This window comes from Micromonospora sp. HK10 (assembly GCF_000982955.1).
Lineage (GTDB): Bacteria > Actinomycetota > Actinomycetes > Mycobacteriales > Micromonosporaceae > Micromonospora.
The window spans coordinates 1-55,697 of record NZ_KQ058881.1 but is presented as its reverse complement, the minus strand read 5'-3'; the positions used below and the strand labels follow the sequence as shown (position 1 = coordinate 55,697).

Here is a 55,697-nt window from a genome sequence, read left to right as displayed (position 1 = left end):
AGGTACGCGGCGCCAACACCCACAACCTGCGCGACGTCGACGTCGACATCCCGCTCGGCGTGCTCGTCGTCGTCACCGGCGTCGCCGGATCCGGCAAGAGCTCCCTGATCCGCGGCTCGGTCGCCGGCCACGACGGCGTCGTGTCCGTCGACCAGACCGCCATCCGCGGCTCCCGCCGCAGCAACCCGGCCACCTACACCGGCCTGCTCGAACCCGTCCGCAAGGCCTTCGCCAAGGCCAACGGCGTCAAACCCGCCCTGTTCAGCCCCAACTCCGAGGGCGCCTGCCCCACCTGCAACGGCGCCGGCGTCATCTACACCGACCTGGCCATGATGGCCGGCGTCGCCACCACCTGCGAGGAGTGCGAGGGCCGACGCTTCCAGGCCTCCGTGCTGGAATACCGCCTCGGCGGCCGCGACATCAGCGAGGTCCTCGCCATGTCGGTGACCGAGGCCGAGGAGTTCTTCGCCGACGGCGAGGCCCGCACCCCCGCCGCCCACGCCATCCTCCACCGGCTCGCCGACGTCGGACTCGGCTACCTGCGCCTCGGCCAGCCCCTCACCACCCTCTCCGGCGGCGAACGGCAACGGCTCAAGCTGGCCACCCGGATGGCCGACAAGGGCGGCGTCTACGTCCTCGACGAACCCACCACCGGCCTGCACCTCGCCGACGTCGAGCAACTGCTCGGCCTGCTCGACCGCCTCGTCGACGCCGGCAAGTCGGTCATCGTCATCGAGCACCACCAGGCCGTCATGGCCCACGCCGACTGGATCATCGACCTCGGCCCCGGCGCCGGCCACGACGGCGGCCGGGTCGTCTTCGAAGGCATCCCCGCCGACCTCGTCGCCAACCGCGCCACCCTCACCGGCGAACACCTCGCGGCCTACGTCGGCAACCGCGACTGAGCCGACCGGGTGTGCGGCGCCCTTCCGGGGGCGCCGCACACCCGACCACCCGCGGGCGACCCCCGCACACCCGGCCCGGGAACCCCCGCACCGGCACGCCCGGGGGAGCGGGCCACCCGCGCCCCGGCACACCGCCCTACGGACGCAGGTCCACCGAGATGATCGGCGACAGCGCCCGCAGGAAATCGGCCGCGTCGAAGATCTCCCCGGCGGAGGCCACCCCGACCGTCCTGGTCCGCCCCGTGAGGATGCGGTCGACCGCCTCCACCACCAGCGGCGCCGTGACCGCGTAGATGTCCTGCCCCGACGCCACCGCCCGCCGCTCCCGGCCGCCGGCCCGCACCACCACGTCGACCAGGAACGTCTGCGCGGACCGCCCACTCCCGTCAGCCGGCGCCGGCCCCGGCGTCTCCGCGGCCGCGAGGTCCCGGGCCGCCTCCACCGTCATGTACGTCCGCACCTCCGGGATGGCCAGGTGACTCGGAATGGTGACCACGTCGGCCATCGAAAACTCCCCGATGACGGCCCGCGCGCCCACCGGATCCGGGAAGGACCACTCCAGCGTCGGCGCCGCGTCGTCGCGGTACTCCAACCGCCCGCCGGCGTACCGGACGCGCCGCCCACCCCGCCGCTGCCGGGAGACCACCCCCGCGGCCCGCGTCCCCGCCGTCGGGTGCCAACCGCTCAGCCCGTACGCCACGTGCGCCTCGTCGGCCGCAGCCCAGTCGCCCAGCGCGGCGGTGGCGAGCAGATCACCCAGACCGCCGTAGAACGCCATCGCCGGCACCACCACCGCCCCCGCGGCCCGCGCCCGCTCGCCGAAGTGCGCGAACGTGTCCAGGTTCGCCTCGATCTCGGCCGCCACATCCACATACGGGATACCGGCCCGCAGCGCCGCCTCGATCACCGGCGCGGCCGTCGTGGCGAACGGCCCGGCACAGTTGACCACGGCCGACGTGCCGGCCACCGCCCGGTCCAGCGCCGCCGGATCATCCACCGACGCCGGCCGGGCCTCCAGCCCCGACTCGTACGCCAACGCCTTCAGCTTGTCCACGTCCCGTCCGCTGAGCACCGGCACGAACCCGCACTCGCGCAACCGCGCCACCACAAACCGCCCGGTGTGCCCGTACGCGCCGAACACCGCCACCGCAAGCCCCGAAGTCATCGTCTTCTCCTGTGCTCAGACCAACCGTCCCCACCATCCTCACGGCCCGGAACGCTCCCCACGAGTGTCTGGAACGCCAACACCCGTACAATTTCGGACGTGCACACCGTCGCGCTCGCCGTCACCGACGGCATGCTGCCCTTCGAACTCTCCCTGGCCTGCGAGGTCTTCGGCACCGACCTCAGCGCGACCGGCATCGTGGACCACTGGTACCGCCTCGACCTCTGCGGACCCGCACCGGTGCCCGCCGGCCGATTCCGGATCGAACCCGACCACGGCCTCGACCACCTCCCACACGCCGACACCGTGATCGTCCCCGGCTGGGCCGACATCGACGTCCCACCCCCGGCCGACCTGGTCGACGCCGTCCGCGCCGCCCACCACGCCGGCGCCCGCGTCGCCTCCCTCTGCACCGGCGCGTTCGTGCTCGCCGCCGCCGGCCTGCTCGACGACCAACGCGCCACCACCCACTGGGCCCACACCCGGGACCTCGCCACCCGCCACCCCCGGGTACGGGTGGACCCGGACGTCCTCTACGTCGACAACGGCCGCGTGCTCACCTCCGCCGGCAAGGCCGCCGCCATGGACCTGTGCCTGCACCTGGTCCGCCTCGACCACGGCTCCTCGACCGCCAACGCGGTGGCCCGCCGCCTCGTCGTGCCCCCGCACCGCGACGGCGGCCAGGCCCAGTTCGTCACCACCCCGGTGCCCGCCCCCGGCAACCACCCCCTCGCCGACCTCTTCCCCTGGGTGCTGCGCCGCCTGGACCACCCGCTGACCGTCGAGGACCTGGCCCGCCAGGCCCGGATGAGCTCCCGCAACCTGGCCCGCCACTTCCGGTCGGTGACCGGCACCACGCCGCTGCAATGGCTGCTCACCCAACGGATCCGCCACGCCCAGGAACTGCTGGAAACCACCGACGACAGCATCGACGCCATCGCGGCGGCCACCGGCATGGGCACCGCCACCACCCTGCGACGACACTTCCACCGCACGGTCGGCGTACCTCCGGACAGCTATCGCCGCACCTTCCGCTCCCGGACCCGCAGCCAGCGGTGACCCGCCGGCCCCGCCCGGGCCCGACCACGACCGCGACCCGGGCAGGGGGAGTGGGCCGCCGCTGAGCGGCGCCCGCGTTGTCGGTGGGTGCTGCCAGGATGCGCGCATGGAGCCGACCGAGATTGTTCAGCAGCTGTGGGATCGCATGCAGGCCCGCGACTGGCCCGGGCTCACCGCGCTGCTCGCCGAGGACCTGGTGGTGGAGTGGCCGGTCAGCGCCGAGCGGATCGTGGGCCGCGACAACTACGTGCGGATCAACGCCGAGTACCCGGAGGGGTGGGCGATCAAGGTGCTGCGGATCGTCGCCGACGGCGACGCGGTGGTCTCCGAGGTGGAGGTCCCGCACGACACGATGGGGGTGCACCGCGTGGCGTCGTTCTGGACGGTGCGCGACGGCACGATCGTCACCGGCCGGGAATACTGGACGAGCCTCGGCGCGGATCCCTCACCCCAGTGGCGGGCCGCCTACGTGCAGCTGATCTGAGCCGGCTTGCGGTTCGATAATGTACATTATGTCAAGTAGACCCGAGCCGGCCCTCCTCCGGCAGGGTCAGCGGGGCCCGCCACCAGAGCCTCCCTCTCGCCGCCAGGCCGGCGGTACGCGTCCACGCGTCGAGCCGGGCGAGAAATCCCACCAGGTCGGCGTGGACGCGGGCCAGCAGCCCCGGCAGGTCGGCCCGCGCGAACTCGACAACCGGTCCGCTCCGCTCCGGCGGCGGCCACCGTGCTGTCAGACGCGGATCAGCGCGCCGCGCACCTCGACCTCCGGACCGGGATCGTGTCCCAGCCAGGGCTGGCCGCCGTCCAGGACGGACGTCCACTCCCGCCAGTCCTCCAGCCCGGCGCAGCAGCCGGGCGTCACCGACACCCCCGGTGGCCGTGTCCTGCACGCGTAGCCCGCCGGCGATCGGCGCCGGTTCTACCGGTTTCGCCCGCTCCCCTGCCACCCAGGCTCACGTGAATGTGAATATTCGTGCATAATGTCCCTTATGCACGATATTGCGGACGGGTCGGTAGCCAGGTTGATCGAGGAGTTCCTGACCGACCGGGCCACCCGCAAGCCCTCCCCCCACACCCTCGCGGCCTACCGGCGGGACCTGACGATCGTCGCGGCGCTGACCGGCCCGGACGGCACCACTCCCCTCCCCATCGGCCGGGTGCCGATCTCCACCCTCTCCCCCCAGGTCATGCGGCGGGCGTTCGCGCGGTTCGCCGCGCCCCGCGCCACCGCCTCCGTGCACCGCGCCTGGTCCACGTGGAACAGCTTCTTCACGTTCCTGGTCGCCGAGGGCGTCGTACCGGGGAATCCGATGCCGGCGGTCGGCCGGCCACGCGCTCCGCTCCCCCGCCCGAAGCCGCTGCGCGGTGAGGACACGCCGGAGGAGCTGCTCGCCGCCGTGGCGCGCGAGCGGGGCCGGCAGCGTGACCCGTGGCCGGAGCGGGACCTCGCGGTGCTGGCCCTGGCGCTCTGCGCCGGGCTGCGCCTGTCGGAGCTGTTGGCGCTGCGGGTGGCGTCGGTGGCCGGCCGGGACGGTGAGCGGCGGGTGGACGTGGCGGGCAAGGGCGGGCGTCCGCGTACGGTGCCGATCGAGGCCGCGGTCGACCGGGTGCTGGTGGACTACCTGGACAGTCGGCGGCGGCGCTTCGGGGCGCGCAGCGTACGCCCGGACTCGGCGTTGCTGGTGGACCGGCGGGGTGCGCCGCTGCGCCGCGGTGGCCTGCAGTACCTGGTGGAGTCGTGCTTCCGGCGGGCGGGCATCGGTGACCGGGTGCCGAAGGGGGCGCGGCTGCACGCGTTGCGGCACACCTTCGCGACCCGGTTGGCCGAGGACGGGGCGAGCGCGGCGGAGATCATGCGGTTGCTGGGGCACGCGTCGTTGGCGTCGTCGCAGACGTACATCGAGGTGACGGCGGGTCAGCAGCGCGCGGCGGTGCGGTCGAACCGGACCAACCAGGCGCTGGCGAACGTGCTGAGCGGCGGGTGAGCGGAGGCGGCACGCGGACGGTGGCGTCGCGGGTGCCGCCGGGGCGGGCAGGATGGGTGGATGCGGGTCGGTGAGGCGCGGGCGGTGGCGGTCGACTGGGTGCGGGAGCAGGCTCGCCGGGACGGCGGGATCGAGGGGGCGTTCTTCAGCGGTTCGACGGTGGGTCTGCCGGCTGACGCGGTGTTGCCGGAGTCGTCGGATGTGGACGTGTTGCTGGTGCGGGCGGCCCCCGGCGGGAAGCTGGGCAAGTTCCGGCATCGGGGGGTGCTGCTGGAGGTCAGTACGATCGGCTGGGCGGAGCTGGGCTCGCCGCAGGACGTGCTGGGGTCGTGGGTGTTCGCGCCGTTCTTCCGTACCGATGCGGTGATCGTGGATCCGACGGGCCGGCTGGCGGCGCTGCGGGAGCGGGTGGCGGCGGGTTTCGCGGATCCGGTGTGGGTGCGGCGGCGGGTGGCCGGGGTGCGGCGGCGCGTCGAGGAGGGGTTGGCCCGGCTGGACGGCGACGGGCCGTTGCACGAGCAGGTGTTGGGGTGGGTGTTCCCGACGTCGGTGGTGGCGTTGCTGCCGGTGGTGGCGGGGTTGCGGGATCCGACGGTGCGGCGGCGGTACGTGGTGGCGCGGGAGGTGCTGTCCGGGTACGGGTTCGCCGACCGGTACGAGGAGTTGCTGGCGTCGCTGGACGGCGGCGGGATGGGTGCGGGTCGGGTGCGGGAGCATCTGGCGGGGTTGGCGGGCACGTTCGACGAGGCGGCGCGGGTGGCGGCGGGTACCGGGTTCGCGTTCCGGGCGGATCTGAGTGCGGCGGGGCGGCCGGTGGTGGTGGACGGCAGCGCGGAGTTGATCGGTGCGGGCGCGCACCGGGAGGCGATGTTCTGGATCGTGGTGACGTACGCGCGGTGTCATGCGGTGTTGGCGGCGGTGGCGCCGGGGCGGGAGCGGGTGTTGCGGGCGCGGTTCGCGGCGGCGGTGGCGGATCTGGGGGTGGGATCGGCGGTGGCGCGGCGGCGGCGGGCGGATGCGCTGCTGGGGGCGTTGCCGCGGTGGCAGGCGGTGGCGGATGCGGTGGCGCGGCGGGCTGTGGCAGGCTGAGGGCGACGCGACTGGCGGCACGGGGATGGCAGCAACCATCGGGGAGCTCGTCGTGGGGGTCGACCGCCTGGGCCTCCGCGGGGGGTGTGGCATGTCTTCTTCGGGTACGACGGCTCGGTTGTTGCCGGGTGGGCCGGTGGCGGAGCGGGTGTTGGCGGAGGTCGCGGAGGCGGTGGCCGGGTTGCGGGCGTCGGGGGTGACGCCGGCGCTGGCGACGGTGCTGGTCGGTGACGACGACGCGAGCGCCGGGTACATCCGGATCAAGCAGCGGCAGGCGGCCGAGTTGGGGTTCGCGTCGCCGCATGTGCACCTGTCGGGGTCGGCGTCGCAGGCGGATCTGCACGCGGTGCTGGAGGATTTCAACGCGGACAAGGGTGTGCACGGGGTGTTGGTGCAGTATCCGATTCCGGGGCACCTGGATTATGACCGGGCGTTGGCGGTGCTGGATCCGGACAAGGACGTCGACGGGATGCATCCGGTGAACATGGGGCGTCTGGCGTTGGGGCTGCCGGGTCCGTTGCCGTGTACGCCGGCGGGGATCGAGGCGTTGTTGGCGTTTCACGGGGTGCCGGTGTCGGGGCGTGAGGTGGTGATCCTGGGTCGGGGTGCCACGTTGGGTCGGCCGTTGGCGATGTTGTTGGCGCAGAAGCGGCCGACGGCGAACGCCGCGGTGACGGTGGTGCACACCGGGGTGGCGGACTGGTCGCGGTACACGCGGCGGGCGGAGATCCTGATCGCGGCGGCGGGGGTGCCGGGGATCATCCAGCCGGAGCATGTGCGTCCGGGTGCGGTGGTGGTCGGTGGTGGGGTGCGGTACGAGGGGCGGCGGTTGTTGCCGGACGTGGACGAGTCGTGCGCCGAGGTGGCGGGGGCGATCACGCCGCGGGTCGGTGGGGTGGGTCCGACGACGGTGGCGATGCTGTTCCGTAACGCGGTGCGGGCGGCGCAGCGGGCGTCCGGGTTGGGGTGAGGTGGCCCGGCCGCAGGGCCCGCGGCGGGTGGGTTCCGTGGTGCCGGCGGTCAGCCGAGGTCGACGATGAGGGGCCGGTGGTCGGAGATGGTCGACAGCGGGGTGTGTACGGCGGTGACGGGTGGTAGCCGGTCGAGGCCGCGCCGGTCGGCGAGGACGTGGTCGAGTTGGACGCGGGGCTGTCCGGCGGGGTAGGTGGGGCGGCGACCGAGCGGCCGCCAGCCGGTGAGCAGGCGGGCGGCGCCGGCGGGGAGGTTGAGGTCGCCGAGGAGGATGCGGGGGGCGGGTAGGGCGCGCAGGGCGCGGACGACGCGGCGTAGTTGCAGCATGTTCCAGCCGGGGACGAAGGACAGGTGGGTGGCGGCGACGGTGAGTGGGCCGTGTGGGGTGTCGAGCACGGCGGCGAGGACGACGCGGGGTTCGTCGCGTAGCAGGACGAGTCCGCCGCCGGGGCCGGGGGCGTAGATCGGTGAGCGGACCGGGGCGGGGCGCAGTCGGGTGACCTGCCAGGTGCGTACGGGGTGGCGGCTGATCAGGCCGACGCCGTAGAGGGGTTCGCCGTGTCCGTCGTCGTCGTGGGTGAGGGGGCGGAACCGTTCGCCGGGGGTGCCGACGACGGCGGCGGCGAAGCGGTGTTCGGGGGCGTCGAGGGCGCGGGCGGCGATGGCGGTGAGGTCGAGGTTGCCGCTGCGGGACTGGTCGCGGTCGACTTCCTGCAGGGCGAGGACGTCGGCGTCGAGGGCGGTGACGGCGGCGGTGAGCCGGTCGGGGTCGACGAGCCCGTCGGTGAGGGAGCGGCCGTGCAGCAGGTTGAAGGTGGCCAGGCGCACCTGGACACCCTACGTCGCTGTGGCAGGCTTGCCGGGTGTTGAAGGCGCTGGTCTGTTCGATGCTGGTGTTCGTGGTGGTGGCGTGGTTGGGCCTGTGGTTGCGGCGCCGGCGTCGCTGGTGAGTGGGGTCGCCGTCCTGGTGGGGGGCGGTGAGGCTGGCCACAGGGCGGCTCGGTGGGGCCGGTTCGGTGGGCAGAATGGCGGCCCGTGGATCCTCTGTCGTTGACCACCCTGTTGACCGCGGCTGCCCTGGCGGGCTGGGTGGATGCCGTGGTCGGTGGTGGCGGGTTGTTGTTGCTGCCGGCGTTGCTGGTGGCCGCGCCGGGGGTGCCGGTGGCCACGGCGTTGGGCACGAACAAGCTGGCGGCGATCTTCGGTACGTCGACGGCGGCGGTGACGTATGCGCGGCGGACGAAGTTGGATTGGTCGGTGGCCGGGCCGTCGGCGGGGTTGGCGGTGCTGACGGCGGGGTTGGGTGCGGCGTTGGCGGGGGCGGTTCCGGCGGGTGCGTACCGGCCGGTGGTGTTGGTGGTGTTGCTGTCGGTGGCGGTGTTCGTGTTGACCCGGCCGCGGTTGGGGGTGGTGGCGCGGCCGCACCGGCGTACGGCGGCGCGGGTGGGCGTGGCGGTGGCGGTGGCCGGGTTGGGTATCGCCCTGTATGACGGGTTGATCGGTCCGGGCACCGGCACGTTCCTGGTGTTGGCGTTCACCGCGTTGGTGGGGGCGGATTTCGTGCACGCCTCGGCGATGGCGAAGGTGGTCAACGCGGGTACGAATCTGGGTGCGCTGGTGGTGTTCGCGGCGACGGGGCACGTGTGGTGGCTGCTGGGGGCGGCGATGGCGGTGTGCAACGTGGCGGGGGCGGCGGTGGGCGCGCGGATGGCGTTGCGGCGGGGTTCGGGTTTCGTGCGGGTGGTGCTGCTGGTGGTGGTGGCGGCGCTGGTGGCCAAGTTGGGCTACGACCAGTGGTTGGCGGGCTGAGACGGGGCGGGTCGATCACCTGTGTGATCATCGTCGGGTGCCCGTACGCGCCGAACACGACCGGGCGGTCCTGGCTGAGCTGCTGAGCCGCGATCCGGTCCTGCACGCCTACCAGTTGGGCGATCTGGACGACTTCTTCTGGCCGTACACGTCGTGGTTCCGCCGTGGGGACGAGGTGGCGCTGCTCTACCACGGTGTCGACCTGCCGACGCTGCTGGCGTTCGCCCCGCCGGAGCGCACCGGTGAGCTGGCGGCGCTGGTGACCGAGCTGGCGCCGGTGCTGCCGGCCCGGCTGTGGGCGCACCTGTCCCCCGGTTTGGACGCCACGGTGGCCCGCTGGTACGAGCTGTCCGACGTGGCCGCGCACCACCGGATGGCGTTGACCGACCCGGCCCGGCTGGGCCGGACCTGCCCGGTCGGGCGGCCGCTGGACCGCGACGACCTGCCGGCGCTGCGTGACCTGTACGCCGTCGCCTACCCGGACAACTGGTTCGATCCGCGGATGGTGGACACCGGCCAGTACGTGGGTGTCGACGACGGCGGTGAGCTGGTGGCCGTCGCCGGGGTGCACGTGTGGTCGCCGACGTGGCGGGTGGCTGCGCTGGGCAATGTCACCACCCATCCGCGGTCGCGCGGCCGGGGCCTGGCCGCCGGTGCGGTGGCCGCGCTGTGCGCCCGGCTGGCCGACACGGTCGACCATGTCACCCTCAACGTGCGGGCCGACAACCTCGCCGCGGTGCGTCTGTACGAGCGGCTGGGTTTCACCCGGGTCGCCGAGTTCATCGAGTGCGGGCTGCGTCGCCGGCCGTGACGGCCTGGCTCGCGGGTGCGGCCGGGAGACAGGTGAGGTGATCCTCGGGCTGGGGGTGGCCGGGGCGCCGGTGTCCCCCGGCCCGAGGGGTCACGGGGTGCGGTTGGGCGAGTGGAACCGGCCGGCGCGGATCTCCCGCAGCGCCCGGCGGCGGGTGTCGCCGCGCAGGGTGTCGACGTAGAGGCGGCCGTGCAGGTGGTCGGTCTCGTGTTGCAGGGCGCGGGCCAGGAAGCCGCGGCCGGAGATGGTCAGCGGTTCGCCGTGCTGGTCGAAGCCGTGCGCGGTGGCCTGCAGGGCGCGGGGGGTCGGGAAGTACAGGCCGGGGATGGACAGGCAGCCCTCGTCGTCGTCCTGGAGTTCGTCGGACAGCTCCAGGGTCGGGTTGATCATGTGGCCGCGGTGGCCGTCGGCGTCGTAGACGAACACCTGGGCGTTGACCCCGATCTGTGGGGCGGCCACTCCGGCGCGGCCGGGCGCGCCGAGCAGGGTGTCCATCAGGTCCTGGACCAGGGCGCGCAGGTCGGCGTCGAAGCTGGTCACCGGTTCGCTGGGGGTACGCAGCACGGGGTCGCCGATGATCCGGATCGGGCGCATAGTCATGCCCGGAAGGCTATCCGTCCGTTACCCGGGGTGGGGTGTGCACCGGTGGGTCAGCCGGCGTGGCGCTGTCCGATCAGCGTCTGTACGCCGTCGAGGAGGCGGGCCAGCCCGAACTCGAAGGCCCGCTGCGGGTCGGCGGCGGCCTGGTACTCCTCGCCGGCGGCGGTGCCGACGCGGGCGGCCAGGGGGAATCGCCGGGCGTCGAGGGCCCGCTCGAGGTAGGGGGCGTGGGCGTGCCACCACTGCTGGTCGGTCAGGCCGGTCTGTTGGGCGGCCTGGGCCATTTCGACGGCGGCGCGTACGGCGCCGTGCACGTAGTTGTCGACGAGGGTGACCACGGCGTCCATTTCCAGGTCGGTCAGGCCGATGCCGTCGACGGCGCGTAGTTCGTACTCGTACTTGGCGATGAGGTTCGGGCCCAGCGGGGGGCGGGTGGTGGCGACCTGCAGCAGCCACGGGTGGCGCAGGTACAGCGCGTGGTTTTCCCGGGCGACCAGTTCGAGGCGGCCGCGCCAGCCGCCGGGCACGTCGTCGGGGCGGGCGGTCTCGCCGTAGACGGTGTCGAGCATGAGGTCGAGCAGTTCGCCCTTGCCGGGTACGTGGGTGTAGAGGCTCATGGTGCCGGCGCCGAGGCGTTCGGCGACGCGGCGCATGGACAGCGCGGTCAGGCCCTCGGCGTCGGCGAGTTCGATGGCGGTGTGCACGATCCGGCCCACGGACAGGTCGCCGCCCTTGCGGCTGGGCTTGTCGCGGGTGCGCCAGAGCAGGGCGAGGCTGCGGGCGGGGTCGCCGGTGCCGCTGTACTCCGTGGTCACGCGCCGACTGTACCGACCCGGTTGTCCCTGGCGGTGCGGCGCTGGCAGCGGCTCAGCCGCTGACGTCGCCCCTGGCCGGCGGGCGGCGGTCTTCCGCTGGCGGCGCGGCCGGCGCCAGGCCGGTGTCGGCGATCCGGTCGCGCAGCGGACGGCGGCGCAGCGCGGCGAGCACCGCGTACAGCTCGTCGGCCAGGGGTACGGGCAGTTCGGCGTCGAGCTGCCGCATGGCGGTGCTGGTGGCCGCCCATTCGGCCTCGATGACGGGTCGCAGCGCGTGCGCGCGTGGGGTGAGGGTGACGATGCGTTGGCGGGCGTCCGCGCCGGGGGCGAGGGTGACCAGGCCGGCGCGGTTCATCTGGGCGGCGGTCTGGCTGGCCGCGGAGTGGGTGACGCCGACCCGGGCGGCCAGGTCGCGGATGGGCAGCGGCCCGTCGGTGAGCAGCACCCGCACCAGCGGCGAGTAGCGGGGCCGGTAGTCGGCGAGGTCCAGGTCGGTGTAGACGGCGGCGACGTCGGCGTCGAGCAGTTCCAGGACGTGGCGCAGCAGGGTGCCGAGCGCCTCGCGGTCGGGTGCGGTGCTCACCCTGCTAATGTAACAGCGCTGTTGTATCCGGCGTGGGAGGGGAACCGCGTGTATCCACCGATCGAGCCGTACGACCACGGGCTGCTCGACGTCGGCGACGGGCAGCGGATCCACTGGGAGACCTGCGGCAACCCCGACGGTCGCCCCGCCCTCGTGGTGCACGGCGGCCCCGGCTCCGGCGCCACCGCCTCCTGGCGGCGGCTGTTCGACCCGGCCGCCTACCGGATCATCCTGTTCGACCAGCGCGGCTGCGGGCGCAGCACCCCGCACGCCAGCGACCCGGCGGTGGACCTGTCCGTCAACACCACCGCCCACCTGCTGGCCGACATGGAGCGGCTGCGCGCGCACCTCGGCGTGGACCGGTGGCTGCTCTGCGGCGCCTCGTGGGGCTCCTCGCTGTCCCTGGCCTACGCCCAGCGCCACCCCGAGCGGGTCAGCGCGCTGGTGCTGTTCAGCGTGGTCGCCAACACCCGCCGCGAGATCGACTGGGTGACCCGGGACATGGGTCGGATCTTTCCCCAGGAGTGGGCCCGCTTCCGCGACGGCGTACCCGCCGCCGACCGCGACGGCGACCTGCCCACCGCGTACGCCCGGCTGGTCAACGACCCGGACCCGGCCGTGCGGGAACGAGCCGAGATCACCTGGTGTGACTGGGAGGACGTGCACGTCTCCCTGGCCGGCGGGTTCGAGCCCGACCCCCGCTACGCCGACCCGGTGTTCCGCGCGGCGTTCGTCCGGATCGTCACCCACTACTGGAGCAACCTCGGGTTCATGCCGGACGGGCAGCTGCTGCGCGACGCCGGCCGGCTCGCCGGCATCCCGGGCGTGCTGGTGCAGGGCCGCCTGGACGTCAGCGGCCCGCCGGACATCGCCTGGCAGCTCACCCAGGACTGGCCGGACGCCCGCCTGGAGATCGTCGAGTCCGGCGGGCACGGCAGCCGGCACGGCGTGGGCGAGCGGGTCGTCGCCGCGCTGGACGCCTTCGCCCGCCCCTGACCGGCCCCGGCCGTGTCCCGGCCGCCGCGCCTGACCGACCCTGGCCGCGTGCCGGGTCAGGCGGTCGCGAGCAGGGCGCGGATCGGGGCGGCCTTCGCGGCGGCCTCGGCGACCTCGGCGGCCGGGTCGCTGCCCCAGGTGATGCCGCCGCCGGCCCACAGGTGCAGCCGCTCGGCGTCGGCGGCCGCGGTACGGATGGTCAACCCCAAGTCGACCCGGCCGGGACCGACCCAGCCGAGCGCGCCCATCCCGGCCCCGCGGCCGACCGGCTCGAGGTCGGCGATCTGGGCCAGCGCGGCGAGCTTCGGCGCGCCGGTGACCGACCCGCCGGGGCAGACCGCGCGCAGCAGCGCCGCCAGGCCCAGCCCGTCGGCGGGCGCCGCGGAGACCGTCGACTCGGCCTGCCACAGGTCACACCAGCGGCGTACGGCGAACAGCTCGTCCACCCGCACCGAGCCGGTGCGCGCCACCCGGGCCAGGTCGTTGCGCTCCAGGTCGACGATCATCACGTGTTCGGCGCGTTCCTTGGCGGAGGCGAGCAGTTCCCGGCGGCCCGCCTCGGTGGCCGGCCGGGTGCCCTTGATCGGGCGGGTGACCAGGCGGCCGTCCTCGACGGCGATCAGCGTCTCCGGGGAGGCGCAGCCCAGCGCCCAGCCCAGGCCGGACAGCGCGCCGCCGTAGCGGGCCCCGGGCAGGGCGGCCAGCCGGGCCAGCGCGGGCAGCGGATCGCCGGTGTACGCGGCGGCGGCGTGGCCGACGAGGTTGACCTGGTAGACATCGCCGCGGCCGATGGCGGCGCGCACCGCCGTGACGGCGGCGGCGTGGTCGCCCGGGGTCCAGCTGTCCCGCCAGTCCCCCAGCCACCACCCGGCGGGCCTGGCGGCGGCCGGAGGTGCGGGGCGGTCGGCGTGGCCGTGCACGACGACCACCAGGTCCGGCAGGGCCGGCGCGGGGGTGGGCGCGCCGGTCGGGCCGCCGGCGGCGTACGCCCCGGCGGCGGCGGACAGGTGCAGCGCCGCCCCGCACACCCCGTCCGGGTCGTGGCGGGCCGGGCGGGCCAGGTCGCGCAGGTCGACGCCGTGGGCGGCGAGGAAGTCCTCGACCAGCGTGGTGGGGTCACCACCGTCGCCGACCCGCCATTCCAGGCGGGCCCGTTCGACCAGCCGGTCCCGGCACCCGGCGGGCGCGGCGGGCAGATCGACGGCCATGCGTGGGAGCGCTTCCACACCGTCCGGGCCGTTACGGGTCATCCGTTCAGCCCATTCTGGATGAACAAGACGCAACCTTGCTCGATGGCGCGCGCTTTTGCTTGGTACTGTGCGTCACTGGTCATGTGAACCATGACACAGTGCCCCCACAGTCCGGAGAACCCGATGTGCCAGCACCAACCCACCTGCCCCTCCGCCGAGGCGACCGACCGGGAAGCCGCCCGGGTCATCGCCTGCTTCCGTGAGCAGGGCTGGAGCCTGCTCTGTAACGGGGTGATCGTCTTCGAGGACACCGGTGAGCTGCTCCCCGACGGCAGCAGCATCGCCCCCCACCGCGGCCCCGCCCGACACGCCCTCGTCGCCTGACCTCATCACGCTGCGTAACCGCAGCGTGCCCCGTCGACCCAGGCTAGCCCGCCGCCGCCGGGCCGCCCTCCCCAGGTCGACGCCGGGGCGGCCGCACCCGACCGCCCCGGCCGACCCCGATGATCAGTCCTCGAACGCCTCCGGCGCCGGACACGAACAGACCAGGTTCCGGTCGCCGTAGGCCCCGTCGACGCGCCGCACCGGCGGCCAGTACTTCCCGGCCCGGTCGACGCCGCCCGGGTACGCCCCCACCGACCGCGGGTACGGGTGCGGCCACTCGTCACCGGACACCATCGCCGCGGTGTGCGGGGCGTTGGCCAGGGGGTTGTCCCCGGCCGGCCACCGCCCCGACCCGACGTTGTCGATCTCGGCCCGGATGGCGATCATCGCGTCGCAGAACCGGTCCAGCTCGGCCAGGTCCTCGCTTTCCGTCGGCTCCACCATCAGCGTCCCCGCCACCGGGAACGACATCGTCGGCGCGTGGAAGCCGTAGTCGATCAGCCGCTTGGCCACGTCGTCGACGCTCACCCCGGTCGCCTTCGTCAACGGGCGCAGGTCCAGGATGCACTCGTGCGCCACCAGGCCCTTGTTGCCGGCGTACAGCACCGGGAAGTGGTTACGCAGCCGCGCCGCCACGTAGTTCGCCGCCAGCACCGCCACCCCGGTCGCCCGGGTCAGCCCTTCGGCGCCCATCATCCGCAGGTACGCCCACGGAATCGGCAGGATGCCCGCCGACCCGTAGCGGGCCGCCGAGATGGCCGGCCGGCCCTCGGCGCGCTCCCCGACCGGGTCACCGGGCAGGAACGGCGCCAGGTGCGCGCGCACCGCCACCGGCCCCACGCCCGGGCCGCCGCCGCCGTGCGGAATGCAGAACGTCTTGTGCAGGTTCAGGTGCGACACGTCCGCCCCGAACCGGCCCGGCTTGGCGAACCCGACCAGCGCGTTGAGGTTCGCCCCGTCGACGTAGACCTGACCGCCGGCGTCGTGCACCTTCGCGCACAGCTGCGCGATGCCCGTCTCGTACACGCCGTGCGTCGACGGGTACGTCACCATGATCGCGGCGAGCGCGTCCCGGTGCTTGTCGATCTTCGCGTCGAGGTCGACCAGGTCGACGTTGCCGTCGGCGTCGCAGCCGACCACCACCACCCGCATGCCGGCCATCACCGCGGAGGCGGCGTTGGTGCCGTGCGCCGACGACGGGATCAGGCACACGTCCCGGTGCCCCTGCCCCCGGGAGCGGTGGTAGGCGCGGATGGCCAGCAGCCCGGCCAGCTCGCCCTGCGAGCCCGCGTTGGGCTGCACGCTGACCGCGTCGTAGCCGGTCACCTCCGCCAGCCAGTCCTCCAGCTGGGCGATCAGGTCCCGGTACCCGGCGGTCTGCTCCGCCGGGGCGAACGGGTGCAGGTGGGCGAACTCGGGCCAGGTAATCGCCTCCATCTCGGTGGTGGCGTTCAGCTTCATCGTGCACGACCCGAGCGGGATCATGCCGCGGTCCAGGGCGTAGTCGAAGTCGGCCAGCCGGCGCAGGTAGCGCAGCATCGCCGTCTCCGAGTGGTGGGTGCGGAACACCGGGTGGGTGAGGAAGTCCGAGGTGCGGGCCAGCCCGGCCGGCAGCGCCTCGTCGACCTCGCCGTCGAACCCGTCGACGCCGAAGGCCGCCCACACCGCCGCCAGGTGCGCCGCCGTGGTGGTCTCGTCGCAGGACACGCCCACCCGGTCGGCGTCGACCAGCCGCAGGTTCACGTTGCGCGCGGCGGCCGCGGCGACCACCTCAGCCGCCCGCCCCGGCACGCGCGCCGTGACGGTGTCGAAGAACGCGACGTCCGCGACCTCGACGCCGCCGGCGCGCAGCCCGGCCGCGAGCCGCGCCGCCGCCCCATGGGTACGCCGGGCGATCTCCCGCAGCCCGTCCGGGCCGTGGTAGACGGCGTACATGCCGGCCATCACCGCCAGCAGCACCTGCGCGGTGCAGATGTTGCTGGTCGCCTTCTCCCGCCGGATGTGCTGCTCACGGGTCTGCAACGCCAGCCGGTACGCCGGGTTGCCGGCGGCGTCCTTGGACACGCCCACGAGCCGTCCGGGCAGCATCCGCTCCAGGCCCGAGCGCACCGCCAGGTAGCCGGCGTGCGGCCCGCCGAAGCCCATCGGCACCCCGAAGCGCTGGGTGGTGCCGGCGGCGATGTCGACGCCGATCTCCCCCGGCGGGCGCAGCAGCGTCAACGCCAGCAGGTCCGCCGCGACGGTGACCAGCGCGCCGGCGCCGTGCGCGGCGCCGACCAGGGCGGCGTGGTCCCGGACCGCCCCGGAGGCCCCCGGATACTGCAGGTGCAGGCCGAAGAACTCGCCCGGCAGCTCGTCGTGGTCGACGTCGACCACCCGCACCTCGATGCCGAGCGGCTCGGCCCGGCCGGTGATCACCGCGAGGGTCTGCGGGAGGGTGTCCGCGTCGACCACGTACACCGGGCTCTTGCTCTTCGACGCGCGGCGCGCGAGGGTCATCGCCTCGGCCGCGGCGGTGGCCTCGTCGAGCATGGAGGCGTTCGCGGTGGCCAGCCCGGTCAGGTCGGTGACCATGGTCTGGAAGTTCAGCAGCGCCTCCAGCCGCCCCTGGCTGATCTCCGGCTGGTACGGCGTGTACGCGGTGTACCAGGCGGGGTTCTCCAGCACGTTGCGGCGGATCACCGCCGGCGTGTGGGTGCCGTGGTAGCCCAGCCCGATCATGGAAACGGCCACGGTGTTGCGGGCGGCGAGGGCGCGCAACTCCGCGAGGGCCTCCCGCTCGCCGGCCGGGGCCGGCAGGTCCAGGGTGCCGTGCCAGCGGATCACCTCGGGAATGGCGGCGTCCATCAGCTCGTCGATGGAGCTGTAGCCGACGGTCTCCAGCATCCGGCGCTCGTCGCCCGGGCCGGGACCGATGTGCCGGTCGGCGAACTGCTCTGCGGTCATGCGCTGCGCTCCTTGTGGGGGCGAGGTCGACGGGTCGGCCTCCCCCTGAGTCGCGCTGACGCGCTCCACAGTGCCTGCCCACGCGGTCCTTTTGCCTGAGAGGTTCCGGGGAGAATCTGCCCCTTCGGCGCCGTCCGGGTGGTTTCCGGGCGGTCTCTCCCGCGTGGGTGGTACCGGCATGGTCAACGCTACCAGCGACCATGTTTCCGGCTCATGTCCTACCCCATCGGCGCGCGCCCACACCGGGCCGCGGTCGAACCGGCGGGCCGCCGCGAGCGCTCCCCCGCGCGGCCGAACCGCTCGCTCCCGTGCGTTCCGTCGCGCGGCCGAACCGGTCGCCGCGTGCGTTCCGCCGCGCGGCCGAACCGGTCGTTCCGTGCGCTGCTCGGGGCCGGGCGGCCCCTACACCGTGGCCGGCTGCCCGCCGGTGGGCGCGAGGCCGGCGCGGGGCGGTCCGGGCCGCCCGGTGCGTCCACCCGGTCCTGCCGGGTGGACGCTTCCCTGCCGCGTCGGGCCGGCGACCCGGTCGGCCAGGGCGGTCAGGGTGGCGCCCAGCGGCGCGTCGAGGGCGACCGTGGCGTACCCGTCACCGCGGGTGGGTCCCTGGTTGACGATGGCCACCGGGATGCCGTGCTTGGCCGCGCGGATGACGAACCGGCGGCCCGACATGACCGTCAGGGACGAGCCGAGCACCAGCAGCGCGCGGGCCCGCTCGACGCGGGTGAAACACTCGGCGACCCGGGGCGCGGGCACCGTCTCGCCGAAGAACACCACGTCGGGTTTGAGCATGCCGGTGCCGCAGATGCCGCAGTCCACGGTGCGGAACCCGGCCACCGCCTCGTCGGGCAGGTCGACGTCGCCGTCGGGGTTGACCTGGGCGATGTGTGCGTCGAAGCCCGGGTTGGCCTCGCGCAGCCGCCGGTCCAGCTCGTCGCGGGAGGTCAGGTTGCCGCAGTCCAGGCAGGTCACCTCGTCGAGGCGGCCGTGCAGTTCGACCACCCCGGTGGCGCCGGCGGCGGTGTGCAGGCCGTCGACGTTCTGGGTGATGATCCCGGCGAGCAGGCCGGCGGCCTGCAACCGGGCCACCGCGTGGTGCCCGGCGTTCGGGGCCGCCCGGGCGATCAGCCGCCAGCCCAGGTGGCTGCGCGCCCAGTACCGCCGCCGGGCCTGGGCATCGCGGGTGAACGCCTGGTAGGTCATCGGGGTGTGCCGGCGGGCCGCGCCGCTGGGCCCCCGGTAGTCGGGAATGCCGGACTCGGTGGACAGGCCGGCGCCGCTGAGCACCACGACGTCCCCGGCGGCCACCAGCCGGGTCAGCGCGTCGAACGTCTCGGTCACCGGTCCATGCTGCCTCGCCGGTCGCCTCGGCGACGAGCGGGTCGGCCCGGCCGACCGCCGCCGGTGACCGCGATCACGCCGCCGCGCCCGCCCAGGCCGGGGTCGCCCCCGTGTGGCCCCGCCGCGCCGATCGGCCCGCAACCCTCAGTCCGCCCGACCGGCGACGGCGTGCCGGCGTGGCGATCGGCCCGCAACCCCCGGTCCGGCCGCTGGTCGGCCGCCCGACCGGCGACGGCGTGCCGGCGTGGCGCTCGAGCGGCGGGCGGCCGGCGGCGCGGCTAGGTTGGGGGCATGCGTGTCGTCATCGCCGGAGGCCACGGCAAGATCGCCCAGCTGCTGGAGCGGGAACTCGCCGGGCGCGGCGACACCGCCGTCGGGCTGATCCGCAACCCCGGGCACGCGGCCGCGCTGCGCGCCGCCGGCGCCGAACCGGTCGTCTGCGACCTGGAGCACACCGACGTCGACACCGTCGCCGGGCACCTGGCCGGCGCCGACGCGGTGGTGTTCGCCGCCGGCGCCGGGCCGGGCAGCGGCGCCGCCCGCAAGGACACCGTCGACCGGGGCGCCGCGGTGCTGCTGGCCGACGCCGCGCAACGCGCCGGGGTCCGCCGTTACCTGCTGGTCTCCTCGATGGGCGTGGACGCCCCACCGGCGCAGGGCCGCGACGAGGTGTGGGCGGCGTACCTACGGGCCAAGAAGGCCGCCGAGGTGGACGTCACCAGCCGGGACCTCGACGTGACCGTGCTGCGCCCGGGCCGGCTCACCGACGACGAGCCGGCCGGCCGGGTCACCCTGGCCCCGCGCGTGCCGCCCGGCCCGGTCACCCGCGCCGACGTGGCGCGGGTGCTGCTGGCGCTGCTGCACACCCCACACAGCGCCGGACTCACCCTGGAACTCGTCGGTGGGCAGACCCCGATCGCCGACGCCGTCGCGGCGGCCGGCCGCTGACCGCCACCCGGCCCGGCTCGCCTCGTCCGCACCCCCACCACAGCGCCCGCAGCGACCACCCGCGCGAGGTCGACGCCGACCAGGAACGCGGATCCGTCCCGGCCGGCCCGCGCGGCACTGCCCGCCGGGCCGGCCGGGACGTCAACGCTGGTGCCGGGGCAACGCCGGCTGCGGCTGCCCGCCGGCGACCGGCGTAACCTCCCGGGCGAGCCGCGCCATCGTGGCGGCCAACTGCTCGCTGCCGTCATCGAGGTGCCGCGCCGCCGCCCGCATGTGCGAGATCATCATGTCGCCGAAGATCCGCAGCGCCTCCCGGGTGGCCACCGAGTCGTCGAAGTCCGCGCCCGCGCTGCTGCGGTACTGCGCGACGGCCCGCTCGGCCTCCTGCTTCGCCTCCTCCGCCGCCGCCCGCATGTAGCTCTCGTACTGCATCTGGGCGTACTCGGCGACCCGCCGGGCGTAGTCGTGCGCCTGCGCGATGATCTGCTCGGCCTCCCGCTGCGCCGCCGACAGCAGGTTGACCTCCTTGGCCGCCGGCACCGTCGCCTTCGGGTCCGTGCTCGGCAGCACCCCGTGCCGGTGCAGCTCCAGATGGTCGTTGAGCCGCTCATTCTCCGCCCGCAGATGCGCGATCTGCGTGGCCAGCAGATCCAACTCGTCGGCCACCTGCATCCGGAACCGGTCCACGTCGGCGTGCTCGTAGCCGCGGCGGGTGAACGACGCGCTGTCGAACACCCACCGCCGCACCCGGTCCGCCGTCAGGCGCACCTGCACGCCACCGGAGAACTGGCCGCTCTCGTACCTGCTGATCGGGGTCGCGCTCACCGGACACCTCCGGAATCGTCAAGGGCGGTCGCGGTCCGCCACGCCGGCCCGTACCAGTGCTGGCCGAAGCCCTCGTGATGCACCTGGTCGGCGTGGTAGCCGGCCTGCGTCAACGCCGTCACCGAGTGGCTCACCATCTCGTCGGAGCCACACACGTACACGTGCCGGGAACGCCAGTCCCCGTCGCCGAGCGCCCGGTCCGCCACCTGCACCAGCTCACCCGGGCGCCGCGGATCCGACCCCACCACGTGCGTCACCGTCAACCACGGGTACGACGCGGCCAACTTGTCGATCGCGTCGTTGTCGTAGAACTCCATCCGGGACCGGGCCCCCACGTACAGGTCCACCCGGCGCCCCGGCGCCTCGGCGGCGACCTGCTCCACGAGGGACTTCACCGGCGCCCAGCCGGTGCCACCGGCCAACAACAGCAGATCCGCCGTCCCGGCCGACCACAACGTCAACCGGTCCCCCACCGGCGCCGCCAGGTGGATCTGGTCACCCACCGCGCACCCGTACACCAGCCGCGACGACACCACACCACCGGGCGCGGCCCGCACGTGCAGTTCCAACGTGCCGTCCTGGCGGGGCGCGTTCGCCGGCGAGTAGTACCGCCAGGTCCGCACCGCCGGGTGCGACACCCCGATCGACTGGCCCGGGGTGAACGGCAGCAGGTACTGCGGGCGCACCGTCAGCACCGCCACGTCGAACGTGCGCCGCTCGTGGGCGAGGATCTCCGCCACCCACCACGGCGGCGACTCCGCCTCCGCCGCCTGCGCCGACTCGATCATCACCTGCGACACCAGCCCGTACGCCGCCGCCCAGTCCGCCGCCAGCTCGTCGGTCCACACCTCACCCAGGAAGTGCCGCAACGTGGCCAGCAGCGCCTCACCGACCGCCGGATAGTGCTCCGGACGCACCGCGAACTTGCGGTGGTCCGCGCCGAGGTCCCGCAGGAACCCCACGAGCCGATCCACCTGATCCACATGGGACACGATGTGCCCCAACGCGCTGACCAGGCGGTCCCGCTGCCCGGCCATGTTCGTGGGGAACATCTGCCGGGTCTCCGGATACGCCAGGAACAGAGTCGAATAGAAGTAGAGCGGCACCTGGTCGCCGTGCGCGGCGACCAGCGACCAGCTCCGCTTGAGTCCTGCCGCGTCCACGCTCAGGCGGTCCTCGCCGACACGACCTGCTCGCGCACCTGACCCAGCACCGCCTGCACGTCGGCGAGGATGTCCCCGGGCACCCCCAGCTCCGTCAACGTGACGATCAGGTGCTCGCCGACCCGGGCGTAGTGCGCCGGGGTGATCCCCAACGGCTGGTGCGCCTCGGCCAGGCCACGACCGGTGTACTCGTTCGGCCCACCCAGCACCACGGCCAGCATCAACGCCAGGTGCCGGCGCTGCTCGGGCATGTTCACGTTGGTGAAGTAGCCGGCCAGCTCCGGGTCGGCCAGCACCTTGTCGTAGAAGAGCTCCACCGCCGCCTTCACCGCCGCGGCGCCACCGATGCGCTCGTAGTGGGAGATCGGGGTGGTCTCTTCCGTCACCGTCGTCATGGTCGTTTCCTCTCGGACAGGGGCACGCGGCCGCCGGCCGCGTAAGGGGTGTCGGCCACCGACACGCGACACACCGCGGTCCACCGGACGTGCCCGTGCGAGCGACCGTGACGGACCATAGCGTGCTCGCCCGAACGGGTCAGCCCTGCCCTATCCGATTCCCGACAACTGTCAACTACGGACAGTCAACCTCGCCCGCTGCGCCGGTCGCGACCCGCGTTCATGCCACCACACCGCGTCAACGACCGGCCCGCCGCCGGGACCGCCCGGTCCCTTTCGGACACCCGACGGCGCACCCCGGACCAGCACCCGCACCGGCACCGCCACCTGCGCACCCGCGCCGCACCACCGGCACCACGATTACCGCCCGCCGGCCACCCCGCCCGACACGTCCCGTGACCAAAAAAGTGGACCGCGACCTACCCCTTTCGGCGCGTCGCGATCCACGAAACGGATGACGAACCCGTCAACCGGCCCGACGGCGCGCCCGACGCGCCGCCAACTCGTCACCGACCCGCTCCGCCGGCTCCTCCGCCGGCGCCACCGGCTCCTGCCCACCGACCGGCTCCGCCGGCAGATGCGACAACGACCCCTGGATCTCCTTGAACGCGCCACCGATCGCGATGCCGAACACACCCTGGCCGCCCTGCAACAGGTCGACCACCTCCTCCGGCGACCGGCACTCGTACACCGTCGTCCCGTCCGAGATCAACGTGATGCCCGCCAGATCGTCCACCCCGCGCGAGCGCAACGCCTCGATCGCCTTGCGGATGTTCTGCAACGACACGCCGGCGTCCAACAACCGCTTCACGACCTTCAACACCACCAGGTCGCGGAACGAATACAACCGGGACGTCCCCGAGCCCGACGCGTCGCGCACGCTCGGCACCACCAGCCCCGTCCGGGCCCAGTAGTCCAACTGCCGGTAGCTGATACCGACCGCGGAACACGCCGTCACACCCCGGTAACCCACCTCGCCGTCACCGGCCGGCGGCGGCGTCACACCCGGCTGCTGCTCCGTACCCGAATCAGGATCTCGCGGCTCATGCATCCGGACAACCTCCCCGCCCGTGCGGTGCCGCGCCGTCTCCCCGTACGCGCACCCCTCGACAACCGCAACCCTATAGCGGCCCGCGGGAGTAACCACGCAGGAACGACCGCGACACGCCGCGCCACCCCAGGAAGATCACCCACCGCAGACCGCCGTCACCCACCGTGACCGACGGTCGCCGCGGCGCTCAGCCCGCGAAGTCCTCCGGACGCACCTGATCCAGGAACTCCCGGAACTTCTCCACCTCGTCCTCCTGCTCGTCCGGGATGACGATCCCCGCCTCAGTGAGGACCTGCTCGGCACAACGAATCGGCGCCCCGACCCGCAACGCCAACGCGATCGAATCGCTCGGCCGCGCCGACACCCGCACCCCGTCACCGATCAACAGATCGGCGTAGAAGACGTTCTCCTTCAACTCGGTGATCTCCACCGCCCGCAACGGCGCCTGCAACGCCGCCAACACGTCCCGCAACAGATCATGCGTCAACGGCCGCGCCGGCTTGACCCCCTGCTGCTCGTACGCGATGGCCGTCGCCTCGACCGCACCGATCCAGATCGGCAGATAGCGGTCCCCCTCGACCTCCCGCAGCAGGACGATCGGCTGGTTGCTGGGCAACTCCACCCGAACTCCGACCACGCTCAGCTCGCGCACCGCCCGCCTCCGTGTCGTCGTCGCCTAACGCACCGCGCCCTTCCCTGCACGGTACACGGACCGCGACACGAGAGTCCCATGCGCTACGTGCACCACGCCTCGCCGGAAGGGGTTACCCCCGCAAGCCTACGACACGCTTCCCGAGCCAGATCTTTCCCAACCCCCGCCCACGGCAGAGGCCGGGCGCCCCCACGACACCCGGCCCCACCACACCACTCAACGACCCAACGTCGACCGCAGCCCCACCCGCACCAACGCCGCGTGCAACTGCTGCGACAACGCCACCAACTCCCGCGCCGTCTCCGCCGCCCGGGCCCGCGCCGCCGGATCACTCTGCCGCGCCAACGGCGCCACCAACTGCGCGAACAGACCCACCTCCCGATCCGCCGCCGTCCGGTACCCGCGCAGATGCCGCGGCTGGAACCCGTACGCCGCCAACCCCGCCACCGCCCGCGCGATGATCAACGCGTCCGCGTCATACCACCCCGGCGGATCCGGCACCAACACACCGAGCCGCTCCAACTCCGCCAACGTCGACTCGTCGATGCCGCTACGGGCCACCAGATCCGCCCGCCCCAGCCGCACCTGCCCCGACTCGGCGGACTCGTCCACCTCCCGACCCGGCACCTCACCACCGGGACCCACCGCCACCAACGCCGGCCGCTGCCGACCCGGCGCCGCACCGGACTCGTCCCACTCCGCCAACTGCTCACGGATCACCCGCAACGGCAGATACTGGTCCCGCTGCGCGGTCAACACGAACCGCAACCGCGCCACATCGTCCCAGCCGTACTTCCGATACCCCGCCGGCGTCCGCTGCGGCTCCACCAGGCCCTCGGCCTCCAGAAACCGCAACTTCGAGATCGTGACGTCCGGAAACTCCACCCGCAGCTGCGCCAACACCTCACCGATGCTCATCAGCGCAGCGGCACGCGCCGCCTCGCCAGGCGTCGAAGCCGCCGGCTCGTTCACCCCCGGCCGGCCTCCTCCGGACGCGGACCGGCGATGAACACCACCCGGAACTTGCCGATCTGCACCTCGTCACCATTGCTCAACGTGGCCGCCTCGACCCGCTCCCGGTTCACGTACGTGCCGTTCAGGCTGCCCACGTCCCGCACCGTGAACGTGCCACCGTCCCGGTGGAACTCGGCGTGCCGCCGAGACACCGTCACATCGTCCAGGAAAATGTCACTGTCCGGATGCCGCCCACTCGTCGTCACATCGTGGTCCAACAGGAACCGGGCACCCGCATTCGGACCCCGGCGAACCACCAGCAGCGCCATCCCCGGCGGCAACGAACCGGACATCCGGCTCGGCACCACATCGGTGTCCGGACCCTCCAGCACTTCGTCAAGCGAACCGAGATTGAGCGTCGAAGTGACGTCGAGCGGGGGGAACTCGTCGTCTGGGCGCGTCATGGGGACCACCTCACGGATCTGTTTCGGTCGGCGTCGGGTAATGGCGGGTCTGGCCGCCGGGCAGTCACACACCCGGCGGCTGGCTCCCCGTGCCCGGGAAGGCGCATTCCACAACGCTCAACTATTGGCTTCTCGGTCGACTGGGCGAGCCTAGCCAGCGCCGAAATGCAGGGCAACCGGACGCGCGGAGACAAGCCCCACCGCCCGGAACGACAACTCAGCTCTCAGTGAGCTCGCGGTACGCGCCGGCGGACAACAGACCCTCGACCGCCGTCGGATCATCCGGGGTGATCTCCACCAGCCAACCCGCACCGTACGGATCCGTGTTGATCACCTCAGGCGTGTCAGCCAACGCCTCGTTGCGCGCCGCCACCGTCCCACTCACCGGCGCATACAGCTCCGACACGCTCTTGGTCGACTCGATCTCACCCAGCGGCTCACCCGCCGCCACCACCGCACCCTCGTCCGGCAACTGCACGAACACGATGTCACCCAGGGCGTCCTGCGCGAAGTGCGTGATACCGACCCGGACGGCGCCGCCGTCACCACCCGCCACCCACTCATGCTCGGCGGTGTACCGCAGATCCTCAGGAATCACCAGCTGCGTCCTTCATCCATCGGCGCACCGGGCAAACAACCGGCGCGAGCCGCGACCGGTCAGGAAACCGGCCGGGCGTGTTCCAGCTTCAGCGGCGCGTGCAGCTGCGAAACCTCCACAACCTCACGATCCACAGCAGTCACGTTACCGCCGGCGTCCTGCACCGTCGCGACCACCCCGCCGGGAATGTTCAACGCCGTACGCATCGTCGCCGGATCACCGATCACCGAGATCGTGACCGGACCCCGCAACCGCCGCCCATCCACCACCAGCACCCCATCGGCATCCACGAAATACGTCGACGCGATCACCCGCACCGCGGTGCCGTCCACGCCCGCGATCTGCATCGCCTCCGCGCCCGCGCCCCGCAACTCCTGCACCGCGTCCAGGATCCGCGCCGACGACACCGCCTTCTCCGGACCCTCGAACCGCACCAGCAGACCCGGCCCCACCGCCGGCAACGTACCGGCCAGAATGCCCAGCTCGTCCGCCCGCCGGGTGGCCTCCTCCAACGCCGCCTGCCGACCCTGCTCACCCGAACGCAACTGACGCTGGCTCTCCTCCAACGCCTCGATGTCCTGCCGCAGCCGCCGCTCCCGCGAATCCAGATCCGACGAGATCCGCACCAGGTCCTCCTCCCGGGTAGCCGCGAGCGTCGGATCCGTCGACGTCGTCTTCAACTGCACCACCAGCGTGAACCCCAGCAACGCCAACAGCACCGCGATCATCGCCCCGGCCGACGTCAGCCGCCGCGACACCGACGCCCGCGCCGGCTCCACCGGCTCCTCCGCGACCGCACCCGGCTCCTCCGCCGGCGCCGGCACGTCCTCCCGCTCCGCCGGCTCCACCGGCGCCAACGGGCTCAACTCGTCCGGATCGGGCGCGTCCGGGCGCGGATCCGGCTCACCCGCCGGACCCGACGGCCGCGCCGGCTCCGCCGGCTCCGGCCACCCCGTCCCCGTCTCCCTGTGCTCCTCGCTCATCGCCACCAACCTACGCCCGGAACAGGTGCCGACGGATCGCCGCGACGTTTCCGAAGATGCGCACCCCGAGCACGACCACCACACCGGTGGACAACTGCCCACCCACGCCCAACTGGTCACCCAGATACACGATCAGACCCGCCACCAGCACGTTCGAGATGAACGACACCACGAACTGCTTGTCGTCGAAGATCCGGTCCAGCTTCGCCCGCACCCCGCCGAACACCGCGTCCAACGCCGCCACCACGGCGATCGGCAGATACGGCTGCAACGCCGCCGGCACCGTGGGGTCCAGATACACCCCGAGCACCACACCGGCGAGCAACGCCAGCACCGCGATCATCGGCCACCTCCGGAAGGGCTGGAAGAGGTCCCCGAGCCGGACGGCCCGGGACTGGTCGAACCGGCGGCACCCGAACCCGACGGCGACGGGCTCGGACTCACCGAGGGCACGGCGTAGCGTAGCCGCGGCTGCGGGGCGGCCGGCAACGTGAGGTCCTCCGCGTCCTTCACCCCGAACGACAACCCCGTCTTGCGCGCCACGTCCCGCATCAGGTCCGCCGCCCGGCTGTCGTCGAACCGGTCCCGCATCGACCCCGGACCGATCGCCACCACCTCGTACGGACTCGTCACCGGCCGGTAGTCCACCAGGATCGCCTCACCCGCCGACCGGATCGTCGTCGTCGCCGTCAACCGCTGCCCGTTGATCGCGATCGCCTCGGCACCCGCCGCCCACAACGCGTTCGCCACCTTCTGCAGGTCGGAATACAACACCCGGGGCGGGCCCACGTTCGTACCCGTCACCCCGTCGTCGTCGCCCGCCGCGTCGGCCAACCGCACGACCACTCCGTCACCGCGCACCCGCCCCAGCCCGGTGCCCGCCTCCAGGTTCCGCAACCGGGACGCCTGCGAACCGCCCAGCGCCGCGTCCCGCTGCCGGCCGACCTCCTCACGCAACTGGTCCGCGCGCGCGGTCAGCCGGTCGGTCTCGACCTCCCGCTGCTTGATCTCCGCGACCAACCCGGCCCGCGCCTTCGCCCGGCCCGGCTCCTCGGCCACCGTCTCCCGGTACGCCACCGCGAACAGGAAACCGATCACCAGCACCACCACCAGGCTCACCGGGCGGCCCCACACCCGGCGCAGCCGCCCCGGCGGGACGTCCCGTCGTCGGGCCGCCGCGTCGGCGTACCCGGGGTCGAGCGGATTGCGGAACAGCTCGGTCAGGAAGTCCGGCGCGTACACCCGCCCCGACGGGTCCCCGCCGTCCCGGCCCGGTGCGCTCACGCCACCGCTCCGGCCCGCCGCGCCCGCACCAGCCGGCCGGCCTGCACCACGTACATCGCCCCGGCCACCCAGTAGAGCACCAGGCCCCACCAGGCCAGACCCCAGCCGATCGCGCCGGCCACCGGGGCCGTACCCGGCGCGGCGTCGGCCAGCAGCAGGACCGGGAACGCGGCCAGCAGCAGGAACGTGGCCGTCTTGCCCATGTAGTGCACCGGCGGCGGCCCGTACCCGTAGCGGCGCAGCACCCCCAACGAGACGAGCAACAACAGCTCGCGGGCCAGCAGCGCCGCCGTGAACTGCCACGGCACCACCTCCCGCGCGGTGAACGCCAGCAGGGTGGCCAGGATGTAGAGCCGGTCGGCGAGCGGGTCGAGCAGCTCACCGAGGCGGCTCACCTGCTGCAGGCGGCGGGCGATCCAGCCGTCCACCCAGTCGCTGGTGCCACCGATGGCCAGCACCAGGACCGCGACCACGTCGGCGCGGGCGACCAGGAACAGGTAGAGGAAGAGCGGCACGCCGGCGAGCCGGACGAAACTGATCAGGTTGGGCACGGTGAGGACGCGGTCCCCCACGACCGCCGTCGTACCGCCCGGGTGCTCGGACGGAGCCGGCTGACGCGACACCGAACCCTCCCTTCGCAGCACGGTCCGGCGGCCGACCGTGATCGGCCGCTCCAGGCTCGTGCGCGTTGCCGGCCGGTCAGCGCCGGCGCCCTCTGCGATCCCGGGCTGGGACCTCCCCGATGCGGCCCACCACCGTGGGCCGGCCAGTTGCGCTGCCACTATATCGGGCGCTTCGGTGTGCCCCGGTCCCCCGCCGAGGCGGTCGTGGCGGTGCCGGGTGTGATGGGCCGCACCTTGCGTAAGGCTTCCTAGGATGCTAGTTGGGCACGGTGGGCGGTGCGCACCCCGTGGGCGGGTCGCGCTTCGGATCAGGCCGAGCGGACGGTGGCGGTCGTGGCCTCGGCCGCCGCGGTGGCCGAGGCCGCCTGGCTGAACGCCGACAGGGCGAGCAGCAGCTCGTGCTGCACCCGGTGCGGCATCCGGTCCAGCACCGCCTGCACCGCCTGGTGCCGCCGCTCCTGCAGCTCCCGCAGCAGCGTCTCGGCCGCGGCGGTGGGCACCAGCCGGACCTCCCGCCGGTCCCGTGGGTCGGCCACCCGGCGCAGCAGCCCGACGGCCTCCAGCCGGTCGCAGAGTCGGCTGGCCGAGGAGGGTACGACATCCAGCAGCTCCGCCAGCCGGTTCACGTTGCTGTGCGGGTGCGCCATCACCAGGGAGAGCACCCGCAGCTGGGTCGGGGAGACGACGTTGTGCCGGGAGGTCGCGGAATCGAGGACACCGATCAGCGCCTCGGCGGCCGCGTCGATGGCCGCGGCAAGATTCGGCGCTCGCTCCACCCGTCGTCCCCTGCGATCGTCCCGCTCGTGTTCGTCCCGTCGGTGCGGTCACCGCCCGCCCACGTCTCCCGGTGGGCTGGACCCGCGCCAGTCCAGGCAGACGACGACCGCGTCGTCGCGGAGGTCCGCGTCGGCGTGGTAGGCGTGCAGCTCGCGCATCACCGTACCAACTGCTTCGGTCGCCGGCTGCAACCGAGTGGACCGCATCGCCCGCGCCATGGCCCGCTTCCCGTACGCCTCCCGGCCGTCCGGCTGGGCGGCGTAGACGCCGTCGCTGACCACGAAGAGCCGGTCCCCCGGCTCCACCGGGAATTCCTGCACGTCGTAGCGGGTCTCGGCGAACATGCCCAGCGGCAACTGCTGCTCCAGGGCGATCGGGGTGACCGTGCCGCCGCGCAGCCGCAGCACGTGCGGCGAGCCCGCGTCCACGGCCCGCACCACACCCCGCTCGCGGTCCAGCTCAAGCAGCAGCGTGGCCACGTGCCGGCCGCCCCGGTGCTGGTAGAAGATGGTGTCCGAGGCCAGCTCGGCCTGCTCGACCAGGCCACCGCCCGAGCGCCGCGCGTTGCGCATGGCGTTCACCGCCACCGCGGTCAGCAGCGCGGCGGCCAGCCCGCTGCCGGCGCCGTTGAGGACGGTGACGGTGAGCCGGTCACCGTCCACCGACCAGTCGAAGTGGTCGCCGCCCACGGTGTACGCCGGCTCCAGCTGCCCGGCCAGCAGGACGTCGCCGTGCCGGACGCTGCGCCCCGGCAGCAGGTCCCACTGCATCTCCGCGGCCATGCTGAGCCGCTCCCGCCGGCGCGCCCGCCGGTACCGGTCGGTCTCCCGGTCCGCGGCACGCAGCGCCACCGCCAGCTCGCCCGCGACGTCCCGGACCGCCTGCACGGTCGCGGCGGCCGGCACCGACGGCAGCTCCACCAGGAGCACGCCGAGCCGCTCACCCCAGACGGACAGCGGCAGGTGGACCCGGCAGCGACCGTCCTCACCGGTCTCCAGCACCGGCTCCTGACTGCTGAAGCAACGGCGGACCGCCCCGGGGCCGGGCGAACGACCGGGGACGAGCAGCGGGCACAACCCGGCGAACCGGTAGTCGGCAAGGAAGACCTCGGTCCGCGCGGCGCCGAACACCTGGCGCAGCGCCCGGTCGGCCGCCTCCGCCAACTGGTCGGGCGGCGCCTCGCGCAGCACGCGCGACACCTGTCCGGCCATGTCCGGCATACTGATCCTCCAGGGACGATTATTGCTATGGAGCAAGCATCATACGGAGGCCCACCGGGCCGACGACGCACCGGCTCCGCCGACCCGTGACTCCTCCGGTCCCGATCGGAGCGACGCCGCAGCGTCCAGCGGTCAACGCCCAAGGCCCGGACCAGCGCCGCAGCCCCGGCCGGCCAGGCGCCGCCCGGCCCGGGACCAGCGCCGCAGCCCCGCCCCGGACCAGCGCCGCAGCCCCGTCCGGACGGGCGCCGTCCGGCCCGGGAGCGCCGCCGCCCGGCCCGACGGGCGCGGACCGGAGCAACGCGCGGCGGCACAGAGCCGGCGAGCCACCTGGACGGCGGCGGCCGCAGCGGGGACGGCGAAGGGCGGGCGGTCAGCCGGCCGGCTTGGCGGCCACCGCGCCGTAGAACGCGTCGGGCACCGCCTCGGGCACGCCGTCCGGCCGCCACCGGGCCACCGGCACGATGCCGTCGGCCGTGGGTCGCCACCGCCCGAGCAGCGGCGCGAACGCCGCCGGCGGCCGCATCCGGAACGCCGGCCCCATCATGGCCAGCGCCTCCGGATGCCCGGCCAACTCCTCGCTGTCGAAGTCGACGGCCAGGAAGCTGCCCGGCGCGACCGCCTCGTACAGCTCGTCCAGGGTGCGGGCCAGGGTGGCGTCGTCGAGGAACGCGGCCAGGCCGAGAAAGACCACCCCGACCGGTCGCCTGCCCCACCCCGGCACGAAGCGGTGCAGCTGAGCCGGGTCGATGGTGCCGACGTCGGTGGCGTCGCCGAAGCCGTAGCCGGCCCGGTCGTTCCCGGCGAGCAGGCGCTGGCCGAGCCGGATGGTGACCGGGTCGACGTCGGTGTAGAGCACCGTGGCGTCCGGGGCCACCTCGTGCACGTTGCCCCGCGTCGGCAGGCCCGCCCCGAAGACCAGGAAACCGTCCACCCCGGCCGCGGCGATCGACCCGACCGCCCGGCCCAGGAAGGCCCGTAGCGAGCGGAAGATCGCGGCGCACGGCCCGTACGCGCCCTCGAACGCGCGGGCCGCCGCGACGTCGACCGGGAAGTGGTGCTCGCCGCCGAGCCAGTAATCGATCATGCGAGCGGTGCTCGGCTGGTCGGGCTCGGCCATCGACGAGGCTCCCTTCCTCCGGCGATGGCGCCAGCGTACCGAGGCAGCGGCTGCGGCGGTATCGGCCCGACGCCACCGGCGGCCCGCGATACTGGCCGCGAGCGGGTGAGGGGGTACGGGGGTGAACGCGGCGAACGGCGCGGCCGTCGTGGTCGGCGTGGACGGCTCCGAGCCGGCCCTGCGGGCCGTGCGCCTCGCGGCCGTGGAGGCGCGGCGGCGGCACCGGCCGCTGCGGGTGGTCCATGGGTTCATCTGGCCGCTGCTGCGCGTACCCGTGGCGCCGGCCGCGGGCGGACCACCCGGCGGCGGCCTGCGGCACCAGGCGCAGGAGCTGGTCGCCGCGGCGGTGGCGGAGGCCGAGCGGGTGGCGCCCGGGCTGCGCGTCTCCGGGGAGATCATCGACGGGCAGGCGGCGGCGGTGCTGGTCGGCGAGTCCTCCACCGCCGCCATGATCGTGCTCGGCGATCGCGGCCTCGGCGGGTTCGCCGCCCTGGTGCTCGGCTCCGTCGCCGTCCAGGTCGCCGCGTACGCCGGCTGCCCGGTGGTGGTGGCGCGGGGCACACCCCGCCCGAGCGGTCCGGTGGTGGTCGGGGTGGACGGTTCGACGCTGTCCCGGGCCGCGGTGGAGTTCGCCGCCGAGGAGGCCGCGGTGCGGGGCGCCCGGCTGCACGCCGTGCACGCCTACACCCACCCCCGCTCCAGCGGTCCCGGGGACATGCAGCCGCTGGTGTACGAGGAGGGGCAGTTGCGCGGCGAGGAGGACCGGATCCTCACCGCCCCGCTGGCCGGCATCGCAGAACGTCACCCGGGGGTGCCGGTGACCCGCGAGGTGGTCCACGGGCGGCCGGTCGCCGTGCTCACCGAGGCCTCCCGCACGGCCCAGCTGGTCGTGGTCGGCGCGCAGGGCCGGGGTGAGCTGATCGGCCTGCTCCTCGGGTCGGTCAGCCAGGGCGTGCTGCACCACGCCGACTGCCCCGTGGTGGTGGTCCGCTCCCCCGACTGAACGGTTGGCGCCGCGCCGGACGGGTAGACGGTCGGGACGCACAGCGACCGGAGGAGGCAGGGATGCCAGGACCACGGCCGGGCAGTAACGCCTACGACAAGGAACGGGCGCGGCTACGCGATCTGATCGAGCAGTCCGGCCGCGCGGCCGACCAGGAGGCCAACCAGGTCGCGAACCGGATCCTGCAGGACGACCGCGGCCAGCGGGGCATCGTGCGGGGCGAACGCACGTACGGCCCCAAGGGCGAGCGCGAACCGGGCGATCCGAAGTGAGGTCGGCCCCGGTGGTCGACGGCGCCATCGCCGGCGCCGTCGGCAGCGCCGCCCTGGACATCGTCAGCTACCTCGACATGGTGCTGCGGGCCCGACCGGCGAGCCAGGTGCCGGACGAGACCGCCGGCCGGCTGGCCGAGACGGCCCACGTCAACCTCGGTGCCGAGCCGCAGGCGGCCAACCGCCGCTCCGGGCTCGGTGCCCTGCTCGGCTACGCCACCGGAATCGCCGCCGGTGCCGCCTTCGGCCTGCTGGCCGCCCGGCGGCGCATCCCGCTGCCGGTGGCGGCGGGGCTGCTCGGCGGCGGGGTGATGGCCACCACCGACGGCTCGATCGCCGCGCTGGGCATCAGCGACCCGCGGACCTGGCGGCGCAGCGACTGGCTGTCGGACCTCGTGCCGCACCTGGCGTACGGCATGGCGACCGCGGCCACCCTGCGGAGGCTGCGGTCGCCGTCGCGGCGGGGCGGTTAGCCCCGCCGCGTGCTCTCGTCGTCGGCCACCGGCTCACCGGCGGGCCCGTACGGCGAGACCTGGCCCTTGGGCACCGGCCGGCCGGTGTCGGCGTTCGAGGTGCCGCCCTTGCCGTGCGGCCCCCTGCTTCCGGACTGCGGAATGAGTTCCCGGCTGTCCTGGCTGGTCGCGCCCTTGTCGTTGCGGCGCAGTTCCTCCTGCTGCGGCTTGACCACAGGTCTCTCCTTCCGGTGGCGCGCACGGCGTGGGCCGCGCACCCGGTCTGCGTACCCGCCGCCGCCCGGCGCATTCGGGCCCGGCCCGGGGGCGTCTGGTCCGGACCGGGGCGGGTACCCCCAGCGGATGCCAGACGATCGGAACGTGGCGCGGGTGCTGCTGGACCGGCAGGGCCGCACGTACGCCGAGGAGGCCGGGATCTCGCTGGCCGACCGGCCCGCCCCGCTGTACCAGCTGCTGGTGCTGACCACCCTGCTGAGCACCCGGATCCGGGCCTCGGTGGCGCTGGCCGCGGCGCGCGAGCTCTTCGCCGCCGGCTACCGCACCCCGCAGGCCATGGAGGCGGCGGCCTGGCAGGACCGGGTGGACGCGCTGGGTCGCGGCCACTACCGGCGCTACGACGAGCGGACCGCCACCATGCTCGGCACCGGCGCCCGGCTCTGCCTGGACCGCTGGCACGGCGACCTGCGCCGGATGCACAAGGAGTCCGACGGCGACCGGGCGGTGCTGCGCCGGCTGCTCACCGAGTTCCCCGGCATCGGCCCCACCGGCGCGGACATCTTCCTGCGCGAGGTCCAGTCCGTCTGGCCCGACGTGCGTCCGTACGCGGACCGGCGGGCCCTGGCCGGGGCGCGGCGGCTGGGCCTGCCGGCCAACCCGGGAAGCCTGGCCGGGCTGGTCCGCGAGGCGGACTTCGGTCGCCTGGCGTCGGCGCTGGTACGGGTGGCGCTGGGCGAGGAGTCGGCCGGGGAGGTCAGCCGCAGCGCCGCCGCGGCCCGGTAGCCCGCCGGCACCCGCGGCCCGCCACGTCGGCGCCGTCCGGGGACCGGCCGAAGCGGGTCATGCTGTAATGCCGGCACCGCGCGCGATCGACCGCTTCCTGCCCGGACCGGTGCCACGTCGGCCGCTCGAGGCCGCTCCGGTGCGCTACTTGGCCGGGCCGGGCTTGGTCAGGTTCCAGGCCAGCGCGGCGGCGAGCAGGGCCAGCAGCACCACGCCTCCGGAGACGCCGCCGCCCTCTCCCCCGCTGGAGCGGTGGCCGGTGGCCCCGAAGTAGATGACCGCCAGCCCGGCGAGCACCGCGATGAACGTCCGCATTCCTCGGTCCCTCACGTCCCGGACGGTACGACCGTTACCCGCCGGTTCGGGCCGTTTCGCGGCGGATTCCCCCGGCCGGGTGGGTCATCCCATCGGGCAGCCGACGGCGGGACCGCGCAGGCGGACCCGGCGGATCGCCCGGTCGGCCACCTCCACCACCTCCGCGCTGAGCCCGGGTAACCGCACCGTCTCCCCCGGGCCGGTGGGGATCCGGCCCAGGCCGGCCAGGACCAGGCCGGCGACGGTGGTGTACTCACGGGACAGCGGGAAGGTCAGCCGCACCCCCGCCTCGGGCAGGTCGTGCAGCGGGAAGTCGCCGGGGAGCAGCAGCGCCCCGTCCGGCTCGCGGACCGCCTGCCGGACGTCTCGGTCGGCCTCGTCGTACAGCTCGCCGACCACCTCCTCGAGCAGGTCCTCCAGGGTGACCAGGCCGTCGATGCCGCCGTACTCGTCGACGACCAGGGCCAGCTGCTCGTGGCGCTGCCGCAGGTGACGCATGGCGTCGGCGACCGGCAGGGTGCCCGGCAGCAGCACCGGGGGGCGGGCCCGCTCACCCACGGTGGACCCGTCGGCGTCCACCAGGTCCCGGATGTGCACCACCCCGCGCACGTCGTCCAGGCCGCCAGGGCCGGTCACCGGCGCCCGGGACCGGCCCACCGCCACCAGCCGGCGCATCGCCTCCGTCGCCGGCAGGGACGCGTCCAGCACCGTCACGTCGCGGCGGGTCACCAGGATCTCCCGCAGCGTGCGCCCGGCGATGTCGAACGCCCCGGACAGGATCTCCCGCTGCTGCGCCGACAGCCCGCGCTGACCGACCAGCATCTCCCGCAACTCCTCCTCGGTGACCTCCTGCCGGCTGGCCCGCGGGTCCCCGCCGGCCAGCCGGACCAGCAGGTCGGTGGCCCTGCTGAGCAGCCACACCGCGGGGCGGGACAGCCGGGCCAGCAGATCCAGCGGCCCGGCGCTGAGCAGCGCCCACCGTTCCGCCGACTGCATGGCCAGCCGTTTCGGGGCCAGCTCGCCGACGACCAGGGTGACGAAGGTCAGCACCACGGTCACCAGCACCACGGCGACCGGGTGGGCCGCCCCGCCGAGAAAGCCCAGCGGCCCGACCAGCGGCTGCGCCAGCGACACCGCGGCGGCCGCCGAGGCGAGGAAACCCGCCAGCGTGATGCCGAGCTGGATGGTGGCCAGGTAGCGGTTCGGTTCCCGGGACAGCCGGGCCAGCACCGCGCCGGCCCGGCCGGTACGGCCCAGCCGGCGCAGCTGCCCCTCGCGCAACGTCACCAGCGCCATCTCGGCACCGGAGAGCGCCGCGTTGACCAGCACCAGCACCGCCACCAGGGCCAGCTGCCCGGCCATCAGTCGGTCTCCAGGTCGTCGAGTGAGATCGCGTGGGTCATCAGCCACCGGGCCAGCGCGGACATCCCGAACAGCCACAGCGGCGCCGACTCGGTCGTGCCGTTCGTGGCGAAGATGGCGAACCGCAGGTCCGGTGCCCGGTAGGCCTCGATCCGCCACCGGTGCTGTCTGTCCCGCCAGACCGCGGAAGGGTCCATGCCGTCACGGTAGGTGACCGCACGCCACGCCGGTGCCGCTTGGCGCAGCCGCCGCGCCCGGCCGGTCAGCCTTGCCGCTTGGCCCAGCCGCCCCGGCCGGTCAGCCGGGCGGGGCGACCACCTCGCGGGCGTCGTCCGGCAGCCGGCGGGTGGCGCCGCGACGGTCCAGCAGCTCCAGCAGCGGCACGGCCACCCGCCGGGTGGTCGCCAGCGCCTGCCGGGCGGCGCTCAGGGTGAACGGCTGCGGCAGCCGGGCCAGCACCCGGACCGCGTCGTCGAGGGCACCGGGCAGCAACACCACGTTGTCGGCGAGCCGGAGCAGGGCGCCGGCCCGCACGGCGGCGCCGATCTCCCGGGGGCCGAGGCCCAGGTCGGCCAGGTGGTGCGCCTCCGGGGCGAGGAACGGGCGGTCGCCGTACTCGGCGCGGACCCGCTCGACCGCGCGGGCGACCGGTTCGGGCAGCGCGTCGACCGGGGCGGCGCTGACCCGGCCGGCCCGCACCCGCAGCGGCGGCCGGACCAGCGCCTCCACCAGGGCCCGCTCCGGCAGGTCGAGGCGCCGGCGCAGCACGTCCACCGGCACGCCCGCCTCCAGCGGGTGCGCGCGGGCGTACCGGGCCACCTCCGCGGCGAGCCGCACCCCGAGGTCCCGCCAGTGCCCGGGGTCGGCCAGCCAGTCCCCCACCACCGGGGTCACCGTGACCGGCACCCCCATCCGGGTCAGCGCGCCGGCCCGCACCAGGCGTCGGCGGCGCAGCTCGCCGGCCAGGTCGGGGCGGCCGTCCAGGCCGGCGAGCACCTCGGCCCGGGCGGCGGCGGCGCCGCGCCGGCGCAGCGGCGGCGGATCCACGTCCAGCACCGTCACCCCGCCGGCGACGTGCCGCCGGCCTGGGTCGCGCAGCGCCGCCCGGTCGCCGATGAGCAGCGGCAACGGGCGGGCCAGCCGCAGCCGTACGGTGTCCGGCCCGAGCGGCCGGACCCGCGCCGGCACGGCGGCCGACCCGACGTGCAGGGTCAGGCTCGCCGGCAGGTCGGCGGCCGGATCACCCGCCAGGCGCACGTCGACCAGGTCGGTGCGGTGGAACCGGCCCGGGGTGAGCAGGGCGTCGCCGCGGGCCACCCGGTCCCGGGGCACCCCGCGCAGGTTCACCGCCACCCGGGACACCGCGCCCACCTCGTCCCGGGCGCTGTTGAGCGCGTGCAGGCCCCGGACCCGCACCGGCTCGCCGGCGGCGGCCAGCTCCAACTGGTCACCGACGCGCACCCGGCCGCCGCCGAGGGTGCCGGTGACCACCGTGCCGCTGCCCCGGATGGTGAACGAGCGGTCCACCCAGAGCCGCACCGGCGCGTCCGGCACCGGGTCGGGCAGCCGGGCGCCCAGCCGGTCCAGGGCGGCGCGCAGCTCCGGCAGGCCGGCTCCGGTGGCCCCGCTGACCGCCACGGCCTCCACCTCGCCGAGCGAGCTGGCCGCGATCTCCGCGCGGGCCCGGGCCAGCGCCGGGCCCGGATCGGCCAGGTCCGCGCGGGTCACCGCGAGCAGCCCGTACGACACCCCGAGCGCGTCCAGCGCGGCCAGGTGCTCGGCGGACTGCGGCATCCACCCCTCGTCGGCGGCGACCACCACCAGCGCGGCCGGGACCGGGCCGACGCCGGCGAGCATGTTCGGCACGAACCGTTCGTGGCCCGGCACGTCGACGAAGGCGACCGTGCCGCCCGAGGGCAGGGTGGTCCAGGCGAACCCGAGGTCGATCGTCATGCCCCGGCGGCGTTCCTCCGCCCACCGGTCCGGCTCCATCCCGGTCAGCGCCCGCACCAGGGTGGACTTGCCGTGGTCGACGTGCCCGGCGGTGGCCACCACCCACACGTCAACCACCGACCCGCAGGATCGCGGTCCGGACCCGCTCGTCCGCGTCGGCCGGCACGCAGCGCAGGTCGAGCAGGAGCCGGCCGTGCAGCACCCGGCCCAGGATCGGCGGGACGCCGGTGCGCAGCGCCTCGGCGTACCGCTCGGGCAGGCTCAACGCCCACGAGTCCAGCGCTACCCCGGGCGCCCCGCCGCCACCGACGACCGCGGCGCTAGGCACCACCTCGGCCTTGCAGCCGTCCTCGCCGAGCCGGTCGCGCAGCCGCTCGGTGCGCTCGCGCAGCATCGCCGGGTCGGCGTGCAGCGCCTCGCCGGTGGGCGTACCCGGTCCGTGCAGGGTGGCCGCGAGCGCGGCCAGGGTGAGCTTGTCGACCCGCACCGCCCGCGCCAGGGGGTGCCGGCGCAGCCGCTCCACCAGGTCGGCGTCGCCGAGCAGCAGGCCGGCCTGCGGGCCGCCGAGCAGCTTGTCGCCGCTGGCGGTGACCAGGTGGGCGCCGGCGCGCAGGGTGCTGGCGGCGTCCGGCTCGTCGGGCAGCAGCGGGTCGGGGGCGAGCAGCCCCGAGCCGATGTCCACCACCACCGGCACGCCGAGGGTGGCCAGCTCGCGAACGCCCACGGCGGAGGTGAAACCGCTGACCACGAAGTTCGACGGGTGCACCTTGAGCACGAAGCCGGTCCGCGGGCCGACGGCGGCGGCGTAGTCGGCGCGCGCGGTGCGGTTGGTGGTGCCCACCTCGCGCAGCCGCGCTCCGGTGCTGGCCAGCAGGTCGGGCAGGCGGAAGCCGTCGCCGATCTCCACCAGCTCGCCGCGGCTGACCACGATCTCCCGGCCGGCGGCCAGGGCGGTGGCCGCCAGGACCAGCGCGGCCGCGCCGTTGTTCACCACGTGCACGGCCGCGGCGGCGGGCACCGCGGCGGCGAGCGCGTCGAGGGCGTCCCGGCCGCGCCGGGCCCGCCGCCCGGTGCGCAGGTCCAGCTCCACATCGGTGTGCCCGGCCGCGGCGACGAGCGCCTCGACGGCGGCGGCCGACAGCGCGGCCCGGCCCAGGTTGGTGTGCAGCACGACGCCGGTGGCGTTGAGCACGGCCCGGGGAGCCGGCGCCGGCAGCCCGGCCAGCGCGGCGTCGCGTACCTCGTCGGGGCTGATCTCACCGCGGCGGGCCCGCTGCTGGGCGGCGACGACCGCGGCCTTGACCCGGTCGCGGCCGAGCGTGTCGACGGCGGCGGCCAGCCCGGGGTCGGCGAGCAGCGCGTCGGTGCGCGGCACGCGCCGCCGCGGGTCGACGTCACGCATCGGGTCTCCCAGGAACGGTTTGGCGGAGACGGACGGGAATCGAACCCGCCTGGCCCGGGTCCCGGACCACACCGGTTTTGAAGACCGGGAGGGGCACCAGCCGCCTGAACGCCTCCACCCCGCACTTAACCACATGCGAACTCCGGCCGCCCGGAGAGGACCGGACCCGCCCCGATCAGGGCCCGGGAGTCTGGAAGTGCGGTCGCGGGTCGCCGGCGGCGGTGGGCAGGCGGGTGACCGGCGGGAGCACCAGCGCGACGAAGGCGAGGATGCCGATCACCGTGAAGGGCAGGGTGTAGCTCTTGCCGCTGGCGTCGTAGAGCAGCGCGGTCAACAGTGGACCCACCACGCCGCCGATGCTCCACGCCACGATCATCGCCCCGTAGATGGCGCCGGCGTTCGGGGTGCCGAAGTAGTCGGCGGCCGTCGCCGGCATGGTGCCGAAGCCGCCGCCGTAGGCCAGGTAGACCAGCGCCGCGAGGACGGCGAAGAGCCAGAACGCGGATGCGTGCGGCAGGATCAGGAAGCAGACGCCCTGCAGCGCGAGCATGCCGATGAACGCGGGCATCCGGCCGATCCGGTCGGACAGCCACGCCCAGGCCACCCGCCCGCCGCCGTTGAACAGGCCGAGAACGCCGACCAGGCCGGCGGCGGTCGCGGCACTCACCCCGGCGACCGCCTGGGCCGCGTCGGCGGCCTGCGAGATCAGCGCGATGCCGCAGGTCACGTTGAGGGTGAGGATCAGCGTGAGCAGGTACCACTGCCGGGTCCGCAGCGCCTCGCCGAACCGGTAGACCCGGGTGCCGGCCACCGCCCGGCCGCCGACCGCCGGGGTGTAGCCCGGCACCTGGTAGCCGGCCGGCGGGTCCCGGAAGAACGACGCGCCCAGCAGCACCGCCACCAGGTAGGCGATGCCGAGCGGCAGGAAGACGCTGGTCTTGTGGTCGGTGCCGGCCAGCAACGCCTTCGCCACCGGCGCGGTGATCACCGCGCCGAACCCGAAGCCGGCCACCGCGATGCCGGTGATCAGGCCACGCCGGTCGGGGAACCACTTGCTGAGCATGGCGATCGGGGTGATGTACGCGGCGCCGAGCCCGATGCCGCCGAGCACGCCGTAGGTGAGCAGCAGCAGCCACAGCTGGTCGCCCGAGGACACCAGCGAGGCGAGCATGGTCCCCACCGCGTAGAGGATCCCGCCGCCCAGCGCCACCGGCCGCGGCCCCCGCCGGTCCTGGATGCGCCCGCCGATCAGGCTGCCGATGAAGATGGTCCCGATGGCCACCTCGAACGGCAGCACCACCTCGGCCTTGCTCCACCCGAACTCGGCCTGCAGCGGCTTGTTGAACACGCTCCAGGCGTAGACGGCGCCCAACGCGAGCTGGACCAGCACGGCCGCGACCACGAGCCCCCAACGGCCCCGGGTCGGTGGTCGATTCCCCCGCGGGTTCGCGGCTGTTGTGGCCATGAGCGGTACCCCCGTCGGCTCATGGGCCCGGCGCCCTCCCGGCTATCCCCCGCCGGGGCCGGCGCCCGACCCGCTGTGTGGATCCTGGCTGTCCCGTTCCCGCACCCGTTCCCGCTGCGGCACCACCGTGTACTTCGGGTCCCGCGCCGAGGCGACCCCGCCGTGGAAGATGCCGAACCGGGTGCAGACCGACGCGGCCAGCAGCGCGCCGCCGGAGAGGGCGGACAGCACCCGGCTGCGCCGGCCCATCAGCGCGCCGGCCAGCCCGGCCGCGGTCAGCGACCGGCCGGCGCGCAGCAGCCGGCCGGCGGTGCCGACGGCGTAGGGCTCGCTGAGCAGACCGAGCCGGTTCTCCACCCGGTGCGAGCCCCACAGCTCCAGGGCCGCGCCCGCCACCGCCATCCGCCGCGCCGGGCCGGCCTGGGTGGTCGGCGCGGCGATCAGCCCCACCCCGGCGCCGCTGGCCAGGGCGCTGCCGGCGAAGATGGCCGGCAGTTCCGGGTACGCCTCGTGCCACGACGGCACCGCCGTGTCGGCCAGCAGCACCCCGGTGTACGTGGCCAGGGCCGGCGCGGTCACCGCCGCGGCCAACCCGGCGGCCTGCCCGGCCGGCGGCAGCAGCCGGCGGCCCAGCCCGAGCAGCCCCCGCTCGGGCAGCAGCGGGGCGGCCTCGGCGACCGCCGCGACGCCGGCGGCCGGCCCGAAGGCGGCGAGGATCCAGGTGCCCACCGACATCGGCGAGGTCAGCTTCGCCACCCGCAGCATATGGTGGAAGCGGCTCGGCCGGCCGAGGTCGTGGATGAGGAAGTAGGTGCTGGCGCTGACCGCCGCCAGGGCGGTGACCCGGCCGGCGCGGCGCAACGCCGGCCGCCCGGTGAGCTGGCCGCCCGCCGCCAGCAGCGACGACCCGGCCGCCAGGCCGCCGGTGAACAGGTACGCGGCGATGTCCCACTTCCACACCGGCGCCTTGAGGACCGGGCGGCCGTAGTAGGAGGTGAACTCGGCCGGCGGCACGTTCACCTGCTCCCCGCCACCTCGGCCACCTCGGCGCCGGCGGGACGGGTCGGCCGGTTGCCCGGTGTGGCGCTGCTGGGCCAGGACCGGGCCGGGAGCCGGCGTCACCTTCGCACCTTGGCCGGTGTGCCGGCCCGGGCCGCCGAGCCGGTCCGGGCCGGCGACGGCCAGCCGCTCCCGGAAGCGGCGGAACAGCTCACCCACCGGACGGTCCGGGCTCACGACGACCCTCCCACGAACGCGGCGACGGCCGCCGCCGCCATGGCCAGCGCGGCCAGCCCGGCCCGCTTCCACATCTTCGGCAGGTCGCGGGTGGTCACCACCGGGTCCGGCGGCAGGCCGTACACCTCGGGCTCGTCGAGCAGCAGGAAGAACGCGCCGTCGCCGCCCACGCCGTCGGTGGGGTCGTGGCCGTACAGCCGGGCCTCCGGCACCCCCCGCTCGTGCAGCGCGGCGACCCGCTGCGCGGCGCGTTCCCGCAGCTCGTCCACCGGGCCGAACTGGATGGACTCGGTCGGGCAGGCCTGCGCGCAGGCGGGGGTCTGCCCGGCGCCGAGCCGGTCGTAGCAGAGCGTGCACTTCCACGCCCGGCCGTCGCCCTTGCGCTGGTCGATCACCCCGTACGGGCAGGCGGAGATGCAGTAGCCGCAGCCGTTGCAGATGTCCTCCTGCACCACCACGGTGCCGAACTCGGTGCGGAACAGCGAGCCGGTCGGGCAGACGTCCAGGCACGCGGCATGGGTGCAGTGCTTGCAGACGTCCGACATCATCAGCCAGCGGAAGTCGGTGCGCGACTCGGGGCCGGTGCCCCGGCCGGGCGGCTGCGCTCCGGGCATGCCGAGGAACTCGGGGCCGCCGGCCATCCGCGCGGCGGCCGCCGGCTGACCGGCGGGCATGCCGGGGGTGGTACCGGTGTCCGCCGCGGTCCCGGCGGCCACGGCGGCGCTCGCCGGGCTGACCGCCTCGCCGGTCGGGTTGCCCGCGAACGGCGCGGTCCGGTGCCCGGCCGGGCGGGGCTGCTCGACGAAGGCGACGTGCCGCCACGAGTTGGCGGTCAGCGCGCCGGTGTTGTCGTAGGACATGCCGAGCAGGTCGAAGCCCGAGTCCGGGACGCCGTTCCACTCCTTGCAGGCGACCTCGCAGGCCTTGCAGCCGATGCAGACGCTGGTGTCGGTGAAGAAGCCCAGCCGCGGCGGGGCGTCCACCCAGCCGGCCTCCGGCGCCGGGTCGAGCGGGCCGGACAGGCTGTTGGCCTCGATCATCAGCCCTCCCGTTCGGGTGCGTCGGTGGTGACGATCGGCGGGCGGCCCCCGGTCAGCCCGGCCCGGCGCCGGTAGTCGTCCACCAGCGCCAGCAGGGCCGCCCCGGTCGGGCGGCGGCCCGGCCGGATGTCGCAGGTGCCGACCTTGCTCTCCTGGATCAGCACGTTCGGGTCCAGGGTGATGCCGAACAGGTCGTTGACCGAGTCGCCGGTGACGATGCCCTCCCGGCCGAAGTGGTACGGCAGCCACACCTGGTGCACCACCCGCCCGTCCAGACGCAGCGGGGTGAGCCGGTCGGTGACCAGCACCCGGGCCTCGATCGCCGCCCGGCCGCTGATCAGGTGCGCCCAACCGAGGTGGTCCAGGCCGAGCTCGCCCGCCAGCTCCGGGGAAACCTCGACGAACATCTCCGGCTGCAGCTCCGCCAGCCGCGACACCATCCGGCTCATCCCGCCGGCCGTGTGGTGCTCGGTGAGCCGGCTGACCGTGAACACGTACGGGAAGACGTCGGTGTGCGACTGCGGCGGGCTCGGGTTGACGGAGTTCACGGGATGCCCGTAAACCTTGCGGGTCGGGTTGGCCTGCTGCCCGTACAGCGGATTGCGGATCGGCGACTCGGCCGGCTCGTAGTGCGTCGGCATCGGCCCGTCCTGCAGCCCGCTGGGCACGTACAGCCAGCCCTTACCGTCGCCCTGCATGATGAAGGCGTCGTCGCCGGCCAGCCCCTGCACGCCGCTGGCCCCCTCCGGCGGCCGGTACGTGGGCGGCTTCGTCTTCTCGAAGTCCGGCACGTCGTAGCCGGTCCACTCGGCCCGGTCGGCGTCCCACCACACGTACTTCTTCCGCTCGCTCCACGGCCGGCCGTCCGGGTCGGCGGAGGCGCGGTTGTAGAGGATTCGGCGGTTGGCCGGCCAGGCCCAGCCCCACTCGGCGGCCACCCAGTCCTGGTCGTGCCGGGACTTGCGCCGGGCGGCCTGGTTGACGCCGTCGGCGTACACGCCGGTGTAGATCCAGCAGCCGACCACGGTGGAGCCGTCGTCCTTGGCCTCGGTGAACGCCGACAGCGGGCGGCCGGTGGCCACCTCGTACCCGTTGATCTCCTTCAGCACGGCCTCCGCGCTCGGCTCGGCGTGCTCGCCGTGCGTGGGATAGTCCCAGGCGAGGTCGAGCACCGGGCGGTCCCGGTGCCGGTCCGAGGCGGCCAGCTTCTCCCGGATGATCCGCCCGAGGTGGAAGAAGAACCACAGCTCGGAGCGGGCGTCCGCCGGCGGGTCGAGCGCTTTCTCCCGCCACTGCAGCAGCCGCTGGGTCTGGGTGAAGGTGCCCTCCTTCTCCACATGCGAGGCCGCAGGAATGAAGAAGACCTCGGTCCGGCACTCCTCCGGCACGATCTCGCCGGTCTCCACCTCGGGGCTGTTCTGCCAGAACGTCGCGCTCTCGATCATGAACAGGTCGCGGACGACCAGCCAGTCCAGGTTGGCCATGCCCAGCCGCTGCGCCTTGCCGTGCGCCGAACCGACCGCCGGGTTCTGGCCGAGCAGGAAGTAGCCCTTCACCTTGCCGTCGATCATGTTCAGCACCGTCTGGTACGTCCCGTGGTCGCCGGTCATCCGGGGCAAGTAGCCGTAGCAGAAGTCGTTCTCCGGCGTGGCCGCGTCCCCCCAGTACGCCTTGAGCAGGCTCGCCCCGAACGCCCGCGCACCGGACCAGAAGCCCTTCTGCCCGGGGTGCCGGATGGCGTCCACCCAGTCGGTGAACGTCGTGTGGTGCGTGCAGTGCGGCATCGGCAGGTAGCCGGGCAGCAGGTTGAACAGCGTCGGAATGTCGGTGGAACCCTGGATGCTGGCGTGCCCGCGCAGGGCCAGCACCCCGCCACCCGGTCGGCCCATGTTGCCCAGCAGCAACTGGATGATCGCGCCGGTGCGGATGTACTGCACGCCCACGCTGTGCTGGGTCCAGCCCACCGAGTAGATCAGCACCCCGGTGCGCTCCCGGCCGGAGTTCTCCGTCCAGGCGCGGGCCAGCTCCAGGAACTTCTCCCGCGGGATGCCGCAGGTCCGCTCCACCATCTCCGGGGTGTAGCGGGCGAAGTGCCGCCTGAGGAGCTGGTAGACGCAGCGCGGGTGCTGCAACGTCTCGTCCCGCTGCACCTGACCGCCGACCGGGATGCCGTGCGACTCGTGGCGCAGGCCCGCCGCCACGTCCCGCTCCTCGTGGGCGGCCCGGTAGCCGGTGGTGTCCTCCTGGCCGGCGTACTGCCAGCTGCGCTGGTTGTACGCCTCCGTGCCCGGGTCGTAGCCGGAGAAGAAGCCGTCCAGGTCCTCGGTGTCGGCGAACTCCTCGCTCACGATCGTCGCGGCGTTGGTGTACGCCAGCACGTACTCCCGGAAGTCCAGCTGGTTGTCCAGGATGTAGTGCACGATGCCGCCCAGCAGCGCGATGTCGGTGCCGGCCCGGATCGGCAGGTACGTGTCGGCCAGCGCGCTGGTGCGGGTGAACCGGGGGTCGACGTGGAAGACCTTCGCCCCCCGCAGCTTGGCCTCCATCACCCACTGGAAGCCCACCGGGTGGGCCTCGGCCATGTTCGAGCCCTGGATGATGACGACGTCAGCGTTGGCGACATCCTGCTGGAAGACCGTCGCGCCACCGCGACCGAAGCTGGTCCCCAGACCGGGGACGGTGGCGGAGTGTCAAATCCGCGCCTGGTTCTCGATCTGTAGTGCGCCGAGCGCCGTGAAGAGCTTCTTGATCAGGTAGTTCTCTTCGTTGTCCAGCGTGGCGCCGCCCAGGCTGGCGATGCCCAGGGTGCGGTTGAGCGGCCGCCCGTCCTCGTCGGCGTCCTCCCAGGTGGCCTCGCGGGCCGCGATCACCCGGTCGGCGATCATGTCCAGCGCCGTGTCGAGGTCGAGATCCTCCCACTCGGTCGCGTACGGCCGGCGGTAGCGGACCGTGGTCTGCCGCAGCGGGCTGGTGACCAGGTTCTTGCTGGCCGAGCCCTTCGGGCAGAGCCGGCCGCGGGAGATCGGGCTGTCCGGGTCGCCCTCGATCTGGGTGACCTGGCCGTCCTTGACGAAGACCCGCTGCCCGCAGCCCACCGCGCAGTACGGACAGACCGAGCGGGCCATGTGGTCGGCGGTCTCGGTGCGCGCGGTCAGGGCCGCCGAGCGGGCCGACTGCGCCGCCGCGCCCCGGCCGAGCGGGTCGGTGCCGGTGAGCTGCCGGTAGACCGGCCACCCCTGGATGAAGGTCTTCACACCCATCCCGGAACACCCCCTCCCGGCTGCGGAAGCTGACATTCGCACCCTAGGCCAGCGCCGGCCCGCCCGCGACCCGAGCGGCGATACCTCCCTCGACCCAGCGCGGCCGGCCGGGGCACGCGGCCCGCCGGGGTGTTCCACTGCCGAAACAGCGGCGCCCCGGCCGGATGGCCGGGGCGCCGCTGGGCGTCGGTGTGCAGGTCGCCTCTCGGCGAGTGGCGCGACGCGGCTCCAGCCGGACGGTATTCCGCGAAGGCAAATTAGGTGAGGCCCGGGGACACTGGTCACACCGACGCTCTGCACAACGGTACGGGGTCCGTTCCTCTTCCGCTGGCGTCCGGTGACGGCGGTCACGGCGCCCGACGTGCGGCGGGAAAACGACGGACAGGGGTTACCCTGACACCATGCCGGCCGTCACCAGCGCGCACCTCGCCCGTCCCGGGCGTCCCGCCGTGGTGCCCCGCACCCTGGCCGAGCTGACCGGCCCGACCCGCGGCGTCGTGGAGCTGCCGGTACGGCTGATGTGGAGCAGCGAGCGGGTCTTCGACCTGGCCGACCCGGACGACCTGCTCTGGATGTATGAGAACGTGCTGCGCGAGACCACCCGGGTCGACGACCTGCGGACCCTGGTCAACGCCCGGACGCTGCGCCGGGTGTGGCGGCGGCTGAACCTGCCCCGGGGCGTCCGGCTGGCCTGGGAGAGCCGGCACCGGGGTCTGCGTACCGCGTGACCCACCTGCACGACTTCTACCGCGAGGTGGCCCGGGTGGCGCTGGCCGCCGCCGGTCCGCACCGCTTCGTGCTCGGCGGCGGGGTGGCCTGGGCGGCGCACGGCCTGGTCACCCGCCCCACCGAGGACGTGGACCTGTTCGCCGACGTGGAGGGGGCCGCCGCCGCGGCGGCGGCCGGCGTGCGGGCGGCCCTGGAGCGGGCCGGCTACCAGGTGGTGGACGCCGACCCGGACAGCGAACTGGGCGAGCTCTTCGACGGCTTCGACCGGGACATGCGGGACTTCGTGGTCAGCCGGGACGGCCGGCAGATCCGGCTCAGCCTGGCCCGGCTCGACCGGTACCGCAGCCCGGTGGTGATGGACCTCGGCCCGGTGATGGACGTCCGCGACCTGATCGCCAACAAGACCGCCGCCCTGGTCAACCGGCGGGAGGTACGCGACTACATCGACGTCTCCGCGGCCCTGGACCGGTACGCGGTGGCGGAGCTGCTGGAGCTGGCCCGCCAGGTGGACCCGGCGCTGGACCTCGAGGACGTCCGGGCGGCGGGCCGCTACCTGGACACGGTCCCGGACCGCCGGTTCACCCGGTACGGCCTGGACGCCGCCCGGATCGCCGAGGTGCGCCGCCGGATGGCGAGCTGGCCCCGCTGACGTGCGGCCCGGCCGGCCGGAGCTACCGTCCAGCGGCGTTACCCACGCCCCAGCCGCCCGAGGCCGGCGCACGACCAGCCGCCAGGCCGCCGGCGCTCGCCCAACCTCCGGGCGGCCGGCCCACGACCGGCGGCCAGGCGGCCGGTCCACATCCGGCGGCCACGCGGCCCGCCGGGAGAAGCTCGGCCGCCGGCCTGGGAGCGGCCGCCACGACGTTCCGCCGCCCGGTCTCCGGCGGATCCGGCAGGACGTGCACTCGACAGCGATATGCCCCTGCGACATATTCATGCCGCAGAGGCATATCGCCGAAAAGTGGTGCGATCTCGCGATGCTCCGTGTCGCCCCTGACGGGCGGGCCGAGCGAAAACCCGGTGCGACCCCTCCCGCCCGTCTCCCCGCGCCCGCCGGCCCGGCGGGCTCACCGGGTGAGCTTGCCGCCGGTGACGCCGAGGATCTCCCCGGTGACGTAGCTGGACTCCTGGGAGGCGAAGAAGACGTACGCGGGGGCCAGCTCGGCGGGCTGGCCGGGGCGGCCTAGCGGGGTGTCGGTGCCGAACTGCTTCACCTTCTCCGTCGGCATGGTGGCGGGGATCAGCGGGGTCCAGATCGGGCCAGGCGCCACCGCGTTGACCCGGATGCCCCGGTCGGCCAGATCCAGCGCGAGGGCCTTGGTGAAGTTGGCGATGGCCGCCTTGGTGGTGGCGTAGTCCAGCAGCTGCGGCGACGGGTTGAACGCCTGGACCGAGGTGGTGTTGATGATGGTCGACCCGTCCTTGAGGTGCGGCAGCGCCAGCCTGCAGAGCCAGAACATGGCGTACACGTTGGTCTTGAAGACCCGGTCGAACTGCTCGGTGCTGATCCCCGCGAGGCCCTCGTCCTGCGACATCTGGAACGCGGCGTTGTTGACCAGGATGTCAATGCCGCCCAGGTCGGCCAGGGCCCGGTCGATCAGGTTCCGGCAGTTCGCCTCCTCCCGCACGTCGCAGCGGACCGCGACGCCCTTGCGGCCGGCCTGCTCGACGATGCTCACCGTCTCCCGCGCGTCGGCCTCCTCCTCGTCGCCCAGGTAGGAGATGAGCACGTCGGCGCCCTCCCGAGCGTAGGCGATGGCGACCGCCCGGCCGATCCCCGAGTCACCGCCGGTGATGACCGCGCGCTTGCCGGAGAGCCGGTCGCTGCCCCGGTACGACTCCTCGCCGTGGTCCGGTTTCGGGCCCATCTCCTGCTCGGAGCCGGGCGCGGACTGCTGCTGCGGCGGCTGGCCCTGCTGCTGGCCGTACTGCTCGGTGGGGTCCTGCCGGGTGTACTGGTCCTCGCTCACCGGGGTCTCCTTCGCCTCGCTGCGGTGCGTCGGGACTGGCCCTACCCCCGGGCCGGGCCGGGAAACGACCGGCCTGCGACCGACGTGTTACGCCCGGTGGCCCGCCGGCGCTGGTGCAGTGAAACACCTCGGGGCGAGGTGGCGCCGGTGACCCCGCGGTCGTTATGGTGCGCAACGGCGCCCACGAGGCGCATCCACCCCCATGGAAAGGCACGTCATGACCTCCTCCTCCGGCGCCTCGCGCCGTCAGGTGCTGGCCGTCGCGGCCGCCGCCGCGACCGCGCCCCTGCTCGCCGGCGCTCCCGCCCAGGCCGCCGGGGCGACGGCCAAGGAGCCGAAGACCTGGGACCTGACCGTCCTGGGCACCTCGGACACCCACGGCAACGTCTACAACTGGGACTACTACCGCGACGCCGAATACGACGACAGCAAGCAGAACGACGTCGGCGTCGCCAAGCTGGCCACCCTGGTCAACCAGATCCGCGCGGAGCGCACGGGCAAGGCCACCCTGGTGCTGGACGCCGGCGACACCATCCAGGGCACCCCGCTGGCCACCTACTACGCCAAGCAGGAGCCGATCACCAGCACCGGTGAGACGCACCCGATGGCCAACGCCATGAACGTGCTCAGGTACGACGCGGTCACCCTCGGCAACCACGAGTTCAACTACGGCCTGCCGCTGCTGGCCACCTGGATCGACCAGCTCGGCTTCCCGGCGCTGGCCGCCAACGCGATCAACGAGAAGACCGGCAAGCCGGCCTTCCTGCCGTACGTGATCAAGGAGGTCCGGCTCGGCGGGCACGGCGCGCCCAAGCTGAAGGTCGGCATCCTCGGCCTGACCAACCCGGGCGTGGCCATCTGGGACCGCGCCAACGTCGAGGGCAGGCTCGTCTTCGCCGACATGGTCGCCACCGCCGCCAAATGGGTGCCGGTCATCCGCGAGCGCGGCGCCGACCTGGTCATCATCTCCGCGCACGGCGGCGACAGCGGCACCTCCAGCTACGGCCCGGAGCTGCCGAACGAGAACCCGGTCGCGCTGATCGCCGAGCAGGTCCCGGGCATCGACGCGATCCTCTTCGGCCACGCCCACAACGAGGTGCCGGAGAAGTTCGTCACGAACAAGGCCACCGGCGCGCAGGTGCTCACCTCGGAGCCGTCCAAGTGGGGCCAGCGCCTCACCCGGATGGACTTCACGCTGACCCGGGTCAAGGGCCGCTGGCAGGTGGTCGCCAAGTCGGCCACCACCCTGAACACCAACACGGTGGTCGAGGACCCGGCGGTGCTCGCGGCCGTGCGCGGCCAGCACGCCAAGACCGTGGGGTACGTCAACACGGTGGTGGCCCGGTCCCTCGAGGAGCTGTCCACCGTCGAGTCGCGGTACAAGGACACCCCGATCCTGGACTTCATCAACCACGTCCAGGCCGAGGTGGTCGCCGCGGCGCTCGCCGGCACCGCGTACGCCGACCTGCCGGTGCTGTCGCAGGCCTCGCCGTTCAGCCGGACCGCGGTCTTCCCGGCCGGCGACGTACGGATCCGGGACGTGGCCGGACTGTACGTCTACGACAACACCCTGGAGGCGGTCGTGATGACCGGCGCCGAGGTGAAGGCGTACCTGGAGTACTCGGCGAAGTACTTCAAGACGTGGGCCGCCGGCCAGATCATCGACCTGGCGAACATCAACGACCCCAACGTCCCGGACTACAACTACGACGTCATCTCCGGGCTCGACTACGACATCGACATCGCCAAGCCGGTCGGCCAGCGGATCACCCGCCTGGTCCTGCCGGGCACCGACACCCCGGTCGCCGCCGACGCGCAGTTCGTGGTCGCGGTGAACAACTACCGGCGCAGCGGTGGCGGCAACTTCCCCGGCATCGTGAAGACCCAGGTCTACAACCAGCAGCAGGAGATCCGCCAGCTGCTGATCGACTGGGCGCAGGCCAAGGGCGAGATCCGGCCGAAGGACTTCTACGTGCCGAACTGGAAGCTGGTCCGCGACGGCGTACCGGTCTTCTGATCCCCACCACCGTCGACGGGCTCCGGGTGCCGCACCCGGGGCCCGTCGGCCGTCTCCGGCACGGGCTTCAGCCGGCCCCGTGCCGCAGCGTCCACTCCTCGGGGTCGCCGGCCGGTTCCGGGCGGTCCCGGCGCGGATCCGTCTCGGTCAACGCCACCCGCTCCTCGGGACGGACCGCGGGCGGCAGCTCACCGAAACGCACATGCCGCAGGAACGCGTACTCCTCGTCCGTGAACGATTCCGTCGGCTCGCTCATGACCGACATTGTGCGCCCGCATCAACGCCGGCGGGAGGGGTAAGCGCGCCGGACCGTCGACGAGGTGGAGGCGAACGATGCGCGCGGTACGGTTGACCGCTCCCGGGGTGCTGGAACAGGTGGAGGTGCCCACCCCGACCCCCGGCCCCGGCGAGGTGCTGGTACGCGTCGGCGCGGTCGGCGCCTGCCACTCCGACCTGCACATCCTCGACGCGCCGGCCGGGCTCTTCCCCACCCCGATGACGCTCGGCCACGAGATCGCCGGCACCGTGGACACGCTCGGCGACGGCGTGTCCGGCTGGTCCCCCGGCGACCGGGCCGCGGTGTACGGGATCATCGGTTGCGGCCACTGCCGGGCCTGCCTGCGCGGCAACGAGAACCAGTGCCGCGTGGTCCCGGTCGGCGGTATCGGGCTCAGCCGTGACGGCGGGCTCGCCGAGTACGTGGCGGTGCCCGCCTCCCGGCTGCTGCGCGTGGGCGACCTGGACCTCACCCAGGCGGCCCCGCTGACCGACGCGGGGCTCACCCCGTACCACGCGATCGAGCTGGCCCGGGAGAACCTGCGACCGGGAACGACCTGTGTGGTGATCGGGATCGGCGGGCTGGGGCACATGGCGGTGCAGCTGCTCGTGGCGACCACCGCGGTGCGGATCGTCGCGGTCGACACCAGCGTCGCCGCGCTGGACCTGGCCGCCCGGCTCGGCGCGCACGACGTGGTGCAGGCCGGGCCGGACAGCGTCGACCGGATCCGGGCGCTGGTCGGCTCGCCGCCCGACGGGGCGGACGTGGTGCTCGACTTCGTGGGGGCCGACCCCACCCTGACCACCGCCCGGCAGGTCGTCGCCACCGGCGGCCAGGTGCTGCTGGTCGGTCTCGCGGGCGGCACGCTGCCGGTCCGCCCGGTCGCCGACGAGCCACCCACCCTGCCGCTGGAGACCAGCGTCGAGGTGCCGTTCTGGGGCACCCGCGCCGAACTGCGCGAGGTGATCGCACTGGCCCGCGACGGCGTGCTCCGCGCCGACGTGCAGACCTTCCCGCTGGCCGAGGCGCCGGAGGCGTACGACCTGCTGCGCCGCGGCGAGATCCACGGCCGGGCGGTCATCGTGCCCTGAGACCGGGGCCGGGCCGCCACGGCGGAAGCCGGTCCACCAGGGCCAGGCCGGCCCGGACCGGCCAGCGGGCGAGGGTCCGCTCGAAGCTGGTCCGGCCGTGGCAGAACCGGACGAACATCCGCCAGCCCGGCGGGCTGGCCAGCAGGGCATGGAACACGTCGGGCCGCCGCTCGAAGACCGCCAGCAGCCGGTGTCCCGCCCGCATCGCCGGCACCAACTGGCGGTGCACCTCCCGCTCGTAGGCCGCCAGGTCGCCGCCCGCGACCGCCTCGCCGGCCAGCCGCCCGGAACGCAACGCGTAGCTGATCCCCTCCCGGCTCCACGGCTCCAGCAGACCCGCCGCGTCACCGGCCACCAGCACCCGGTCCCGGCGCAGCGGCGCGTCGTCGGCGCGGCACCGGGTCAGGTGGCCCGAGTCGTGCTCCGGGGTGACCCCGGACAGGCCCAGCCGGGCGACGAAGTCCCGCAGGTAGGCCCGGGTCCGCTCGCCCTCGCCCCGGGCCGCGATGACGCCGACGGTGAGCCGGTCGTTCTTGGGGAAGACCCACGCGTACGACCCGGGGACCGGCCCCCAGTCCAGCAGCACCCGGCCACGCCAGCGGTCCTGCTCGGCGCGGGGCACCGGCAACTCCAGCTCCAGCCCCAGGTCGACCTGGCGGAAGGTGACCCCGACGTGCCGGGCGGTCACCCCGGAGGAGCCGTCCGCGCCGATCACCGCCCGGGCCCGCAGCACGTTCCCGTCGGCCAGTCGCACGCGTACCCCGTCGGGGTCCTGCTCGACCGCGCGGACCGCCACGCCCTCGCGGACCTCGGCCCCGGCGGCGATCGCGGCCACCCGCAACCGGTCGTCGAACTCCTCCCGGCGCACCATGGCCAGCAACGGACCGGAGTGCCGGCGGGTGAAGGCGCGTCCCCCGTCCCGGGTGACCGTGACCCGGTCGACGTGGTCGTCGGCGGGCACCTCCATCCGACCGGCCACCTCGGCCAGCGACGTCCCGATCAGGCCACCGCCGCAGGTCTTGTAGCGCGGATGGGTGGCCCGCTCGACCACCAGGGTGCGGACACCGGCGCGGGCCGCGGCATGGGCGGCGGAGAGGCCGGCGGGCCCACCGCCGACGACGACGAGATCCCAGATGATCACTGATGCAGCCTAGGGCAACGGCCGGCCGGAACGCCCGGCGCGCCGCGCCGGGCGGATCCCGCGAACGGGTGGGCATCATCGGACGCCGGAGGGGTAACCGCCGGGCGCAGACCGCCCGCCGGTCGGGCGGATCACCCCGAGGAGGGAAAGATGCCACAGGTACGGCTGTCCGCGGTCGAGGAACGGGTCTACCAGGCGGTGGCCGCCCTGGAGGTGCGGGGCCACGTCCCCTACCCCGACACGATCGCCGAAGAGACCGGAATGTCCGAGGAGGAGCTGCGCGAACCGCTGCACCAGCTCACCGAGCGGGGCCTGCTGCACCGGGAGGACTCCCCGATGGCCGGCCTGGACTTCGGTCCCCGCTGGTGCGCCCGCCAGCCGGCGTGATCCGCCCGGTTTGCCCCACGGGCCGCCGGGTAGCGATCGGGGATGCGTGATCGACGGTCCCCGGAGAGCACGGTGAGCGCGGACCGGTCGTCGACGCCGGCGGACCTACCCGCCGGGTACGACGGCCGGCGGCGCTGGCAGGCACTCGGCGTCGGCCTCGTCGCCGCGTTCATGACGCTGCTTGACGTCAGCATCGTCAACGTCGCCGTGCCCTCGATCGACCGGGCGCTCCACGCCACCCCCAGCGACCTGCAATGGGTGCTGTCCGGGTACGCCCTCACCTTCGGCCTGGTGCTGGTGCCCGCCGGCCGCTTCGGCGACGCCCGGGGCCGACGGATCGGCTTCGTGGTGGGGGTGACGCTGTTCACGGTGACCAGCGCGCTGGCCGGCCTGGCCCGCTCCCCGGAATGGCTGGTGATCGCCCGGCTCGTCCAGGGCGCCGCCGCCGGCATCGTCAACCCCCAGGTCAGCGGCGTCATCCAGCAGCTGTTCCGGGGCGCCGAACGGGGGCGCGCGTTCGGCCTGCTCGGCGCCACCATCGGCATCTCCACCGCCGTCGGCCCGCTGCTCGGCGGGCTGCTCATCCAGCTCGGCGGCGAGGAGCACGGCTGGCGCTGGGTCTTCTTCGTCAACATCCCGGTCGGCATCGTCGCCGTCCTGCTCGGCTGGCGGCTGCTGCCCGGCCGGCCCACCGGGCAACCCGACCGGCACCGCCTCGACCCCGTCGGCGTGCTGCTGCTCGGCATCGGCGTGACCCTGGTGCTGCTGCCGCTGGTGCAGCGGGAACAGTGGCAGACCCCGTGGAAGTGGATCCTCATCCCGATCGGGCTGGCCTTCCTGGCTGCCTTCGCCGCCTGGGAGCGCTGGTACGCCCGGCACCGCCCACCCCTGTTCGACCTGCGGCTGTTCGCGCTGCAGTCGTACACCCTCGGATCGCTGATCGGCCTGGTCTACTTCGCCGGCTTCACCGCGATCTTCTTCATCTACACCCTCTACCTGCAGGTCGGCCTCGGCTACAGCGCGCTCGCCGCCGGCCTGGCCATCACCCCGTTCGCGCTCGGCTCGGCGGCCGCCTCCGCCGTCGGCGGCCGGGTGGTCACCCGGCTGGGCCGGCCGCTGGTCGCCACCGGCCTGCTCGTCGTCGTGGCCGGCCTGCTCGCCACGTTCTGGGTGCTGCGCGGCGAACCGCACCAGTCGGTCGGCCTGCGTACCGCCCTGCCGCTGCTGCTGGCCGGCCTCGGCAGCGGCCTGGTCATCGCGCCGAACCAGACCCTCGCCCTGTCCGAGGTGCCGGTCCCGCAGGCAGGCAGCGGCGCCGGCATGCTCCAGACCGGACAGCGGATCGGCTCCGCCGCCGGGATCGCGGGGGTGGGGGCGCTCTTCTTCTCCACCCTCGCCGACACCCGGGGCGACTGGGCGACCGCGTTCCGGCACGCATTGCTGCTGGCCGCCGGGATCATCGCGCTGGCGCTGGTGGCCGCGATCCTCGACATCGCCGGGGGGCGGCGGGCGGGACGGGCTGCTGCGGGGCCGTCGGCGGCGGGGTCCTGAGCGGGTCTGGTTGCGGCTTCGTGCTGGTTGCGGCTTCGTGCTGGCTGCGG

At 74.1% G+C, this 55,697-nt stretch carries 58 protein-coding genes, 1 tRNA gene and 1 riboswitch (1 of these 60 running past the window's edge); of the genes, 21 read left to right on the top strand and 38 right to left on the bottom strand.

The genetic code is table 11. From position 1 onward, the window contains the following. Positions 1-905, top strand: the 3' portion of a protein-coding gene (locus LQ51_RS26335) for an ATP-binding cassette domain-containing protein (protein WP_046570270.1). 1,489 nt of this gene lie to the left of the window's left edge; only the last 905 of its 2,394 coding nucleotides appear in the window; its start codon lies beyond the left edge, outside the window; its stop codon occupies positions 903-905. Positions 906-1,041: 136 nt separating this feature from the next. Here the strand turns inward: LQ51_RS26335 and LQ51_RS26330 are convergent, their stop codons facing one another. Further along, the gene (locus LQ51_RS26330) at positions 1,042-2,070 is read right to left on the bottom strand and encodes a saccharopine dehydrogenase family protein (RefSeq protein ID WP_046570268.1); all 1,029 of its coding nucleotides are present in this window, start codon (positions 2,068-2,070) and stop codon (positions 1,042-1,044) included. Between the two features lie 99 nt (positions 2,071-2,169). Here LQ51_RS26330 and LQ51_RS26325 point away from each other — a divergent pair, with 99 nt between their 5' ends. Further along, positions 2,170-3,129 (top strand): helix-turn-helix domain-containing protein, encoded by a 960-nt coding sequence (locus tag LQ51_RS26325; protein WP_046570266.1) that lies wholly within the window; start codon positions 2,170-2,172, stop codon positions 3,127-3,129. A gap of 106 nt (positions 3,130-3,235) precedes the next feature. Next, positions 3,236-3,613, top strand: coding sequence for a nuclear transport factor 2 family protein (locus LQ51_RS26320; protein WP_046570264.1), 378 nt, complete (start codon positions 3,236-3,238; stop codon positions 3,611-3,613). Positions 3,614-3,859: 246 nt separating this feature from the next. On the opposite strand, the gene LQ51_RS33005 is transcribed toward LQ51_RS26320, so the two are convergent. Then, a complete protein-coding gene (locus LQ51_RS33005) occupies positions 3,860-3,997 on the bottom strand; it encodes a hypothetical protein (protein ID WP_156313234.1) in 138 nt (45 codons plus the stop codon). Positions 3,998-4,118: 121 nt separating this feature from the next. Between LQ51_RS33005 and LQ51_RS26315 the strand changes: the two genes are divergently transcribed. The 3 genes from LQ51_RS26315 to LQ51_RS26305 all read left to right on the top strand — a co-directional run bounded on the left by LQ51_RS26315 (position 4,119) and on the right by LQ51_RS26305 (position 7,173). Continuing rightward, complete coding sequence (locus LQ51_RS26315) at positions 4,119-5,114, top strand: tyrosine-type recombinase/integrase (RefSeq protein ID WP_046570262.1); 996 nt, start codon at positions 4,119-4,121, stop codon at positions 5,112-5,114. A 60-nt stretch (positions 5,115-5,174) separates the two neighbouring features. Then, complete coding sequence (locus tag LQ51_RS26310) at positions 5,175-6,203, top strand: hypothetical protein (RefSeq protein ID WP_046570260.1); 1,029 nt, start codon at positions 5,175-5,177, stop codon at positions 6,201-6,203. A gap of 91 nt (positions 6,204-6,294) precedes the next feature. Further along, entirely contained in the window at positions 6,295-7,173 is an 879-nt protein-coding gene (locus tag LQ51_RS26305; protein WP_046570346.1) for a bifunctional 5,10-methylenetetrahydrofolate dehydrogenase/5,10-methenyltetrahydrofolate cyclohydrolase, read from the top strand. Between the two features lie 50 nt (positions 7,174-7,223). On the opposite strand, the gene LQ51_RS26300 is transcribed toward LQ51_RS26305, so the two are convergent. Next, entirely contained in the window at positions 7,224-8,003 is a 780-nt protein-coding gene (locus LQ51_RS26300) for an endonuclease/exonuclease/phosphatase family protein (protein ID WP_046570258.1), read from the bottom strand. 222 nt (positions 8,004-8,225) lie between these two features. Here LQ51_RS26300 and LQ51_RS26295 point away from each other — a divergent pair, with 222 nt between their 5' ends. Then, positions 8,226-8,984: a sulfite exporter TauE/SafE family protein gene (locus tag LQ51_RS26295; protein WP_304413736.1), complete on the top strand. Its 759-nt coding sequence runs from the start codon at positions 8,226-8,228 to the stop codon at positions 8,982-8,984. A gap of 37 nt (positions 8,985-9,021) precedes the next feature. Continuing rightward, positions 9,022-9,795, top strand: coding sequence for a GNAT family N-acetyltransferase (locus tag LQ51_RS26290; protein WP_046570256.1), 774 nt, complete (start codon positions 9,022-9,024; stop codon positions 9,793-9,795). Between the two features lie 90 nt (positions 9,796-9,885). Here LQ51_RS26290 and def read toward each other — a convergent pair whose 3' ends face one another. The 3 genes from def to LQ51_RS26275 are packed head-to-tail and all read right to left on the bottom strand — an operon-like array spanning position 9,886 to position 11,793. Continuing rightward, a complete protein-coding gene (gene def, locus LQ51_RS26285; protein ID WP_046570254.1) occupies positions 9,886-10,395 on the bottom strand; it encodes a peptide deformylase in 510 nt (169 codons plus the stop codon). Positions 10,396-10,445: 50 nt separating this feature from the next. Further along, positions 10,446-11,210, bottom strand: a complete 765-nt coding sequence (locus LQ51_RS26280) for a TetR/AcrR family transcriptional regulator (protein ID WP_046570253.1) — start codon at positions 11,208-11,210, stop codon at positions 10,446-10,448. Positions 11,211-11,262: 52 nt separating this feature from the next. Then, complete coding sequence (locus LQ51_RS26275) at positions 11,263-11,793, bottom strand: MarR family winged helix-turn-helix transcriptional regulator (RefSeq protein ID WP_156313233.1); 531 nt, start codon at positions 11,791-11,793, stop codon at positions 11,263-11,265. Positions 11,794-11,841: 48 nt separating this feature from the next. Here LQ51_RS26275 and pip point away from each other — a divergent pair, with 48 nt between their 5' ends. Continuing rightward, the gene (gene pip, locus LQ51_RS26270; RefSeq protein ID WP_046570251.1) at positions 11,842-12,789 is read left to right on the top strand and encodes a prolyl aminopeptidase; all 948 of its coding nucleotides are present in this window, start codon (positions 11,842-11,844) and stop codon (positions 12,787-12,789) included. A gap of 56 nt (positions 12,790-12,845) precedes the next feature. On the opposite strand, the gene LQ51_RS26265 is transcribed toward pip, so the two are convergent. Beyond that, positions 12,846-14,039 (bottom strand): chorismate-binding protein, encoded by a 1,194-nt coding sequence (locus tag LQ51_RS26265; RefSeq protein ID WP_046570249.1) that lies wholly within the window; start codon positions 14,037-14,039, stop codon positions 12,846-12,848. Between the two features lie 123 nt (positions 14,040-14,162). Here LQ51_RS26265 and LQ51_RS26260 point away from each other — a divergent pair, with 123 nt between their 5' ends. Continuing rightward, positions 14,163-14,363: a DUF5999 family protein gene (locus LQ51_RS26260; protein ID WP_046570247.1), complete on the top strand. Its 201-nt coding sequence runs from the start codon at positions 14,163-14,165 to the stop codon at positions 14,361-14,363. A 123-nt stretch (positions 14,364-14,486) separates the two neighbouring features. On the opposite strand, the gene gcvP is transcribed toward LQ51_RS26260, so the two are convergent. Both gcvP and LQ51_RS26250 read right to left on the bottom strand, forming a co-directional pair. Then, positions 14,487-17,309 (bottom strand): aminomethyl-transferring glycine dehydrogenase, encoded by a 2,823-nt coding sequence (gene gcvP / locus LQ51_RS26255; protein ID WP_046570245.1) that lies wholly within the window; start codon positions 17,307-17,309, stop codon positions 14,487-14,489. Between the two features lie 73 nt (positions 17,310-17,382). Next, positions 17,383-17,481, bottom strand: a riboswitch (glycine riboswitch). A gap of 230 nt (positions 17,482-17,711) precedes the next feature. Then, positions 17,712-18,647 carry an NAD-dependent protein deacetylase gene (locus tag LQ51_RS26250; protein ID WP_082159655.1) on the bottom strand — a complete coding sequence of 312 codons (936 nt, stop codon included), beginning with the start codon at positions 18,645-18,647 and terminating at the stop codon, positions 17,712-17,714. A 291-nt stretch (positions 18,648-18,938) separates the two neighbouring features. Here LQ51_RS26250 and LQ51_RS26245 point away from each other — a divergent pair, with 291 nt between their 5' ends. Then, on the top strand, positions 18,939-19,595 hold the full coding sequence (locus tag LQ51_RS26245; protein WP_046570243.1) for an SDR family oxidoreductase: 657 nt from the start codon (positions 18,939-18,941) through the stop codon (positions 19,593-19,595). A 141-nt stretch (positions 19,596-19,736) separates the two neighbouring features. Here LQ51_RS26245 and LQ51_RS26240 read toward each other — a convergent pair whose 3' ends face one another. From LQ51_RS26240 to LQ51_RS26170, 15 genes are all read right to left on the bottom strand, one after another. After that, positions 19,737-20,420: a DivIVA domain-containing protein gene (locus tag LQ51_RS26240; protein WP_046570241.1), complete on the bottom strand. Its 684-nt coding sequence runs from the start codon at positions 20,418-20,420 to the stop codon at positions 19,737-19,739. Continuing rightward, positions 20,417-21,583, bottom strand: a complete 1,167-nt coding sequence (locus LQ51_RS26235) for a globin domain-containing protein (protein WP_046570239.1) — start codon at positions 21,581-21,583, stop codon at positions 20,417-20,419. Before LQ51_RS26235 ends, LQ51_RS26240 begins: the two co-directional genes overlap by 4 nt. A gap of 2 nt (positions 21,584-21,585) precedes the next feature. Continuing rightward, on the bottom strand, positions 21,586-21,978 hold the full coding sequence (locus LQ51_RS26230) for a group I truncated hemoglobin (protein ID WP_046570238.1): 393 nt from the start codon (positions 21,976-21,978) through the stop codon (positions 21,586-21,588). Between the two features lie 466 nt (positions 21,979-22,444). Beyond that, on the bottom strand, positions 22,445-23,029 hold the full coding sequence (locus LQ51_RS26225; protein ID WP_046570338.1) for a MerR family transcriptional regulator: 585 nt from the start codon (positions 23,027-23,029) through the stop codon (positions 22,445-22,447). Between the two features lie 187 nt (positions 23,030-23,216). Next, positions 23,217-23,681, bottom strand: coding sequence for a bifunctional nuclease family protein (locus LQ51_RS26220; RefSeq protein ID WP_046570236.1), 465 nt, complete (start codon positions 23,679-23,681; stop codon positions 23,217-23,219). A gap of 216 nt (positions 23,682-23,897) precedes the next feature. Next, a complete protein-coding gene (locus LQ51_RS26215; protein ID WP_197087921.1) occupies positions 23,898-24,599 on the bottom strand; it encodes a transcriptional regulator FtsR in 702 nt (233 codons plus the stop codon). A 50-nt stretch (positions 24,600-24,649) separates the two neighbouring features. Further along, positions 24,650-25,099, bottom strand: coding sequence for an oxoglutarate dehydrogenase inhibitor Odhl (locus LQ51_RS26210; RefSeq protein WP_046570336.1), 450 nt, complete (start codon positions 25,097-25,099; stop codon positions 24,650-24,652). Between the two features lie 217 nt (positions 25,100-25,316). Continuing rightward, a complete protein-coding gene (gene gcvH, locus LQ51_RS26205) occupies positions 25,317-25,697 on the bottom strand; it encodes a glycine cleavage system protein GcvH (protein ID WP_046570234.1) in 381 nt (126 codons plus the stop codon). A gap of 59 nt (positions 25,698-25,756) precedes the next feature. Next, positions 25,757-26,680: a DUF881 domain-containing protein gene (locus LQ51_RS26200; protein WP_046570333.1), complete on the bottom strand. Its 924-nt coding sequence runs from the start codon at positions 26,678-26,680 to the stop codon at positions 25,757-25,759. A gap of 10 nt (positions 26,681-26,690) precedes the next feature. Next, positions 26,691-27,023, bottom strand: coding sequence for a small basic family protein (locus tag LQ51_RS26195; RefSeq protein WP_007071104.1), 333 nt, complete (start codon positions 27,021-27,023; stop codon positions 26,691-26,693). Then, positions 27,020-27,964: a DUF881 domain-containing protein gene (locus LQ51_RS26190; RefSeq protein WP_046570232.1), complete on the bottom strand. Its 945-nt coding sequence runs from the start codon at positions 27,962-27,964 to the stop codon at positions 27,020-27,022. Before LQ51_RS26190 ends, LQ51_RS26195 begins: the two co-directional genes overlap by 4 nt. Next, positions 27,961-28,536, bottom strand: a complete 576-nt coding sequence (locus LQ51_RS26185) for a CDP-alcohol phosphatidyltransferase family protein (RefSeq protein WP_369799895.1) — start codon at positions 28,534-28,536, stop codon at positions 27,961-27,963. The genes LQ51_RS26190 and LQ51_RS26185 overlap by 4 nt, the downstream gene beginning before the upstream one ends. 359 nt (positions 28,537-28,895) lie before the next feature. Continuing rightward, positions 28,896-29,363 (bottom strand): MarR family winged helix-turn-helix transcriptional regulator, encoded by a 468-nt coding sequence (locus LQ51_RS26180; RefSeq protein ID WP_046570230.1) that lies wholly within the window; start codon positions 29,361-29,363, stop codon positions 28,896-28,898. Between the two features lie 48 nt (positions 29,364-29,411). Continuing rightward, positions 29,412-30,584 (bottom strand): PP2C family protein-serine/threonine phosphatase, encoded by a 1,173-nt coding sequence (locus LQ51_RS26175; protein ID WP_046570228.1) that lies wholly within the window; start codon positions 30,582-30,584, stop codon positions 29,412-29,414. A gap of 373 nt (positions 30,585-30,957) precedes the next feature. Then, positions 30,958-31,704, bottom strand: coding sequence for an SAM-dependent methyltransferase (locus LQ51_RS26170; RefSeq protein WP_046570227.1), 747 nt, complete (start codon positions 31,702-31,704; stop codon positions 30,958-30,960). A 121-nt stretch (positions 31,705-31,825) separates the two neighbouring features. Here LQ51_RS26170 and LQ51_RS26165 point away from each other — a divergent pair, with 121 nt between their 5' ends. The 3 genes from LQ51_RS26165 to LQ51_RS26155 all read left to right on the top strand — a co-directional run bounded on the left by LQ51_RS26165 (position 31,826) and on the right by LQ51_RS26155 (position 33,452). Beyond that, positions 31,826-32,707 carry a universal stress protein gene (locus LQ51_RS26165; protein WP_046570225.1) on the top strand — a complete coding sequence of 294 codons (882 nt, stop codon included), beginning with the start codon at positions 31,826-31,828 and terminating at the stop codon, positions 32,705-32,707. A 62-nt stretch (positions 32,708-32,769) separates the two neighbouring features. Continuing rightward, a complete protein-coding gene (locus LQ51_RS26160) occupies positions 32,770-32,979 on the top strand; it encodes a hypothetical protein (RefSeq protein ID WP_046570220.1) in 210 nt (69 codons plus the stop codon). Further along, positions 32,976-33,452, top strand: a complete 477-nt coding sequence (locus tag LQ51_RS26155) for a hypothetical protein (protein WP_046570218.1) — start codon at positions 32,976-32,978, stop codon at positions 33,450-33,452. Before LQ51_RS26160 ends, LQ51_RS26155 begins: the two co-directional genes overlap by 4 nt. Here LQ51_RS26155 and LQ51_RS26150 read toward each other — a convergent pair. Then, positions 33,449-33,667, bottom strand: a complete 219-nt coding sequence (locus tag LQ51_RS26150; protein ID WP_046570216.1) for a hypothetical protein — start codon at positions 33,665-33,667, stop codon at positions 33,449-33,451. The genes LQ51_RS26155 and LQ51_RS26150 overlap by 4 nt on opposite strands. 127 nt (positions 33,668-33,794) lie before the next feature. On the opposite strand from LQ51_RS26150, the gene LQ51_RS26145 reads away from it, so the two are divergent. Then, complete coding sequence (locus tag LQ51_RS26145; RefSeq protein ID WP_046570213.1) at positions 33,795-34,451, top strand: hypothetical protein; 657 nt, start codon at positions 33,795-33,797, stop codon at positions 34,449-34,451. A 144-nt stretch (positions 34,452-34,595) separates the two neighbouring features. Here LQ51_RS26145 and LQ51_RS32375 read toward each other — a convergent pair whose 3' ends face one another. The 10 genes from LQ51_RS32375 to fdh all read right to left on the bottom strand — a co-directional run bounded on the left by LQ51_RS32375 (position 34,596) and on the right by fdh (position 46,484). Further along, entirely contained in the window at positions 34,596-34,781 is a 186-nt protein-coding gene (locus LQ51_RS32375; protein WP_082159654.1) for a hypothetical protein, read from the bottom strand. A 69-nt stretch (positions 34,782-34,850) separates the two neighbouring features. After that, on the bottom strand, positions 34,851-36,128 hold the full coding sequence (locus tag LQ51_RS26140) for a hemolysin family protein (protein ID WP_046570211.1): 1,278 nt from the start codon (positions 36,126-36,128) through the stop codon (positions 34,851-34,853). Then, positions 36,128-36,325 carry a hypothetical protein gene (locus LQ51_RS26135; RefSeq protein ID WP_046570210.1) on the bottom strand — a complete coding sequence of 66 codons (198 nt, stop codon included), beginning with the start codon at positions 36,323-36,325 and terminating at the stop codon, positions 36,128-36,130. The genes LQ51_RS26140 and LQ51_RS26135 overlap by 1 nt, the downstream gene beginning before the upstream one ends. Positions 36,326-36,425: 100 nt before the next feature. Then, positions 36,426-38,189 (bottom strand): selenocysteine-specific translation elongation factor, encoded by a 1,764-nt coding sequence (gene selB, locus LQ51_RS26130; protein ID WP_046570208.1) that lies wholly within the window; start codon positions 38,187-38,189, stop codon positions 36,426-36,428. 1 nt (position 38,190) lies between these two features. Continuing rightward, on the bottom strand, positions 38,191-39,483 hold the full coding sequence (gene selA, locus LQ51_RS26125; protein WP_046570206.1) for an L-seryl-tRNA(Sec) selenium transferase: 1,293 nt from the start codon (positions 39,481-39,483) through the stop codon (positions 38,191-38,193). Positions 39,484-39,503: 20 nt separating this feature from the next. Then, positions 39,504-39,599 (bottom strand) — tRNA-Sec (locus tag LQ51_RS33000). Between the two features lie 59 nt (positions 39,600-39,658). Further along, complete coding sequence (locus LQ51_RS26120; protein WP_046570204.1) at positions 39,659-40,948, bottom strand: L-lactate MFS transporter; 1,290 nt, start codon at positions 40,946-40,948, stop codon at positions 39,659-39,661. 42 nt (positions 40,949-40,990) lie between these two features. After that, positions 40,991-41,968 (bottom strand): NrfD/PsrC family molybdoenzyme membrane anchor subunit, encoded by a 978-nt coding sequence (nrfD, locus tag LQ51_RS26115; RefSeq protein WP_369799897.1) that lies wholly within the window; start codon positions 41,966-41,968, stop codon positions 40,991-40,993. A gap of 212 nt (positions 41,969-42,180) precedes the next feature. After that, positions 42,181-43,224, bottom strand: coding sequence for a 4Fe-4S dicluster domain-containing protein (locus tag LQ51_RS26110; RefSeq protein WP_046570198.1), 1,044 nt, complete (start codon positions 43,222-43,224; stop codon positions 42,181-42,183). Then, positions 43,224-46,484 (bottom strand): formate dehydrogenase, encoded by a 3,261-nt coding sequence (fdh, locus tag LQ51_RS26105; protein WP_255352255.1) that lies wholly within the window; start codon positions 46,482-46,484, stop codon positions 43,224-43,226. The genes LQ51_RS26110 and fdh overlap by 1 nt, the downstream gene beginning before the upstream one ends. A gap of 401 nt (positions 46,485-46,885) precedes the next feature. Here fdh and LQ51_RS26095 point away from each other — a divergent pair, with 401 nt between their 5' ends. After that, positions 46,886-47,212 (top strand): hypothetical protein, encoded by a 327-nt coding sequence (locus LQ51_RS26095; protein WP_046570191.1) that lies wholly within the window; start codon positions 46,886-46,888, stop codon positions 47,210-47,212. Next, positions 47,209-47,862: a nucleotidyl transferase AbiEii/AbiGii toxin family protein gene (locus LQ51_RS26090; RefSeq protein WP_046570189.1), complete on the top strand. Its 654-nt coding sequence runs from the start codon at positions 47,209-47,211 to the stop codon at positions 47,860-47,862. The genes LQ51_RS26095 and LQ51_RS26090 overlap by 4 nt, the downstream gene beginning before the upstream one ends. A gap of 418 nt (positions 47,863-48,280) precedes the next feature. Here LQ51_RS26090 and LQ51_RS26085 read toward each other — a convergent pair whose 3' ends face one another. Beyond that, positions 48,281-49,183 carry an SDR family oxidoreductase gene (locus tag LQ51_RS26085; RefSeq protein WP_046570188.1) on the bottom strand — a complete coding sequence of 301 codons (903 nt, stop codon included), beginning with the start codon at positions 49,181-49,183 and terminating at the stop codon, positions 48,281-48,283. 217 nt (positions 49,184-49,400) lie between these two features. On the opposite strand from LQ51_RS26085, the gene LQ51_RS26080 reads away from it, so the two are divergent. After that, entirely contained in the window at positions 49,401-51,200 is a 1,800-nt protein-coding gene (locus LQ51_RS26080) for a bifunctional metallophosphatase/5'-nucleotidase (RefSeq protein ID WP_046570186.1), read from the top strand. A 67-nt stretch (positions 51,201-51,267) separates the two neighbouring features. Here the strand turns inward: LQ51_RS26080 and LQ51_RS26075 are convergent, their stop codons facing one another. Continuing rightward, positions 51,268-51,456 (bottom strand): hypothetical protein, encoded by a 189-nt coding sequence (locus tag LQ51_RS26075; protein WP_231605889.1) that lies wholly within the window; start codon positions 51,454-51,456, stop codon positions 51,268-51,270. A 77-nt stretch (positions 51,457-51,533) separates the two neighbouring features. On the opposite strand from LQ51_RS26075, the gene LQ51_RS26070 reads away from it, so the two are divergent. Continuing rightward, positions 51,534-52,568 (top strand): NAD(P)-dependent alcohol dehydrogenase, encoded by a 1,035-nt coding sequence (locus LQ51_RS26070; protein WP_046570182.1) that lies wholly within the window; start codon positions 51,534-51,536, stop codon positions 52,566-52,568. Here the strand turns inward: LQ51_RS26070 and LQ51_RS26065 are convergent. Beyond that, a complete protein-coding gene (locus LQ51_RS26065; RefSeq protein ID WP_046570180.1) occupies positions 52,555-53,709 on the bottom strand; it encodes a geranylgeranyl reductase family protein in 1,155 nt (384 codons plus the stop codon). The two genes, LQ51_RS26070 and LQ51_RS26065, sit on opposite strands and share 14 nt — an antisense overlap. A gap of 150 nt (positions 53,710-53,859) precedes the next feature. Here LQ51_RS26065 and LQ51_RS26060 point away from each other — a divergent pair, with 150 nt between their 5' ends. Continuing rightward, positions 53,860-54,096: a sigma-70 family RNA polymerase sigma factor gene (locus LQ51_RS26060; RefSeq protein ID WP_046570178.1), complete on the top strand. Its 237-nt coding sequence runs from the start codon at positions 53,860-53,862 to the stop codon at positions 54,094-54,096. Positions 54,097-54,138: 42 nt separating this feature from the next. Next, entirely contained in the window at positions 54,139-55,647 is a 1,509-nt protein-coding gene (locus LQ51_RS26055) for an MFS transporter (protein WP_156313232.1), read from the top strand. Positions 55,648-55,697 lie beyond the last annotated feature (50 nt).

Coding starts and splice junctions, on each gene's coding strand:
- LQ51_RS26330 (WP_046570268.1), bottom strand. CDS start 2,070: ATGACTTCGGGGCTTGCGGTGGCGGTGTTCGGCGCGTACGGGCACACC.
- LQ51_RS26320 (WP_046570264.1), top strand. CDS start 3,236: ATGGAGCCGACCGAGATTGTTCAGCAGCTGTGGGATCGCATGCAGGCC.
- LQ51_RS26315 (WP_046570262.1), top strand. CDS start 4,119: ATGCACGATATTGCGGACGGGTCGGTAGCCAGGTTGATCGAGGAGTTC.
- LQ51_RS26310 (WP_046570260.1), top strand. CDS start 5,175: ATGCGGGTCGGTGAGGCGCGGGCGGTGGCGGTCGACTGGGTGCGGGAG.
- LQ51_RS26305 (WP_046570346.1), top strand. CDS start 6,295: ATGTCTTCTTCGGGTACGACGGCTCGGTTGTTGCCGGGTGGGCCGGTG.
- def (WP_046570254.1), bottom strand. CDS start 10,395: ATGACTATGCGCCCGATCCGGATCATCGGCGACCCCGTGCTGCGTACC.
- LQ51_RS26265 (WP_046570249.1), bottom strand. CDS start 14,039: ATGACCCGTAACGGCCCGGACGGTGTGGAAGCGCTCCCACGCATGGCC.
- LQ51_RS26260 (WP_046570247.1), top strand. CDS start 14,163: ATGTGCCAGCACCAACCCACCTGCCCCTCCGCCGAGGCGACCGACCGG.
- gcvP (WP_046570245.1), bottom strand. CDS start 17,309: ATGACCGCAGAGCAGTTCGCCGACCGGCACATCGGTCCCGGCCCGGGC.
- LQ51_RS26245 (WP_046570243.1), top strand. CDS start 18,939: ATGCGTGTCGTCATCGCCGGAGGCCACGGCAAGATCGCCCAGCTGCTG.
- LQ51_RS26230 (WP_046570238.1), bottom strand. CDS start 21,978: ATGACGACGGTGACGGAAGAGACCACCCCGATCTCCCACTACGAGCGC.
- LQ51_RS26225 (WP_046570338.1), bottom strand. CDS start 23,029: ATGCATGAGCCGCGAGATCCTGATTCGGGTACGGAGCAGCAGCCGGGT.
- LQ51_RS26215 (WP_197087921.1), bottom strand. CDS start 24,599: ATGAGCATCGGTGAGGTGTTGGCGCAGCTGCGGGTGGAGTTTCCGGAC.
- LQ51_RS26210 (WP_046570336.1), bottom strand. CDS start 25,099: ATGACGCGCCCAGACGACGAGTTCCCCCCGCTCGACGTCACTTCGACG.
- LQ51_RS26200 (WP_046570333.1), bottom strand. CDS start 26,680: ATGAGCGAGGAGCACAGGGAGACGGGGACGGGGTGGCCGGAGCCGGCG.
- LQ51_RS26195 (WP_007071104.1), bottom strand. CDS start 27,023: ATGATCGCGGTGCTGGCGTTGCTCGCCGGTGTGGTGCTCGGGGTGTAT.
- LQ51_RS26175 (WP_046570228.1), bottom strand. CDS start 30,584: ATGCCGGACATGGCCGGACAGGTGTCGCGCGTGCTGCGCGAGGCGCCG.
- LQ51_RS26170 (WP_046570227.1), bottom strand. CDS start 31,704: ATGGCCGAGCCCGACCAGCCGAGCACCGCTCGCATGATCGATTACTGG.
- LQ51_RS26160 (WP_046570220.1), top strand. CDS start 32,770: ATGCCAGGACCACGGCCGGGCAGTAACGCCTACGACAAGGAACGGGCG.
- LQ51_RS26145 (WP_046570213.1), top strand. CDS start 33,795: ATGCCAGACGATCGGAACGTGGCGCGGGTGCTGCTGGACCGGCAGGGC.
- LQ51_RS26140 (WP_046570211.1), bottom strand. CDS start 36,128: ATGGCCGGGCAGCTGGCCCTGGTGGCGGTGCTGGTGCTGGTCAACGCG.
- LQ51_RS26135 (WP_046570210.1), bottom strand. CDS start 36,325: ATGGACCCTTCCGCGGTCTGGCGGGACAGACAGCACCGGTGGCGGATC.
- selA (WP_046570206.1), bottom strand. CDS start 39,483: ATGCGTGACGTCGACCCGCGGCGGCGCGTGCCGCGCACCGACGCGCTG.
- LQ51_RS26120 (WP_046570204.1), bottom strand. CDS start 40,948: ATGGCCACAACAGCCGCGAACCCGCGGGGGAATCGACCACCGACCCGG.
- LQ51_RS26110 (WP_046570198.1), bottom strand. CDS start 43,224: ATGATCGAGGCCAACAGCCTGTCCGGCCCGCTCGACCCGGCGCCGGAG.
- LQ51_RS26095 (WP_046570191.1), top strand. CDS start 46,886: ATGCCGGCCGTCACCAGCGCGCACCTCGCCCGTCCCGGGCGTCCCGCC.
- LQ51_RS26080 (WP_046570186.1), top strand. CDS start 49,401: ATGACCTCCTCCTCCGGCGCCTCGCGCCGTCAGGTGCTGGCCGTCGCG.
- LQ51_RS26075 (WP_231605889.1), bottom strand. CDS start 51,456: ATGAGCGAGCCGACGGAATCGTTCACGGACGAGGAGTACGCGTTCCTG.
- LQ51_RS26070 (WP_046570182.1), top strand. CDS start 51,534: ATGCGCGCGGTACGGTTGACCGCTCCCGGGGTGCTGGAACAGGTGGAG.
- LQ51_RS26060 (WP_046570178.1), top strand. CDS start 53,860: ATGCCACAGGTACGGCTGTCCGCGGTCGAGGAACGGGTCTACCAGGCG.
- LQ51_RS26055 (WP_156313232.1), top strand. CDS start 54,139: ATGCGTGATCGACGGTCCCCGGAGAGCACGGTGAGCGCGGACCGGTCG.